Raw genomic sequence first — 57,671 nt, forward strand, 5'->3', positions numbered from 1 at the left:
ATTCATTATTATAATAATGATCGGATTCAAGGTAAGCTTGGGTATTTATCACCACGTGACTTTGAGCTAGCACAAGCAGCATAAAACGTTCCAACTTTTGGGGTACACGTCATTCTTCGTGGCTTCAAATCGAGCGAGAAGACTGGTGGTCTACCAGTCTGAAGCGTCCCCACAGCAGGCGGAATCCCTGGCAGCCGGAGAGCGGCAATCTAGTGGTATGCCTCTTTGCCAATTCTGAGGTGTTTAGCTTTCGACCTTTAGTCGCCGTCCTGAAAAGCATCAAGTAACAGAACAGTAGCCAGATTCCTAAGGGGGAAGAATTATGAAATTAGACTTGTTAGATACCTTGCGGCAGCAGAACCCAATTGTCTTTAACATCTCCAACTTCGTCACGGTGCAGGACGTTGCCAATGGTCTTAATGCGTTGGGCGCCTCACCGATCATGTCCGAAGAAGTCGCAGAAGCTGACGAAATGGTCGGCCTGTCGAGTGCTGTATGTTTGAATTTAGGCGCATTTACTCAGGTGCAGGTTGAGCAGATTCGCAAAGTCGGCGAGCTGGCCAATCAGAAGCATAAGCCGTTGGTGATTGATCCAGTCGCGGTCGGTGCGGTAGCTTACCGTAAGCAAGTGGCTGTTAATCTGTTGAATCATTTTCACCCAGACGTGATTCGGGGAAACGCGGGTGAAATCGCGGCACTCGCTGACGTCGAATGGAACGCCAAGGGGATTGATGCCGGTGAAGGGGCCGGCGACCTTGAGGCGATTGCTAAGGCATGTGCCCAGAAGCTATCCTGCGTGGTTATTTTATCCGGTCCCACCGACATTATCACCGATGGGACGCGGGTAGTTAAGGTGTTAAATGGCACGCCATTATTCCAGATTCACGTGGGATCTGGCGATATGTTATCAAGTATTGTGGCCGCCTTTTGTGCGGTAGACGAGGATTATTTCGAAGCGGCGCAAACGGCGTGCTTGGTCTTCGCAGCTATCGGTGAACGGGTAGCTAAGGCGACGCCGAACCTGGGTGCCGGGAGTTTCAGCGTCCAATTGATGGACGGCTTACAATTGACCACGACTGCACAGATTGAGGCAATCGCGGCTTACCAGTAGAAGGGATGGATCAGGATGGCAAATGAATTTCCACAAACGTTAACGATCGCGGGGACTGACAGCGGCGGGGGTGCCGGTGTCATGGCGGATTTGAAGACAATGCAGGAACGCTACGTCTTCGGGACGGCCGTCGTGGTTGCGGTGACTGCGCAAAACACACTGGGCGTTCAGGACTTCATGGCCTTACCACAAAAATTAGTTGATGAACAGTTTGCCTCACTCGCAGATGACCTAAAGATTCGCGCGTGCAAGACGGGGATGTTGGCGGATGCTGAACACGTGCATGGCGTGGTTGAGAATCTGAAGCGCTATGATTTCGGTCCCCTGACGGTTGATCCCGTGATGATTGCCAAGGGTGGCGCAGCCCTGTTGGCAGACGACGCGGTGGCAACTGTCCGCGATGAATTGGTGCCGCTAGCCGACGTGTTGACGCCTAATTTGCCCGAGGCAGAACGGCTGACGGGTGTTAAAATTGAAGATGAAACAGCGATGGAGCAAGCCGCCGTGGCCTTACAAGACCTGGGCGCTAAGAACGTGATCATCAAAGGCGGTCATGAAACCACGCTAGATCGGGCACGGGACTTTGTCTTATTAGCGGACGGCCGGTCATTTTGGCTGTCGGCACCACGGATTGATACGGTGCGGACGCATGGTACTGGCGACACGCTATCATCGTGTATCACAGCAGAGTTGGCGAAGGGTCAAGATTTTGAAACGGCCATTCGCATTGGCAAGGACTTCGTGACGGCAGCCATTGCCAATCCAATTGCAGTCGGAAATGGCCACGGTCCCTTGAATCACTGGGCGTTTGGCCAGGGAGGTGCGCAATAATGTCAGTAACGTTTGAGCCCGGTCTATTACGGGCGTACTTTGTCGCAGGTAGTCAGGATGTCCCCGGACAAGATTTGCGAGAGGTCTTAGCAACCATGCTAAAGGCTGGTATCACGGCGTTTCAGTTCCGAGATAAGGGCGCTAGTACCCTGATGCCAGAACAGCGAACGGCGCTGGGAAGTGACCTGCGGGACCAATGCCATGAAGCCAGTGTACCCTTTATTGTGGATGACGATGTCGAGCTCGCCTTGTTGCTACACGCCGACGGGATTCACGTTGGCCAGAGTGACGAGCAGATCACGAAGGTATTGCGGGCCGTTGATGGGCGCGATATGTTCGTAGGGCTTTCCTGCAATACGCCGGCAGAGGTGGCCAAAGCCAATCAGATTAAGGGCATTGCTTACATCGGGAGCGGTCCGATCTATCCCACGACGTCGAAGGCGGATGCCGATCCCGTGATGGGCGTGGCGGGCCTGCAACGGCTAGTCGAACAGGCTAACGTGCCCATCGTCGCCATCGGTGGTGTAACGGTGGACAGCTTGCCCGCTATTGCCACAACCGGAGCGGCCGGTGTGGCGGTCATTACGTTATTGACGCGCAGCACTGATCCTCAAGCGGATACGCGTGCGATGCGGACGGCATTTGCCCGATAATCAAGAATTAAATTAAATCAAAAGCGGCAGTCCAGTAGTTAATCACTGGACTGTCGCTTTGTTTGGTTGGTGATTAAAAATAAGTAACTGGTCTGTAACGTATTAATAATTTTGTAACATGCGAATGACGCACAAAAAAAGCGAAATCAGATCACCGCATTTAAGTGGACGGCAGCTCTGGTTCCGCATTTAAAGTTGAGGAAGCTAGTTGACTAGGGCTAACTTCACAAGTACATATTAACATGGATAGGCCAGAAAAACCACCCCTGGGTTAAAATTTATCAATTCGTAAGATTAGGGTAATCATAGGCCACTAATGGCCTGAATGCTTGATTTGTTAGCTGAACTAGTTTACCTAATAAGCTAATTCGAGGCTTAAACGGTCTACTAGGTATATCGGGTAAGCGCTAGATTGGTCTTGGCACAACGGTAGCAAAAATTGGTGGAAAATAAAGCTTGCATTTGCGAACAAACGTTCGTATAATGGATTCATCAGCAAAGGAGGCCTGGCTATGGACTATCGGCATGAACCGCACGGCTTGTTTTTTATGATCGATAATAAGTCCTTCTATGCCAGTGTGGAGAGCGTTGCCCGGCAACTCAATCCGCTACGCTCGGTCATTGTGGTGATGTCGGAAGCGGACAACACGGGGAGCGGGCTGGTGCTGGCGGCGTCGCCCATGGCGAAGAAATTGTTTGGGATCAGCAACGTCTCGCGCCAATACGAGGTACCGGATGACCCGCGCATCTTGGTGGTGCCGCCGCGCATGAATCTATATATTCAGGAGAATCTGAAGATCAATAAAATTTTCCGGGAGTACGTGGCCGACAATGACCTGTTTCCGTACTCGATCGATGAATCTATCCTGGATATGACCAAGTCCTGTCGCCTGTTTGGGAAGACCCCCGAGGAGGTTGCCCGGCGCATTCAGCTACGGATTCGCCACGAGATGGGCCTCTACACCACCGTAGGCATTGGCGAGAACCCCGTTCAAGCCAAGCTAGCCCTGGACCTCCAAGCCAAACACGACCATGAGCTGATTGGTCGCCTGACGTACGAAAGTTTTCCCGAAGCCATCTGGCCCATTACCGATCTGACCAGCGTCTGGAGTATCGGTCGGCGCACGGCCGCGCACCTGAATCGACTGGGCATCCACAGCATGCGCGAGCTGGCAATGGTTGATCCGTATGAGCTGCAGGCGGAAATGGGGTTGATTGGCGCCCAGCTATTTGCGCTAGCTTGGGGGATTGATCGGAGTCAGTTACACCAATTGCGGCCCGCCAAGGAGAAGAGTTGGAGTAATTCGCAGGTCTTGCCCCGCGACTACCGGAGCCAACAGGAGATTGAAGTGGTCATCCGGGAGATCGGGCTACAAGTGACCGCGCGGATGCGGCACCATCACCAGCAGGCGGGGTGCGTCAGCCTCGGAATTGGGTTTGCCCGTGCGGGTGAGGCGGAAGACGGCCGCAGTGGGTTTCACCACAGTTGTCGAATCGAGCCGACCGACAATGCGCAGCTGATTGCGGCAACGTTGCTGAGGCTATTCCGGCAACATTGGGAAGGCCAGGCAATTCGCAATATTAGTGTGGGCGTGTCGCGGTTGAATCGCAGCCAAGGCCTCCAGCTCGATATTTTCCAAGATCCCCAGCGCCAGTTGAAGAATGAACGTTTTGACCGCGTGATTGACGAACTTCGGGATAGGTTCGGCAAGACGGCGGTGATTCCGGCCAGCAGTCTGTTGCCGGGAGGCACCATGCTTAGCCGTGCGGCGCTGGTGGGTGGTCATAATGGGGGGAATAGTTTTGATTGATCCGAAGCAAGAAGCCGATTTGATTTACCGTCGCTTGAGTGCGCTGTTTACGGCCCAGTGGCACTGTCAGTACCGCATTGATGTGGTCAACGATCACTACGGGCAGACGTTCAACTTCTTTATGGATATCAAACGCCAACATCACCGGGAGCGGTCGATTCCGTTACATACGCTGCGCACGACGGACTTAGTGACGTTAGAGCGGGTGATCACGGAATTGCGGCAACAGACCCAATTGTCGCTTAACTTTGTCAGTTTTGGGCGAACACGTTGGCCCCTCAGTCAGCGTTGGATTCACTAAGGAAGCGATACACCGTGATTTTACATCAGGCTGCGGATGACCACTTAGCGCGGGAGTTCTTTGCACGGGATTATCATGACCGGGGCATGCTGAAATGGGGCGGCTTTTACCTGTCAGATCATACGAGTGCATTAGCCAAGATGCACGCCGCTGAGCAGGTCGAGGCGTGCCAACCCCAACAGCCGCTACCCGAATTGAGTCAGGATTTAGCGGCGGCGTGGCGGTCACAACGCATGGTGCATTTACAATTGAATATCGTGGATGATAATCAAACGGTGGCGACGCTGGACGGGGTGGTTGCCGGCGTCGATGCCGATCAGATTGTGTTGCGATTATCTTCCGGTCAGTATCGTCATCTACAGCTGACAGAGATCCGCTGGATGACGTTATTGACCGAACAGTAGCGGCGAAGACAGAGAGCTTCGTCGCTTTTTTTGGTAAGGTATAGCACGTGCTGAGAAGGTACAGCATTAAGTGCAGTCGCAATGGTTAAGCGCCTAAATGGCTGACAGACAAAAGGGTCGCAAAATTAAGCGCTTTCATGTATGATAGGCAGTGAAAAATGGCCCCCAGATAGAAGTTATCCGAGGACCATTTGTCTGTCACCATTGCGGCTGGTTGGACTGGCTGGTGCCCCTTGCTTACGAATGCGGTATGATAGAGACGCAGGGTGTAAGGAGGCCGGTCATAATGGATTTTATTGATTTAACGCCCATTGATTTGCGGCATACACCGCTGGGCACTCGGTACCAGTTGCCCAAGCAACACGACTGGCAACTGGATTGGGATAAATTAGCTGCGTTGATTCGGGACAACCACGATGTGATAGCCGTGGTCCAAGCCGGACTAGCCGAGGACTGGTTGAATACGCAGGGCACCATCTGGGATGAACAGTGGGGATATTATCGTTATCCGAATGATCCCCGTGAACCGGATGACACGGTGTTCTGGGCGGCCTCGACGTGGGCCACGCCAGCGATTCTGGTGACGTTTCACAATGAGTTGACGCGCGCCTTTGCCTGTTATCGGGTAGGCCGCGATCCAGATTTTCACTATTTAGGCAGAACGTTGTAATTTAGGTCACGTGAAAGGAGTACAATCATGAAATTAGTCGACGGACCCCACCTCACCCTGAGTGTTGAACGCACCACGCGCCGGGGAAAATATGAGGCTGGCATTGGCCTAGCCGTCTTAATGATGATTGCCGTCATTTTCGCTTTATTGTAAATCAGTTAGCAAAGGGAACGTCAATGCCGGGCAGGCGTTGGTGTTCCCTTTGTTGGAGATTGAGTTATGGTAGTTATTCCAGGCGGATTCGGTCAAAAGCCCAATCCGTCTCGGGGCAAGTATAACATTGTGAACGGTGTTTGAGCAGTAATTGGGTCAAGAAAGCGCATAATTCAAGCGAAAACAGCTATTGCCGACGACCAGTACGATCGTTGGCAATAGCTGTTTTTTGATTGTTCATTAGATGTTTGTAGCTACCGAGGATGGGGCTGGTCGCCGACCGTTTGCCCACTCTGGGCTGGAACGCTGTGGGTAGGACGGCCAGAGCCAAAGGGCGGTCTCTGACCTCGCTTTGAACCTCTGAGGTGCGAGTTTCAAAGACGCCATTTTCCAAGAGGAGCACTTGGAAAATCCCACGGCTGAGCCCAGATTGGGCGGCACTTACGGCTAATGCTGGTGCTCGTCACGAACGCTGCAAATCAGTAAGAAGCAGCTACCAGTGATGAACGTGCCATTTTAGCCGGAGGAGGTCAGGGGTGGAGCCGGCCGTGAGCTTGACCTTAGCTGGCTGGTTTTGCCAGATTAGGTCACTGGACGTCTTGGAGACTCGTTGGTTTTGACGAGGCTTCAAGGCGAGGGGGGAGACCGCTCTGTGGCTCACCCCGGTCCTCACAGCAGGCGGAATCCCTGACAGCCGCAGGCGACTGGGCTAGTAACTCCGACTGGAAGATTGCATCAGCTCGGCACCTTTGTTGACGAGGAGGTAGCTCGTGCCGTTCTTAGCAAATTGAATCCCTTCGAACTCGCGCTTACCGCTGAAGTTGGATGCTTCAACTTGGCTGGCCTTCAGCTTACCCAATTTAGAAACGGGGAGGGACGCAATACTACTGTCGGAGACCAAGTACAGCCGGTTACGCTTGGCGTTGTAGGCCATGGACTGGGGCTTGGTTCCGGGCCGGTTGCGGAGGCCTTGCATAATCAGGTGGAACTTGACCGCCTTGCTGCCGATCTTGCCCTTGTAGATCTTGACCGACCCCTTAGGCGCCCAGCCGCCGTTGGAATAAGTAAAGAAGTAGGCGTTGCCGTGCTTGTCAAACGTCAGGTTCGAGCCCATAGTGACGGTGTTCTTGAGCTTAAAATTAATCTTGGTGATGGGCTTTAAGCTACTGGTGCTGACCCGTTGGACGTTGGTGTTGATGGCAACGGGCTTACCGATGAACCAGAGTTGGTCGTTCTTAGGATTCATCGCCAGGGATTGGCCGTGACCCGTGTTGAACTTAGGCCCCACCTTAACGTATTTCATGATCTGCTTATCTTTGCTGGTCATCTTGCCGACGGAATGGTCATAGCTGGCCCGACGGAGGGCGTCCATGTGGTGGGTACTGATGCCAAACTTATGCCGAAGCTGGCCCAGATTGTATTTGACGATCCAGCCCTTGTTGCTGCCGCTACTCTGGGTGATCAACTCATAGAGGGCATTGCCGTCTCTGGACAGCACCTCGGCTTGGGGATTGCCCCAATCTGCAGAATGGTTGTACGTCACGGGGAGAAAAACGTTGGACTTGAACGTGACTTTCTTTCCCTTAGTGGCGTGAATGCTGGTCGGCTTGGTCTGGAAGATGTTGCTGTAACTGCTCTTAAACGTGTAGCGCTTAACGAAGCGGTTCTGGTTCTTCACCGTCCGGTATTTCTTTACGTTGTAACCAGCGAGGGCATTGCCTTTCTGGTTGTAAGTCTTGGCCTGAGCAGAGGTCGTGGTCCCGCCAACCAAGAGGGCGGCCGCGGCGAGCGTGGTCAATAAAATGGTCTTTTTCATGAGTCTGTGGCTCCTCCTCTGGGGACAAACTGAGTGATCACGGCCGGATTGGCTGGCGGAAGCTCAAGTGTCCCAAAATTTATCTTACAGTATTATTTATACCACAAATTAGTTGGGCCGCCGCAAGAACCGCCGAGAAATTTATTTTTGCCCGGAAAGTTGAAAAAGCCGCACGCTGAGCGAAATATTAACGGGTGCACATAACGGGGTGGGTACGGGAAAACGGCCCATTTAGGCGGAATTGCCCGGACATTTTTCCGTAAAATTCCGGTCAGTTAGGCAAAAAATCCGTATTCGCGGTCAACTGTGAACTCCGGTAAGGTAGGGGCTGACCATAGCGCTATGGATCACCACACGTGAAGGGATGATCCGCCATGACCACTGATACCGCTGCTGCCTACCGCTTTCTATACACGGGTGACCACGAAACGATTATTTACGCCGCCCTGAAGAAGCTTCATCTCCGCCCCAATCAAGAGGGCTATGAGGACTACCTCCAAGAGGGGCGCCTCTACTTCCCACAGATCTACGCAAGCTTTCCCGAGGACCCGGAAGCCAAGCCGCACCAGTTCTTGGCGTACGCCCAACAGGCGTTGACCTGGGAACTGGGCAACCAGCTGCGCAACCACCGTCGCCGGGAGTTGCCGCTGGAAACGGGGGATCACACAGCGCTCATTGAAGAGACCGTCAGTGATGAGGACGTGTTGAGTACGATTGGGTTGAATGACTTTCGAACGTATCTGATTCAGTTGATCGGCGGGGCGGGCAATACCGGCGAGTGGCGCTTCTTAGTGGGCACGCTGGTCGATCAGCTGACGCCCGCCGAGATTGCGACGAAATATGGCGTCAATCGTACGACCGTCTTTCGGTGGCGCCGGTCGCTATCACGCCGGTTACTGCGCACATTGACACCGCCTGAAAAACTTTTTTAACTAAATTTGGCAAATCGTGCAACAAATTCGGTCATTTTTACATTAGTAGTAAGTGTAAGGGTTGGCCAGCCACTTATATAATCTCGCACCACGGAAGGAGCACCACCTCATGCAAACGAATTGGAAGAAAACGACCATTACCTTTATCTTCGGTGACATTGACGCCAAGCCCGTTAAGATCGTCTTACAAAATGCGATCAGCGCACCGGCAGCCAAACAAATCGAAGCTTTCGGGGGCTACCTGTCCAGTTTGACCGGCCTGCCATTCCGCACCGCCGTCGTTGCCACACAAAGTGATATTGCCTAACGCCACTCTCTTAGCATAGAAAGGAAGTTCATTAATGAAGACATTAGAATTGAGTTTTAAGGGTTCCGACAAACGCGTTAAGCATCTCCGGCTCAAGTACGTGAATGCGGATTTAACGCCCGGAGAAGTTGAAGCAGTGATGAAACAGATCACGGACGCCAAGTTGTTCGCCAAGGGTGACGTGGACTTGTACGCAGAACCGCTGCGGGCCGAAGTGGTCGAGACCACGAGGACGGCCTTAGTCGGTGGGCCACAACCGGTCGCACCAGCGCCAGCAGTCTAGCCAGCCGCACCATCGGATAGTAACGCAACCGTCAAACGGTCGACTGGTCTAGCTGGTCGGCCGTTTGGCGTACATAAGAGTGAACCTGCATGTCTAGACTGTCCACAAGGTCGCTTTAACCTAAAAATCGTCGTGCGCTTCACCAGCTAGTTGGCGAAGTGCACGACGGTTTTGTAAAGAGTGATGCTTATATTTTGGACTAACTAGCCCACGTGGGGATGCGCCAGTACCTTGTCGGGGTACTTGGCGGTCACGTAGGCGGTGATGGCCGCGATCATTTTAGCGGTTGACGGGGCCTTGGCCTGTTCGGAGTTGACGACCAGGCAGATGGTGCGGAAAAACTTGGTGTCAAAAGGGTACACGTTGACGTTCCCGCTGACCCGTTCGAGCGCCAGTTCCGGCAGAATGCCCATGCCCATGCCGGCCTCGACCATGGCGAGGATCGACTGGTCATCAATGGAGAAACGGAGAGCGTTGGGCCGGATCTTGTAGTGATCCAGCGCGGCCTTGGTGTCCTTGTCGTAGTCGCCACGCTGTAAGATGAAGTTCTGGTCGATTAGGTCAGCGGCGGTCACGGTCGTGCGGTTGGCGGGGATGAAATCAGTTGGGGTGATGCAGTAGATTTCGTCCTTGACTAGCGGGAGTACCGTTAGCTTCTCAGAAACGGGGAGTGCGGAGAACCCCAGGTCCAGTCGGCCCGTTTTGACAGCGGCGGCAATGTCACTGAAGTCCGCCTGCTCCACGTTAATGGAAATTTCGGGGTAGTCTTGCTTGAATTGCCGAATGATGGGGGGCAGCCAGTTGATGCAGACGGACGAGAAAGCGCCCATCCGGACGGAACCGGCGTTCATGCCATTGATGTTGGCGGCGGCCTGTTGGAGCCGATCCTCGGCGTTGATAATGGCTTGAATCAGGGGGAGGACGGTCTTGCCATCCGGCGTCAGTTCGACCCCGGTACGGTTACGGATGAAGAGGGGGAAGCCGAGTTCCTTCTCGAGTTGATTGACCGAGTGGCTGATTGCTGAGGGCGTCACGTTCAGCGTTTGCGCAGCGCGGTAGAAGGTCTGTTCTTGAACAATGGTTTGAAAGACGCGATAGGCAAAGGGTAACATCGAGGCCACCTCCGATTGGTTAAGATGAATTACATTCACGCTATTTCTAGATAGTTGAAATAGTTTTTCTGTCAACGGTATTCTATCATACTCTCAGAACAGTCGGAAGTGGTAATTGGTGGTTGGGACGGTCAGTAAATAGCGAGGTGGGGCGCCTCCGGGTTAGTGAAAATGGGCTGGAGCGCCATCGCCTTGCCGGACGGCCCAAATAACCTGGAACGCTGGAGACGGGCGGTTCAAGCCGAAGAGCGGTCTTGAACCTTGACGGGAAACCTCTGAAAACCGAGTTTCCCCGTCACCAATGTTCTAAGCGGCAAAGTCCACCACTAAGAACATTTCTCCGGCTGAGGTTATTTGGACCATCCTCACGGCTGAACGTCAGCCAGCCAATCACTTCGTATGACAGATGACAATAATTTTTCATTGACTGTCAGAATCGTAGAACGCTATTCCTTCTTAACAATCCCAGAAAGGTGTGATGATCATGCTCCAAGACTTATTGGCTCAACGTGTGAATCCTGATGTATTCTCGGCTTTGAGTGGCCTGTTCCCGCAAGACGATGATCCGCGGGCGTTGTCATTTGCGGCAGGGAGTCCCCGCGAAGATCTGTTTCCGGTGGCGGCGATGCGGACGGCCTTTGACACAGCGATTGTAGAGAATGGCGCCCATCTCTTCCAGTATCAGACGGCGCAGGGGAATCCGGCGTTGCGGGCTAAGCTGGCGGCGCGGATTGGCAAATGGGGACAGGTGACGACGACCGCGGATAACGTGGTGTTGACGATCGGCGGACAACAGGCCATCGAGTTGGTGGCGAAGGCACTCCTGAACGCGGGGGATGAGGTAGCCGTCGAGGTGCCAACTTACGTGGGGGCACTAGCCGCGTTTGATCTGTATCAGCCTACGTATCACGCGGTGCCATTAGAGGCGGACGGCTTGGATCTCAATCGGTTGGAGGAGACGCTCAAGCGCCACCCGCGAATTAAGCTGTTGTATACGGTGCCGGATTACCACAATCCGACAGGAATCACGATGAGCGTGACGAAACGTCGGCAGTTGGTGGACTTGGCTAATCGGTATAATTTTATCATTTTGGAGGATTCTCCGTATCGTGATCTCGGCTACGTCCACGCGCCGTTGCCGGCAATTAAGAGTTTTGATACGGAAGGGCGCGTCGTCTTCGTATCGAGTCTGTCGAAGATCCTGATGCCAGGCTTGCGGACGGGCTGGCTGGTGGCGGATGGCGACTTGTTGGCGGCGATCATGAAGGTACGGTTGGCCAGCGACTTGGAGACCAATAATATTGTGCACGCGGCTATCAATGCTTATCTGGATAGTCATGACTTGGATGCCCATATTGATGCGCTGAAGGCCAATTACCGGGAACAGTGCGCGGCGTTAGTACAGGGGTTGGCGGCTTACTTCCCGGATGAGGTCACTTATACGCGTCCGGACGGCGGCTTCTTTGATTGGGTGACGTTGCCGAAAAACGTGGACGCGGCGGCACTGCTGACCCAGACGGTGATTCCACAGGCCCATGTCACCTACGTGCCGGGGACGAATTTTTATCCGGACCGTGACGTGCACAATGGCTTGCGGCTGTGCTTTACTGGCTTGACGCCCCAAGAGATTGACGCGGGGATGCAGCGACTGGGTGCCGTGATTAAGCAGGCGGTGCGTGGGGCACGGCCGGTGGTGTGAGATTAGATGGCTGAAAAAAACTAGCTGGTTCCGTTGGGTGACGGGACTGGCTAGTTTGTGGTTTAGAGGTTTAGAACTTGTTGGTGGTGTTTAAAAGGAGGCGAAGATGCAAGCTTCATTCGTTCAAATCCTTCCATAGGTCGTCGATGTTAGTGTAATGTTTGAGCTTTCCAGATTGAATCAGTGCGTGAACTTGTGCTGGCGTGCAACTGTCACTGTCTTTAAGATTGGGGCGAAAGGGAAGACCCTTGTCAGCAACACTTTGCTTTAGAAATAATGTGATGGCGGTTGACATATCGAGGCCGAGTTGCTGATAGATAGCCTGTGCCTCATCTTTTAGTTCGCCGTCGACGCGGATATTTAAGCGTTGGGTTTTTGGTGTATGCTCTTTTGAATTATCCATGAAGTAAGATACCTCCTTTCAATTGGATTTAAATGCCTTGTCATATATAGGAAGAAACCAACTATACTGAATGGAGCTGTATAGTTTAGAAAGCAACGTAGACTACGAGCAAATCAAAATATGAAGAGTAGCGTTTGAAAATTGAGTAAAAGCGACTAGATAGAAGTAAACTGAGCAATATAGTGACAGCAGTTGCCATTAAACAACGGTTTCAGTGCAAAATAAAAGCGCCAGCGAGATCATTTCGCTAGCGCCAACCTTAAAGAAGTTAGTCGTTTCCGTTCTCCGCGGAAGCGATCACTTTAAGGTAACAATTTCCAGTTGCCAAAAAGCATCACCCCCTTTCATTTGATGCCCACAGTATGGACCCGTTCGGGGAGAAAAGCAAGTGAATTGCCTTACCTTAAATTGGTGTTAAAGTTAGGCAAATGTGAATGATTAGTGATGGGAAGCAACGAATGTTTTGCATAGCGTTTTCAATGTTTAAAGATCAAGGGTTTAAATGACAATAGTATTACAAAAGACGTGAAATTATTTCATTCAAACGACAAAAAGGAGTTAATCCTTGTTTATTGAGTCTTATCCGGCTATAATCATAATCGTAGTTAGGGGATAGCTTGAACGGGTTAGTGAGTTATGAAATAAAATTCTTAACAAATACGCTAACTTCGGTTATACTATTCTTGCTTGATAAATTACATACATTATGTTTGGAGGAAGAAATTTATGCAATCAAGTTTAAAGAAATCTCTTTACTTGGGTCTCGCTGCTTTAAGTTTTGCTGGCGTTGCTGCAGTATCAACTACTGCATCTGCTAAGTCTTATGCTAAGGCTGGTGCCTACACTACTTTGACTAGCAAGCCTGAAACTCGTAACGTTGAAGCTACTGGTACAAACGCTTTGTACACTAAGCCAGGTACTGTTAAGGGTGCTAAGGTTGTTGCTTCAAAGACTACTATGAAGACTTTAGCTACTTCTAAGAAGTCAGCTAACTACTTCCGTGCATACGGTGTTAAGACTACTAACCGTGGTTCTGTTTACTACCGTGTTGTAACGATGGATGGTAAGTACCGTGGTTACGTTTACGGTGGTAAGTCTGACACTGCCTTTGCTGGTGGTATCAAGGCCGCTGAAACGACTACTAAGGCTACTAACCCAACCAAGTTACAAAACTACTACTTGAAGGACGTTTCAAAGAACACTCTTTGGACTGCTCCTAAGTACACGCAATACAAGGCAAGCAAGGTTGACCTTTACGGTGCACAAAAGACCGATGCCTTCAAGGTAGACCAAGCACAAACGAAGACTCGTGAAGGTAGTTTGTACTACCACGTTACTGACGTAAATGATTCATCCATTTCTGGTTGGATTTACGCTGGTAAGGGTTACGATGCTACGGCTACTACTCAAGACCTTGGTGGTCTTTCATTGACTGTATCTGATGCAGCTGCAACTGCTGATAACAGTGTTAAGGTTGTTTACCGTGACGCTACTACTAAGGCACAAGTTGGTACTGCTTCTTGGATCACTGCTTTGACTACTACTAAGTCTGGTGACAAGGTTGCTTCTACTGATTTGAACGCTGCAAAGCAATCATTATCAGACTTTGTTACTGCTGCAAAGCCAGCTAACTACAGTGTAGGTGCTGACTATGTTGCCCCAGCTTCTACTCAATATGGTACTACTTTATATGTTGATGTAACTGCTACTGCAACTTCAAAGATCAACTTGAACGTTGATACTGTTACTCCTATCACTAACTCAGACAATACTACTACCGATGTTACTACTCCATTGACTAAGGGTACTAAGTTGACCACTTCTGATGTTACTGTCAGTGGCTTTGACTCAACTCTGTTAGATGGTACTAAGGGTACTCAAATCGGTAACACTAACTTAGGTAACATCGAAACTGCCTTAGAAGGTGCTAAGTTGACTGGTACTAAGACGTACTACGACAACCAAGGTAACCCTTACCACTACGAATTTGCTCTTACGAGCAAGACCGTATTTGCAACTGACAACCGTGCAGCTAACTATGGCGACAACTTGAACGCTTACTACACTGCAACGTTGAAGGCTGGTTCTGCTTCAACTACTAGCTCAAACGATGGTTGGATTGCTTAATTTAATTCTAAATTAGATTTAGCATTTAGCTAAGTTGTAAAAAGATCTCAATCTTTGGATTGGGATCTTTTTTTTTGCTATAAAAATAGGTTAAGTTTTGCTTTTTTTGAATTTTAGCTGAGTTTTACTGGTATACTTACAGACGTTGCAAGTTGTGCAATAAATTGAGTTTCATCGGAGGAGAACTAAAGATGCAAAAAAGTTTAAAGAACTCTCTATACTTAGGTTTAGCAGTATTGAGTTTAGGAGCCGCTACGGTTGTTAGCACGACCGCTGACGCTGCTTCTAAAGCTAAGGTGACGTCAGATGTTACCTTGAAGACGGATGCTACTACGCGGAACGTAGAAGCAACGGGGAAGAACGCCTTATACAGCAAGCCAGGTACTGTCAAGGGTGCTAAGCGGGTTGCTTCTAAGACCACGATGAAGAAGTTGGCTAACTCTAAGAAGTCTGCTGATTACTTCCGTGCTTACCGTGTTGCTAAGACGAACAAGGGCTTAGTTTACTACAAGGTTGTCACTATGGATGGTAAGTACCGTGGTTACATTTACGGCGGTAAGGACACGAGTACTTTTGCTGGTGGAATCAAGTCAGTTGATACCACCACTAAGGCAGCAATGCCAACGCGGACGACTGGCTTCCACTTGACGAATGCCAAGAAGAACGGCCTCTGGAATGCGCCTAAGAACACCCAATACAAGGCTAAGAGTGTTAGCCTGTACGGTGCAAGCTCAACGGATACGTTCACTGTTTCCGCTGCCCAAACTAAGACGCGTGAAGGTAGTTTGTACTACTACGTTACTGATGACCAGAACAAGGACATTGCTGGTTGGATCTACGTGGGCCAAGGCTACAAAGACGCTTCCTCAAAGACTTTTGGTGGTTTGACGCTTAACTTGGCTGAAGCAGCCGCAACTAACGACAACAGCGTTAAGGTTGTTTACCGTGATGCTAACAAGGCAACTGTTGGTTCAGCAACTTTCATCACTTCAGCAGCTAAGACTAAGGCCGGCGATCCTGTTGGTTCTAACGTCAACGCTGCTAAGAGCGACTTAGCTACATTTACGGCTAACTCATTGCCAAGCGGCTACAAGTTGAAGACGAGCCCTGTATCAACGACTAACGCTACCTTTGGGAACACGTTGTACGTTGATGTAACTGCCGCAGCAACTTCAAAGATTTCTTTGAACGTTGAACGAGTTGACAATGGTTCTTACTCAATCACTAGCCCATTGACAACCGGTGCTATGAGTTCTAGCGAAGCTTCAGTTACGTTGAAAGCTGACGCTATCGCTGCTTTGAGTGGAACTAAGGGTCAAACTATTGGTAATACCAACTTGACTAAGATTGCTAACGGCTTTGCTACTAGCTTTGAAGGTACGAAGACGTACTACGCAGCAAATGGTGACGCAATGCACTACAAGTTCATCTTTACGCCTGCTAACTTTGAAGGTGACAACCGTCTTGCAAGTTACGGTGATACGTTGAAGGCTAGCTTCACTGCACAAATCGTTCCAGGTGCTCCTACGTCAACTTCCTCTGACAGTAGCTGGATCGCTTAACACATAATTTAAGATGATTGCATAATGGGAAAGGCCTCGGATCTTGGATCTGGGGCCTTTTTTAGTTTAAAATACGATTAATTGATGCGGAGTGCTGGTAATAGATGCTTTTGGTGATATTATTTTAAGAGTGAGCTTAATACGATGAAGGAAGTGTAATTGAGTAATTGAAGGAAAAATGTAAGGTGTTTTTTGGTGAACCATTAAGCTACTTTTCTGTAGGATTAGGCGGAATGAGTGCAGCATTTATTTCACTTTTGTTGAATAGTGAAGTTAAAAGATTACATAAAAAAGTAAAAAAAGTAATTGATATGGGCAGTCTAACGTCGCCGACACTATTTCAAGTGTTATTGTTTACACTAGGTCTAGTGTTAACTTTTATTTTTTTTGCAACATATTTCAGACGGCATAAACATGAGAAAATGACTAATTATTTACTTATGTCGGGTGGGATATTTGCTGTCTTCATTATTTACTTAGTTTTATGTATCGCGCAGGGAAAAGTGTCGTGGCTACTGGAATTATCGTTGTGGGCAATGGTGAGCTTGTTAATTTGGCTAGCAGTATGCTTAGTTAGAAGTATATACAAGTGGGTTTTGATTAACCCTGAGGATCAAAGCAAAATTAAGATAGATTTGGCGAAAATGACACTTGTGTGGACTGTAATAATAGCTGTAATAGGATGGATTGTAAAAGGAAAGTAGGTGATGTATTTATGTTTAATAGCTCTAAATGTTTTTATATGTCGAATATAATTGTGTTATTGGTAATTGTTTTTTATGATGTAAAACTATATACGTATAATAAAATTTTAAAGAGGATATGGGATTCGTATAATAATATAATACAAGGTTCATTTGAAGTGATGCAGGCTGATGGTTATAACTCATACTTGCTCTGGGGTATTGCTTTTGTTGGCTTAATGATATTGATGGTGATTTTGATTTGGAAATATTTTAGTATGCAAAGTGTTATTTCAAAGCTTATCCTAACAATAATTCACATAGGACTGTTTATAGTAACAATTTATCTTCTCTGTAATCCGATTCTGTTTGCCTTTGCCACTGTCGGAATGGTTGGTGGGATCTATATTGCAACACAAGGGTAAGTTTGAACGGATTTTTAAAATATACTATGTATAATTTCAAGTTAGACGTTTAAATTGTTCATTGTTATTTTACAAAAAAGACAATGGTGTACTGAACTGCGTGCCAAATGTAGATCATTTTGCGACTAATTATGTGTTAGTGTTGTATTTCAATTTCAAACACGAATTAGTTTAACGCCTTGTAAAGTAGAAGCACATTTTTTTAGTGCGATTGTCGTTAATTTGCGATCCAAAGTAGTGCGTATGTTCAAGGTGTTACGACTTTAAACACGTATTTGATATGAAATAGATAGAAATAAGAGTTTAAATGTCCTTGTGAATCGAGTATAATTTGTTTTAGTAGAACGAGTGTTCATGTCTTGAGAGGAGGATAAGCGTGCTTGTAGAAGACTTCATAATGTTGTATACAGATACGGTACAGGAGCTTGCAAATAGTCGCATCAAGTGTTTTTTCGAAGCGAATAATATTGACTATATACAAGTTACAGGGAATTCAATTGCCGTTGCCTATTCTCCTGAAGAGTGGACAAATTTATTTAAAAATCCTACTTTTTCTGAAAAATTGGTGAATTATAGAATAAGTAGGCGTGTGTTTAATAATTTGGCCTTTGAAAAAATTGTGGCCCGACAGTTCGTTGTGGGACTGCGAACAATTGATATTGTGATGGACGATGAAGAAGATAGTCTAGAAATTCAAGAGTTTGTTGAGGGGCGTCAAACTATTGATGATATACGAGACCTCTTTTCATGGGTATCAGACGAACGCTATAACAACTCAAATATTAATTGTATTGTTTTCAAAGATAAGAGTAGCGGCAAAATTGAGTTATTTCGTAGTGGAAAAATACGCTTTGAAGTAGTGAGCAATGTTGAGCAAGTGCTTTTGTTTTTGCAGACTGGAAGGTCATATTGTGAGAATTAAAAGCTTTTTAAGAACGTCTTTTTTATCAATTTTGAACGCGGTGATTACTTTTTTTGTTGCTGTTTTGGGGCAAGATGTACACAGCTTTGGATATTCACTTTTGAGTACCTTTTTAAAGAAACCATCTGCTACTGTTGTTGTTGTTGCATTCTATACATTACTAGCAACGGTTACTCTTTTTCCATTAGCAAAATTGCTTGACCATATATTCTTCAATGAATTTGTTCAGCTAACTTTTGTAATTACTGGTGACGCGGTACAGAAGAAGCCAAATATTGCTGAATATGAAGTTAGTATGAGGAGAGATGATGGCTTAAATAACATCTCTGACCTTTCATTAGATTTGAAGATTGTTGCCAATTCTTGGCTTGGATTTCGTATTTTATCATGGATTAACCCAGTGGTTGTTATTGGTCAGAATGGCAGCAGTAATTTGAAAAATATTTTTCAATTTGTTCCAGATGAAGCCACGCTTGTAACGAGAAACGGAGAGTCGGAATTAGTCATTCAAAATATTTTTAAAAATTTAAAATTTCAAAGAGGAAAGGTAGTTCCACATCGATTTGGTTTTCAGATACTGCCTCGTGGTGAAGTAGACTCCAGTGCCAATATAATAATTGAGTGCAGGATGAGTTATTTTATTAAAATTAATTTTGAAAGCTATACGGCTGTTATTAAATGATCGTGGGTGATAATATTGAGTACGATTTCACATATTTATAAGCTTGGTACGGCCTTTGATTCTTTTTCAAAAATTGAAAAAGGAATTTTGAAACGTTCTGTCATCGAAGGGGAAAAATTTAGTTTTTCAAAAGAGTACAAAAAGCAGGCTGAGAAGCTCGGTCATAATGAGCGTGTCCTTTTCTATAGTTGGGTGGATGGTTCAGATTTTAATCGTCCAGAAACAGTTGGATTTATAAATCCTGAGAACGGTCAAATCGATCAGATCAACTATGTTAAACAAAAAATAAAAATTGAGGTAGCAAAGAAAAGTCGATCAGATAAATATGATGCTTTTCATAACATAAGGCCTAGAGACGAGCGCGTAAATGTGCTGGAGATAGATACCTTGTTTTTTCAAACGAATAATAGCTTTTTTGTAATTGTCTTTACTGGAATTCCTAAAATGTTAAGACGTGTTGAAAAGCTGGTTAAAAGAAGCCTATCAATTGACGATAATTATGCAATTGATGCTGATGCTATGGAATTTGTGTGGCTGTTTTACGCTAGCGATGAAAATAATGGGCAATTATCTAAATACTTGAACTTGTTAGACATTGAGGGGTTTAGTGGAAAACTCGAAAGTACAGCTAAAACAAATATTTCCAGTGGAGCTCTTTCTATGTCGAAGTACTTTATTTTGAAAGCGTTCATTGCTCTTCAGTATACGTTTACTGGTGTTAAGTTAGAGTTACAATTAGTAAACTTACAAGGAAAAAGTGGTGGGATACTAGGCTTTAGCTTTGATAATAATAACTCGGTAAAGGTTGAAGAGAGAGCAACTGTAGTGTCTTTATTCTCTTCAGAAGATAATAAAGTTTTAATGACTTTGTTTGTGTACAGTTTTATTCTTCCACAGTTAATTAAAATATATTCTGCAAAACATTCTTTGCCGGATTTTGATCAGAATATTTTGGAATATCATAATAAGCTAGGTATGGATGTAATTAAAATGATTATTGAAAAAAACCCACAATTGAAATTACTTGGGGCAGATATGCTAAAGGGATAACTGATTGCTTATGATAATCTGAAATGGCAATACTAATAAGAAATTAACATTTTATTGCTGTTATTGTGATATCGTTAGAATATTTATTGTTTTCCACAACTAAATTTATAAGCCAACATCCACGACGAAATCGGCAAAATTCGGTATAGTAATGAAGACGTTGAAAAAGGATTCCATTTTCAAAAGATTACTAATTCGATGAAAACGACGTTCTGCTAGGTTTCGGAAGGGGAGTTAGCGACATGGTTAAAGTGGTTGCCCAAGTGAGTCACCCGGATATTACGGGTGCACCCGTGGCGTTTCAAGTGATTGAAGTGGAAGAACGGCTGACAATTTTTAGTGAACCCATTGCCAACACGCACCGTTACTGGGTGCCGGCGACGGCCGATATTGATGATGAAGAAGAGTACCTAGAGCCCATCGACGATCCAGACTACAACTTTCGGGCCGACTTTGCCATCTATCGGCAGAAGTACCACTTTCTCCAACCCGAAGAGATCCAGGCGGCACGCCAACAACTGGGCTTATCCCTAGCCGAAGCAGCCGTCGTCCTGGGCCTAGAAGTGGACTTTTTGGCCGATATCGAGGCCAACATGGCCCTGCAACCCTATGACCAAGAACTCAAGCTCCAGTGGCTCCAGTCACCCGAGCTGCTCACGGCACTGGTCTTGCAGCACCAGTCGATTATGCGGGAACGCTGTCGCCGCGCCGAAATTAATGCGGAGGCCCTACTGGGCAAATTCGTCAAGCGGCAGGCAGCCTCTTAAAGCAGCTAAGCGATTAAATAAAGCGGACGGCCAATCTTGGTCGTCCGCTTTTAGAATTGATTTAGGGGGCAATGCTCAGATATGGTTAACTAATTATCAGAATTTAGTTAAAGAATTTGGTATACTAGGAAGCGTTCACATATTAGTTTAATCATTAAGGAGATCATACATTATGCAATCAAGTTTAGCTAAGTCACTTTATCTTGGTTTAGCCGTTTTGAGCCTGGGTGCCGTCACCACGGTAGCCACCACCGCTCAAGCCGCTAGCAAGGCCAAGGTTGTTTCCAGCAAGACGCTGACCATCGACGCCACGAAGCGTAACGTTCAGCCTACCGGAAAGAACGCGTTGTATTCCAAGCCTGGCACAGTTAAGGGCGCTAAGAAAGTTGCCTCAACCACCACGATGAAGAAGCTGGCTTCCTCCAAGAAGTCCGCCGACTACTTCCGGGCCTACTACCAAAAGGTAACGAACAAGGGCTCCGTTTACTACAAGATCGTTTCCATGGATGGCAAGTACCGCGGTTACATCTACGGGGGTAAAAAGGCAGGAACCTTCGCCGGCGGCATCAAGAAAGCAGCAACGACTAAGTCCGCTGATTTACCAGCCAACAAGACGGTCTACTTTGCCAAGCCTGGCAAGTCTAACGTAACCTGGAACGCGCCCAAATACACCCAGTACAAGGCTAGCAAGGCCGTTAAGAGCACCGCTGACTACGCTAATGACGTCTTAACGGTGACTTCCGCTATCAAGAAGACGCGGGAAGGTTCTCTGTACTACTACGTGACGGATGCCACGAACCCCAACGTTAACGGCTGGATCTACGCCAAAGCAGTGACGAACACGAAGCCAAGCACGTCAACGTTTAACGACAAGACCGACGTGAAGGTTAACTTCAACACGTCTACTGGCAAGACGGTGGCCACCACTACGCTGGCCAACTTGAAGGACAACGCCGGCAAGACGCCAACCGCCACTGGAACTGCGGTGGGCACTAGCGCCACGAACGTTGCGACTAATGATTGGGGCAAGGCAGCGCTAGTAGGAACGGGGTACAAATACTCCCGTTCTGACTCCATGAACCTGACCGCTTTAGCCAACGCCAAGACCGGTGACACGATTTCCTTAAGCGTGGCCCAGAATGCCGCTAAGGCCACTAAGATTGAATTCTACCAAACGGCAGGTAACGGGGACCTTTCTCAGGCTGCCACGGCGCTGAAGGCCTACGTTGCCGGAAGCACGGCTGCCAAGGATACGGTCGTTTTCCCAGCTGCCAGTGACTTCTCTGGTGTCGAGGGCCAGACCTTTACGGCCAACGATGTCACGACTTATCTGAATGGGGCGAACTTGGGCACGCTCTACACGCCTAACTACACGAAAGGCACCGATAAGACGCAGTACTACGCGACTTACCGGCTGTCCAGCACGCTGAGTGGGACCTTTGGTTCAACGACCAAGGCCTTCTACGTGGGCACTGAAAAGACAGGGACTTCTCCTGCCACAACGGCGACCGCTACGACGACCACTTACTTCGCCAACGCGACAGCTACCAAGTAAAATGCTAAATATCCATGAAGGGCCGGCCAAAGTGTCGGTCCTTTTTAGTCCCCTCAATCGCGCTGTAACCGCCGGGCCACTGCCGCAGTCAAATCCGACGCCTCTAGTAGTGGTCGCAGGTCGTTGACCCCCAATTGCGCCGCCAGTGCCGAGACAATCTCCGGTGACACGGGGATCTGTTCCGCTTCCATCTGCCAGTAAACCATGGGCGAGACGTCGTAGATCAGGCTGGCAGTGTGAATGGGGCAGTACTCGTCGGCCAACCGCAGACAGCGCAAGATATCGGCATAGCTGTTCACCGCGCGCGGATCGCGGGACTTGACCACACCATATTTGGCGGCAAATTCAGCGCTATTGGGCCAGTCCATGGCCTGATGGAGATTGGCGGCGAGTCGGATATCCGCTGAGATAGTTAGTTCAAATAACGCAGTCGTTAAGTCCTCGGCGCGTTGCAATTCGGTCACCTGCTGATAGTTAAGGCCGTAGCATTGGAAGATGAGGGCCAACAAATCCGAGTTAGGATAGTGAATGTGGTCGTGCTCCAGCTCGCTCAAATACCAGCTGGGAATATCGAGATTTTTCAGCACGTCGGTGTAACTCGCGCCATCGGCCAAAATCAATCGTGCCTGGTACAGGACGTCGCCCAACGAATGTCGCGTTTTGCTCATCTACCAACACCTCACTTTTACCTAGATTATAGCAATCCCAAGCGCCAATTACATGAGATCCCCATGAAATTTGCGACTAAAATTATGAGAAAAATCGAATTTAATCCGCATTAATTTAGTTATAGTTCGTGTATGACTTGCTAAAAGATTTCCCCTAAACACCGTTGACACTGGCTACCCGTTTATATTTTGAGCGATAAAATATTTTTAAAATTCAATGTTTATTTCTTGCTATAATTCGGTTTTTGTGGGAATCTATAGCTGGGCCATAGAAAGACCGTGACGAGCTGTCACAGGCCTTAATATCCTTAGAGAGGAATTAACGAATGGCTAATAGATTAACGAGGGGACTCAATCAGTCTACCCGTCTAGAAATTGAACGTACTGGTGTCATTGATTTTACGCATCTCAAACCGGAGGACGTCGTGCGGCATGTTCCTAGAGGAAAGATCGAGGTAGACTGGCAGTCGTTACTATTCATCAAGAATAGTCGGCCAGCGGATACCATCTTTTTGACCGCTCGTGAAGGCTTCTTCCGGACGCCTATGACGCCTAAAGAACTCGTTAGTCTGGCCATTGATTCTACGGATAAAACGTGGCACGATCATCACACGAACGTTCAGTTATTGCAGCTCAGTGAACCGGCGCCGGTCGTTAGTGGCAATTTACAACTGCTGGTCACCGAACAGCCGATGCGTAAGCACCAGACTAGTTGGGTCGGGGTTCAGTCCATTGAGCGGGTCAACGAAGTGTCGCCAAAGAAAGTTCGTGTCCAGTTGGAGAACGGGATGGAGATGATATTTCGCGATACGGTCACCCGACTTCGGAAGAAGATGACTGAAGCCAATCGGATTAAGCATCACCTCATTAAGGAACATCAAAGTTCGCTACAGCACTTTGCGCCCGATAAGTATCCGGAGTCGGCGGCGGACGGCTTCGATATTCGAGAAGACCGCGTTAAACGGAGCGTGGCGCTGCTATCAGACTGTATGGTGGCACTTAATCAGCCGCAGAGTCCGCAGAATTTGCGAACGGTGATTGTCAGCGTGTTGCGGGGCAATCGCGGGACCTTTCATTTTGAGGATGAACAATATTGACCAAACAGACCGTTACTTCAGCGTTTGAACGCACTCCGTATTAAGAAAGTAATATCAAATTTGGCTAAGATGTGATTTGTTTATAATGTAGTCTGTTATCTGTGGTAGGATGTTTAGGGGAGGTAACTTTTAGGGCTTATGGTTTTACCCACTAAGTTACCACTACGCGATGACTATGTTAAAGACGGACCGACAATGTAAGCCTGTCGGTGGTCACGAGGAGGAAGAGTAACATGATGGAAGCCAATAAATTAGCCGTGGACGTCCAACGGATTCACCAACTGAATTCGCTGTTGCGCCCATTTATTAAACGGCCAAGCAGTGGGGATGCAATCACGTTCGAACAGTATCGGATTTTACACGAACTCGCAATGGAGAAGATCAGCACCAGCGAGCTGGCGCGGCGACTCAACGTCGGCCAATCCATGATTTCGATTCAGATCAGCCGGCTGTTGAATAATGGCTACATTGATGACGAAACGTTAGCGACAGACCGTCGTTACCACGTTTTTGAAATCACGCCGCGTGGCCGGCGCATCGAAGAGCACGTGAGCGACGTGCTCAACGAAGAACTGCCAGAACTCATTCAACAGCTGACTGAGATTGTGAACGCTCATTAATTAAAGTTAACCTAGAAGATGCGGGGCCAACCTGCATCTTCTTTTACGTTCTAGCGACATCAGCCATCACTAAAGGTTGAATGCTGAAGGTAGGCTAAATCACGTCCCTGCGGCTGGCAGAGATTCCGCCTGCTGTGGAGACCGCCTGCGGCCTGAGAAGCGGTCCTCCGGCTCGGTTCGAAGCCCGGAATCCCACCGGTCTACGAACACGTCCCACGCTGTAAGCCGAGGATCGGCTAACACCGTCGACACAGCTGGCTCCATCTCTGCCCTCCTCCGGTTAAGTGAGTCTTTGACTGGCTAATTGACTTAACTGACTGGCTTATTATCATTATTTAGTCAATAGTGCTTGGTGACCTCAATGTAGCCGAGAGTGAGTCAAATTTGGACTCAGCCGTGGGATTTACCAAGTGATCTGCTTGGTAAATGGCGACTTGAAGACGGGGTCTTCGGCTTCAAGCGAGGGGCAAGACCGCCCTTTGGCTTGCCCCGTCCTTCCCACAGCGATCCAGTCCAAATTTGGCGAACGGTAAGGCGGCGGTGAACATCTATGTAAGGGCACATACAGGCATTGAAGACAAAATAAAAGCCAGCCGCAATCAAGCGGGCTGGCGATTATAACCTATTCTGCTGCTTCAACGGGTTCGTCGTCCGGCTCGTCCATTGGCTGGCCGTTGGCGTCTACCAGTTGGAGCTCGCTGAGACGAATGACAACTAGGTCACCGAAAGAGTCGATCTTGTCGGTTTCTTTCTTGGCAAGTTGAGCTGGTTCCACTTTAACTAGTGCGGAATGTTCGTAGATCTTAGTGATGGTACCGTAGAATGAATTTGAGAAAAGTTCAGTCTTCTCGCAATAAACGCGGTTGTTTTCATGCAATGCCATGAGCAATCGTCCCCCATAAAAGTAATTTATAACAGATTAAAGGTCGAGTGCCTAAAAGTCAAGCAAATTCCACAAAAAGCGTTAAAATGGTCAAACAATTTCGCCCAATAGTTAGTAAGGCTATCACCTAACTGGTTTTGGGGTGACGGTTTACAACCGCCGTAACCGGTCGATGCGCGATTGGGTGGTAAAATTCTGCAGGGCTTCGGTCTGTTGGGCGAGTTTCGTTGCGAAATCCGTCAAGAAGTTTAATTCTAATTCCGTCAGTGGCCGTTGGGCTTGGGCCGCCGTTAATAGGTTGTCGACGGCTGTATTCAGTTGCTCGTGCTGGGCCACTAATTGTTTGAACGCCGTTGTACCAGCTAGACCGGAAGTGGCCGTCGTCTTGATGTGGACCGTCGTGGCTTTAGCTGCGGTCTTAGGTGTAGGGGCTGCGCTACTGGCCGCTGCCTGTTGTTCCTGGCGCTGGATCTTGGCTGGCGCTGGGGTGTTGGCGTCGAAGTAATAATAGACTTCCCGCGGCTTCACGGCCGCCTTCTTAATGCGGGGGTCGATGGAAGGGGCAGCCGAGACGGCCCCCATCACGACGGACTGCACGTATCCCAGATTACCCAACATTTCCCGGAGCTTCACGGCCCGAATCCCCCGAATGCCAGGGAACTTGTCTTCAGAGACCACTTCCGCCGTCTGATCATCCTGTAACCAAGCGATAATTTGTTGTCGAATCTTTGCTGCCTGACTATTTTTTGTATTTGCCATTGTGGGCCTCCATTGACCTTAAAGTTTTCAACGTTGATTAATGATTAACTTATCCTGATGCTAGTCGCCTTATGGGCGAGATACCGCGTTTTTCATGGTAGTGTCGGTTAAACATTAATTATTTAATTACTAATATTGAAGCATGCTTTCTGGGGTGCTGGCAAGGGGTAGGCCTTAATTTTTGGCAAAATTTGGCGGTTCATCGCCGGTTACTAATCTTTTTAGGACAAGTATGGTACAATCAGAATACATAGAGGAACTATCCTGGTGACGTCAAACTCTTCGTGGTTTGGCAAGGCTGACATCACTGTGCGCACGTAGTTGATCATTGGTTAATGAGCCGTGATTGTCGACAGCCGCGGCACGTTTCCCAACCTTGATTGGCTACGGGCCGATAATGGAAGGGGGCGTTGCTGCGACCCTTCCTTTTGTTTTTGTGCCGAAGCTAGGGTAGTTTCAATCAATTTAGGAGTGAACAATTTTGCACATTTTTAGAGATGAAAACGGGATTCGTCTGGTCGTATCCCACCAGCTCGGACATTACGCCGTCCATTTCGCGGAATACGCCCCCGAACAAGAATTCGTGAACTATGGCTTGAGCAAAGACCGGCATGGCCGTTATCATCTGACCATTGAGAAGACGAACCTGACAGAACTAGACCATCCGGAACTTAAAAAGGAATTGGTCTTCGGTGACTTAGGGGATAGTCTCACGCCCATCCAAGGCGTTACGTTAATGTTGATTTAAATTCAGTGAGCACGACAGTCGTAATGACTGTCGTGCTTTTTTACGCGCGATTAATCCCGGAGTATCAAGGGATAGCGCGCTTTTTTTCAAAAGTCCACCCCTTTTCGGTTGCTAAATGTAACTGTGAGTATTACAGTATAACCGTAGACAAAAACGAAAAGGGGTTAATATTTATGACAAACGTATTAGTACTGGGTGCCAACGGTAAGATTGCTAAGTTAGCGACGGCGCAGATGCTGGAAAATGATCAGAACCAATTGACGTTGTTCCTGCGTAACGCCAAGCGACTCGCCGATGAGGCCAGTGATCGCGTGAAGGTAGTGGAAGGAGATGCCAGCAGCGTTGCTGATCTGAAGGCAGCGATGGCCGGAATTGATATCGTTTATGCCAACCTCGCAGGTCACAACATTGAAGATGAAGCCAAGGCTGTGGTTGCGGCGATGGATGCCAGCCAGGTCAGCCGGTTGATTTGGATTTCAACTTTGGGTATTTATGATGAAGTACCTGGCAACTATGGCAAGTGGAACCACCAGATGTTGGACGGCGGTTACCTGGAGACTTATGCAGCCGCCGCTAAGGTGATCGAAGGCTCGGACCTTAACTACACATTGATTCGGCCAGCTTGGTTGGACAACAAGGACGAGATTGATTACGAGACGACTAAGAAGGGTGAAGCCTTCAAGGGCACTGAAGTTTCACGTAAGAGTATTGCGGCAGTCGTTGCGAAGCTCGTGGCTGATCCGAGCCTGGCTAACCACGAATCTCTCGGGGTCAACAAGCCTAATACGGATGGGGATAAACCAGCTTGGTACTAAGCGGCAGCGTTTAGCGGTACCGGGGCATAAAAATAACTTTTCTACTATAAATGCCCGTGTCGCGGTACTCCGGGTCTATCCGCTGAAATTCCGGATTCAAAAAGTGTGCATTACAAGTAAATTCGCGGTATAACTATGTTGTGTGTTGAGTAAGACTCCACACGACCGGAATGTTTTGTATCACTTAATTAGGAATCAATTTACTAAGCTCATCTCTGTGAAACTTTTCCTCCAAACAAGAACCCATGGAATTTGCCTGGAATTGATTCATACGTTGCGATACCATCAACGACCACGACTCGTTGGTGGTATTTTTTGTACAAGAGTGGGACAAAAGGCGGTTAGCTGGTGAGCATTAAGACTGACAACCGAATAATCCTGGGTTGGGATTCTTGGGTTGTCAGTTTTAAGCGGAACCGGCTGCCTTTTGGCGCACGTTTCGGCTATGTGAATGGTGGAGTAGAATGGAACTTAGGATTTTTCTAGGTCAATTTTTGTGCGCTAAAATACCGTAGTACCAACGATTGGGCCACCAATTATAAAATAAATTAAGAAGTTTAGGCGTTTCTATTGCAAACGCTTACAACCCGTGTTACTATTATGTCACGGAAAGGAATTAAGAGTTGTGATGGTACCACATGATCTAGTTGATTTACCAGCTTTACGAAACTGATTTCCGTTTTGACGTAGGTCAGATTCTTTGTAGAGAACCATGGAACACAGTATCAAGTGATTAGACAACTCCGATAAACCTTCTAACGAACTCTGGTGGATTCAAGCAACTGGTTTGAAAATGACGAACAACTGAATATAGTGTCAGCTTAGCGCTTCACGTAAGCGTGTGTGTTTAGAGACGTGTAGACAGTGTTACAGGCGTTAACTAGAGCTCGGATGTTGCGGTAGCAGAGGTCATGCAAGGATTTCAAGTAGAATCGTTAAAGCGTGTTCTGTTAGGGTAATGAAGGAATTAAGCACCATCGTTACAAACCAAAACGGTAGCCAGAAATAAAATAATAGTATGATTGTACGGCTGCGACAGTTGGTTCGAAATATAGTTATGAGGCGATTAAGTATTAGAATGATTACGAAACGGGAATTAAGTCACAACCTCCTTTCCGGAAGTTAGCGGACTTCAAGTTATCTCCATTCAACTTGAAGCCCGTTTTTGTGACTTCCGGAGTAAGTTGTTCCAATGAACCAATTGCTAGCCGGCTTAATTGATCGTATATGGCGTAAATCGGTTTGACAGGTGGGCTTCTTGGTGGTAGGGTATTGGCTATAAAGTGATAGCGCTAACATGTCGGTAATTTGCCACGAGTAAATCCTTTTATGCAAACGAGGATTAGCCCGGCTAATGGCGAGAAGGCCGGCGTTGGTGGCCGCTCGGTCGAGATGGTTAATGGGCGCAATGTTCGGAAATCGCCTTTATCAGATTTCTTGCAATCAGCCATTTACAGGCGCTCATAGAAACGGTATATTATTACTAGACCGAAAAAACACCAGCTGGATTATTTAATCAGTGTTGACCTAAGGAGTGAGAAATGGTGGCATTTCATCGCATTTTCGTGATTGACTTTGCTGGCTTAGGTCTGGGGGAAGCCCCGGATGCAAACCGCTTCCAGTCAGTCGGTACTGATACATTAGGTCATGTGGCGGTTAGTTGGTCGGGTAAACTAAATCTTCCAACATTACAGCGGTTGGGCCTCGGAAATATTCGGGTTGACCATCCACTGCTGGGGATTAATCCCGTTGCCACGCCGCTGGGCTTCTACGGACGCTTACACATGGCGGCTGAGGATAACCAATCGGCCACGGGACTACGCGAGATGTGGGACTACAATGGTCGCACCCGTACCCAGAGTGTGTTAGCAACGCTATCGGAAGCTGGCTATCCCGTCACCATCGCCGCGCCGTTTACGAGTTACTTGCAAACCCAAGACGCGGCGGAGAAGTTGCAATTGGGAAGTAACAAAGAAGCCTTTCGGGTGCTGAATGAGTTACTTTACCGGCCGGCTTCGGGGATGTCACTGATTGTGTTGCCCGACTTCCAGTTTGCCGGTGAACATGGCGACACCACCGAGTTCGGTGAGGTGTTGCAGCACACGGATGAGGCGTTAGGGCAGATCATTCATGACATGGGCGTTAACGATCTCTTGATCGTGACGGCCAGTGAGGCGGTTGACCCCACGGTCGCGGTAACCCCGACCAGGGAGTATTTGCCGGTGATCGCCTATTCCGCCTCACGACCGAGCACGCATGCGTTGGGCATCCGCCGCACTTTAGCGGATGTTGGCGCCACGGTTCTGGAGAACTTTGGCTTAGCAGCCTATGCGGCCGGACATAGCTTTTTAAATGAATTTACGCAATAATGAACCAGGTTTGAACGAACCTTGAAAGGGGGTGAGGGAGCATCAGTATCAGGGGGTAATCACTAGGTTGCAAAGGTCAACGTCGAGTAAGCCACGATACATCAATTATTTAACATTTTCACCATTTGCTGAAAGCGTTGAAATCTAGTCGTTACGAACTGATGTCGTTCGTTCGTAACAGAAGTTATGCGATACATAATTTCTGCAGCAACATCGTGTCAACTTTTGCATGGCAAACGTCCATGCATCAAAGAATAATATCGGAAAGAGGTATTTTGACCAATGCTAGTCGCAGTCAATATTTTAGGGGTAATTGTTTACCTCGCCATCGCTTTCTTATTCTCGAAGAATAAGAAGAAGATCAACTGGAAATCAACGGCCATTGTTTTGGTTCTTAACTTGGTTCTGGCTTGGTTCTTCACTAGTTTCTCTATTGGACAAGACATTGTTAAGGGTGCCGCTGATGGATTCAACTGGTTAGTCCAAGTGGCTTACCAAGGGATCGTCTTCGCCTTACCTAACTGGGTTACCCCACAATTCGGCGGGACTGCCAAGTCGATGAACTTTATTACGAGTTCATTGCTTCCAATCTTGTTGGTTGTTCCAATGTTCGATATCCTGACTTACATCGGGGTATTGCCTTGGATCATCAAGTGGGTTGGTCGTGGCCTTTCCTTCATTACTGGACAACCTAAGTTCGAATCATTCTTCTCTGTTGAAATGATGTTCTTAGGTAACACTGAAGCCTTAGCCGTTTCTCAATTACAATTAAAGAGCATGCGTAAGGAACGTAACTTGACGCTTGCCATGATGTCAATGTCATGTATCACGGCTTCCATTCTGGGTGCATATACTCAAATGGTTCCTGGTCAATTCGTACTGACGGCCGTTCCAATTAACATCTTGAACGCCATCATCGTCACGAACATGTTGAACCCTGTTGAAGTTGCCCCAGAAGAAGATACTATCGCTAAGATCGGTGGTTCCGGTTCTGGTGCCGAAGCAGAAGCTGTTGAAGACAACGGTAAGAAGGAACCATTCTTCTCATTCTTGGGTGACTCTATCCTGGGTGCCGGCCGTCTGATCTTGATCATCGCCGCAAACGTTATTGCCTTCGTTGCCTTGGCCGCATTGATCGACCGGATTCTTGAATTGTTCAACCCATGGTTATCTCTGGAACACATCTTAGGGATCATCATGTTCCCATTTGCTTGGTTGATGGGTCTGAACGTTCACGATGCATTCGGCTTCGCCCAATACATGGGTACTAAGCTGGTTACGAACGAATTCGTTGTTATGGGTAAGATTGCTTCTACCATCAACACGAATGCTTTCTCCGACCACTACCGTGCCATCTTAACTGTCTTCCTGACTTCCTTTGCTAACTTCTCAACTACTGGGATGATCATTGGTTGTTTCAAGGGGATTGTTGACCGTGAAAACAACGAATTGATTTCTAAGAACGTTGGTTACATGTTACTTTCCGGGATCTTAGTTTCCCTGCTTTCTGCCGGGATCGTTGGTCTCTTCGTTTGGTAAGATTAACCCATTCGTTAACTTAGAATGAAGGTTTAAAATTGATAGCCCAGGGCCGTTGGCTTTGGGCTATCTGTGTCAAATGCTCCGGAAATCCAGCGTCCTAATCGCTGACTCAACTGACCAAATTGTGGTTGAGCGCCTAGTTTATGAGGTGAGGTCAGCGATGGTGGACGATGGCGTTAACGGAACTTGGCGTCTCGCTAGCCGTGGGAATACGTACGGTTGGACAGTGGGAATGCCCTTGGCGTTTGATGGCGTCGTGTAAGCCGTGAGGGTGGGTGAAATAGGCTCAGCCGTGGAATTTTCTATGTGGCTTGCCACTTAGAAAATTGGTGGGGGTGAAACTCGCTTCATAGAGGTTCAACCCCAAGTTGGAAGACCGCACTTTGGCTTCCAACGTCCGACCACAGCGTTCCAGCCTATTTCACCCGCCCGGTAAGGCGACGATGCTAATGAAGACCCAACGGCATTCACCACGAGTTTTAACAAATGTCATGTACAATGTAACGAGACTAACGAGTGACTGCTTGATTAGTCCGTACGGGTGCCGACCTTCCTAGCCGGGAAGTGAAACCCAGCCGGATGCGTGAGACCATTCGGTTGCAAAGCCCGTTGAAGTCTGTGCGTCGAGTGATGACGCATTGAAAGATAGGGATTTTTATGGATAAGCAACAATCGCAGGTGGACTTAGCGAACGATATGACGCTACGTGAAGCCCTGCGGCATAAGGATGTCGTCCGCAACGAACTGATCGCGGGAGTGACTGGATTCTTCGCCATCTCGTATATTATCATTGTGAATCCGCTGATTTTAAAAGATGCGGGTATTCCCACTGATTTAAGTGTCTTCGCGACCATCTTCTCCTCGGTGATCGGGTGTTTGGTCATGGCCTTTTGGGCCAACGCACCAATCATCTTAACGCCGGGGATGGGGGTCAACGCCTTCTTTACCTACACCATTGTGGTGAACATGGGTCTGAGTTGGCAAGAGGCCTTGGGAATCGCGGCGGTCGCCAGTTTCATTTATATGTTGATCGCCTTTACTAAGGTGTCGACGATTCTATCGGAGGCGATTCCTGAATCGCTGAAGAGTGGGATCACTGCGGGGATTGGGCTCTTCCTGGTGGAAATCGGTCTGGAGAAAGCCGGACTGATTGTGGCTGGGAAGACGTCCTCGCTGGTGGTATTAGGGGACTTGACCAAGCCCACGCCGTTACTGGCGCTGTTCGGTCTGGTTCTGAGCCTGATCCTGTACATCCGCAAGGTGAAGGGGAACTTCTTCATTGCGATTATCGCAACGAGTCTAGTTGCCTTCTTCTTCGGGGTAAAGGACAGCGATACGCCCAGCGTTGACCTCGCACGGTTAGGCCAATATCACGAGATCGTCTTCAAGAATGATTTCTCTCACTGGTTGAGCACGCCATTTGTTCTGGCAGCCTTCTCGATGACCATGATTCTGGTCTTTGAATCAATGGGTCTTCTGCAAGGCCTGTTGCCTAACCAAAAGAAGTTCAAAAAGACGTTTGAAGGTAGTTCGGTCACAACCTTCCTGTCGAGTTTCTTAGGGACCAGTCCTACGGTTGCCGCGGCTGAAAGTGCTTCGGGAATCGAGACTGGTGGGCGAACAGGAATCATGGCCCTGGTGGCTGCGGTACTGTTTGCACTGTCATTGATCTTCGTGCCTCTGCTGGCTTACGTGCCATCAGCGGCCATTGCGCCGGTAATCATTATTACTGGGGCGTTGATGATGGCAGCTATCGGGAACATTAAAATGGCAGATTTCTCTGAATGGTTTCCAGCCTTTCTGATCATTGTGCTGATTCCATTCACCAACAGCATTTCGACTGGTCTGGCCTTTGGTTTCGTCTGCTACCCAATTATGAAGTTGGTGTTAGGGAAAGCCAAAGAGATGACTTGGCCCGTCTACCTGTTAGGCGTGCTGTTCCTACTTGATTTAGTATTTAGTGCCCTGCTGTAACGGCGGGGTTTCACTTAAGGGTTAAACGTAAGCGGTTACCGACCGCACTAAAAAATGAATTCATTTCATTGGGAGGAAATTAACATGACGATTAAAGTTCTTATGGATACAGACCCAGGTATTGACGACGCAGCTGCTTTGACGATGGCCATCAACGACCCTAACATCGACTTGAAGTTGATCACGACGGTTGCGGGTAACGTAACGGTTGATAAGACCACCATCAACGCCTTGAAGATTGTTCGGTTCTTTAACCAAGACATTCCAGTTGCTGCTGGTGCTGAACAACCACTGTTCAAGGATTTCGAAGATGCTGCCCGGATTCACGGTGCTTCAGGGATGCCTGGTTACGAATTCCCAACGGATCTGCCTAAGCCATTACACAAGACGGCCGTTGAAGCCTTACATGATGAGATCATGGCAAGTTCCGACCCAATTACGCTGGTTCCAACTGGTTCTTACACCAACATTGCGTTACTCTTCTCCGAATACCCAGAAGTAAAGAGCCACATTGACCGGATCGTTGCCATGGGTGGTGCTTTAGGCAAAGGGAACATGACCAGTGCTGCTGAGTTCAACGTCTTCACCGACCCAGATGCCGCCGCAATTGTTTACAAGTCTGGTATTCCAATCGTGATGGTTGGTTTGGACATCACTATGAAGGCCCTTCTGACTCACGAAAGTATCGAAGAATTGCCAAAGATCAGCGAGACTGGGAAGATGCTGCATGACATCATCATTAACGATGGTGACAACAGTGACAGCGGGATCGCGATGCATGACGTGAACACCATCTTCTACCTGCTTCACCCAGAAGCAATCAAGACGGAAGACATGTGGATTGACGTTGTGACTGATGGCCCAGCCATTGGTGAAACGGTTGGTGACATCCGTGGTGCTTACCACGATGGCAAGACCAACGCCAAGGTTTCCGTAGACATTGACGCCGAAGCCTTCAACAAGTGGTTCCTTGAAGAAGTTCGCGCCATCAAGAACTAGGTTACTGCCTGCGTACTGAAATGAAATATGAACCATTAGAGGCTTTCTCCGGTTGGAGGGAGCCTCTTTTTTCGGTATCGCGCCTTAGCCATTCAAGGATGGATTGGAGCTTACGCCTTACCGTTCGCAAAATTTGGGCTGGAACGCTGTGGGGAGGCCGGTCTAAGCCATAGAGCGGTCTTAGACCTCGCTTTGAGCCGTGAATCGTGTCTCGAAGTCGCCATTTACCAAGAAAGGGCACTTGGTAAATCCCACGGCTGAGCCCAAATTTTGTTCACTCACGGCTACGGTGGTTGTCCTTCATACAGGACGCCATACGGAATGTAGGCTTGTGTGATTAAATGTTTGGATCAACCGTTCGCGTAACCGAAGGAGGGCAGGTGGGGAGAACTTTTCTGACACTATTAGCCAAGGCTCTTTACTTGATTCGCAGTAGTCCAAATTTGGCGAACGGCAAGGCGAATGGCCGTAGCGACCAATTCTTTACAGAAACAAAAACCATTCCATACAAAAACGATACATCGAGTTGGTACCATAGACTTAAATCAAGGGGAAGAGGATGATCGTATGTCGACAATGGATATCGAGACGTTGATCATACTGATTGTGACTTGGTTGCCGATGTTATGGTTTTCCCGACCACCAAAACGTCATGGCTAGCCGGTGATGCCATCACTGGTTATCAAGAAAGGGTATCGTGAATGCAGAGAAATTCACGGTACCTTTTTTCGTGCGAAAATTTAAGCGGCTGATTAGTTTCGCGAACGGGTGAGTTTGCTCACTATTTGCGAAAACTTTACATGATGTTGACATAGACCATACCAATTATTTACAAAACTTCGCTATGCTAGACTTAACTTAGGGATAGTCGGTCGGGCTTGCTGTCAGGAAGCACCGACGACGATCAAGTCGGTTTGGGGGGCAACGGGGCCATGAATAAGTTCACCATCGTGCATTTGTCTGATCCACAGCTAACAGCGGCTACCGTCGTACCACGGTATCACCAGCAAGTGTCGCCAATTAAGAAGTTACAGCAGGTTTTTGATGATGTCCTCAGCCATCAAATTCAGCCGGATCTGATCGTGATTGGTGGCGACCTATTACAGAATGGGACGGCGCAAGACTACGCACAGTTGCGGTCGTATTTAGACGTGCAAGCTGACCGGTTACAGGCGCCGATCCAAGTGATTCTGGGTGATCAGGATGATCGGACAGCGTTCAATGCCGGTTATCTGGCGCAGGCACACCAGCGTTATTACGCGTATAAGCAAATTTATCAAAACATGGATTTCTACTTTCTCGATTCTAAGTGGGAGGCGCATAAGGAGGCTGGTTGGCTGGACCGTGAGCAGTTAGATTGGTTGAATAAGAACCTCCACATTGCGCCCAGACGCCGTGCTTTTATTTTTCTCCACCACCCACTGGATGCCCCGGCGCTTCGGTCAATGCGGTATACGCTGTTGCAGAACAACCGTGAGTTGTTGGCGATTTTGCATGGGCATAACATTGGTGGGGTGTTTGCCGGGCACCTACATTTTGGGGCGAGCTACTTGGTTGATAACACGATTCCGGTCACGGCAGTGGGGTCGACCGCAACCTACATTAACTGTCAGAATCCTCACCAGCATGAAGTTTACGATGCAGTCGACTACAACGTCATCACCATTCAGCGGGGGATCGCCAGCGTGACGAATCATCCCCTCTACCTGGGGCAGCAGGTGATCGACAACATTACGGTGACCAATACGGGATTCGCTAAACACCGGCCCAGACTAACGGGGATGCGGCGGGCGGTCAATGATCCGTTTGGATAGTGCCACTGGTTAACTGCCTATACTGGCCGAAAATTAAACAATCACGTATCAGGGGTCTGGGACAAGCGTCTCAGATCCCTTTCTCGTCTGGCCCGCTCTCATCCGAGTTGCACTAGGGCCTTAACAGGAGAATGATTTTCCCCGGGATAAGCGTTTCATGTGAACCGGATTTTCGGTATAATAGGAAACGACGTGATAACGGCCGACCGAATTGTCAGTTTTGCTTGGCAGGTCGGTTGCGTTTCGGAAGTAAGTAAGGTAAAGTATAATCAAGCGTGAAACAATTGTGTTTCACAGAAGTGAACTGGGAGATAGTGTATGAATCCAGAAGAGTTTCGTGCCGCGCTGGCACAGCAAGGCATTGAATTAACGGCGACACAGGAACAACAATTTGCGACATATTTCGAGTTCTTAGTGGCGACGAATGAGCACGTCAATTTAACGACGATTACGGCGGAGCCAGATGTCTATTTGAAACATTTTTATGACTCAGTGACGCCGGCTTTTTATGTGCCAGAATTGCGGACAGCACCTTTAACCGTCTGTGATGTTGGTGCCGGGGCCGGGTTCCCGTCGCTGCCGCTGAAGATTTTATTCCCGCAGTTACAGATCAGTATTGTGGATTCTCTGAATAAGCGGATCACCTTCCTGAATGAATTGGCGGCCAAGCTCAACCTCACGGGGGTGGCATTTCACCATGCTCGGGCGGAGGAATTTGGTGGCAAACGGGCCGCTAACCGTGAAGGCTATGATCTGGTCTTAGCCCGTGCGGTGGCCCGGATGTCCGTACTTAGCGAACTCTGCTTGCCACTGGTCAAAGTGGGCGGCCAATTTGTGGCCCTGAAAGCAGCGGCCACCGCTGATGAACTCGCGGTGAGTCACACGGCGATTACCACATTGGGCGGTCAGTTGAGTGCTGACCACGCATTTGAACTGCCCGTCAGTCAAGATCAACGCCACATTGTGGTTATCGACAAGGTGAAGCACACGCCTAAGCGTTACCCCCGGAAAGCGGGAACGCCAAATAAAGAACCGTTAGAAGATTAATGGGATGGGGGTAAGATAATTGCCATTTTCATTATTTGGAAATAATCGGGAGAAGGCGACACAGCCGACACATCCCGTGAAACAAAACGTGGTGATGATTCCGGTTGGTCAGATCATTCCCAACCGCTTCCAGCCGCGCCAACGGTTTGATCCCGCAGCGATTACGGAACTGGCGCAGACTATCGAAGAACATGGCCTGTTACAACCCATCGTGTTGCGTCAGTATGAAGCCGATCATTACGAGATTATTGCTGGTGAGCGGCGGTTTCGGGCCGTCAATAGTCTTAAATGGACAGAGGTTCCCGCGATCGTTGAAGAGATGAATGACGATGAGACCGCGTCGATGGCCTTGATCGAGAATCTCCAACGGGAGGAACTGTCCGCCATTGAAGAGGCGCATGCCTACCAGAAACTGATGGAACTCAACCACATGACGCAGGCGCAGTTGGCTGAGGGCATCGGTAAGAGTCAGGGCTTTGTCGCCAATAAGCTCCGCTTGCTGAAGCTGGCGGAACCCGTGCGCAACGCCATTTTGAACCGTCAAATCACTGAACGCCACGGGCGCGCCTTACTAGCACTGCCCGAAGCCGACCAACCCGCCATGCTTAAGCGAATTGCGGCCGATCAATTGACCGTCAAGGAGACGGAAGCCTTGATTGCCAAGCATAAGCGGCCCAAGAAGCGGCGTAAGGTGACAAAGCACGGCGTTTCTGGAGACACTCGCGTAGCCGTCAACACGATTCGGCAGTCCGTTAAGATGGTGACGGACGCCGGGTTGCCCCTGACGACCAAGGAAGAAGAAACAGCTGATAGTTACCGCATCATCATTGACATTCCCAAAGAAAGCTAGAGGTGGAACGACATATGGGCTATATCATCGCATTAGCCAATCAAAAAGGTGGCGTGGGTAAGACCACGACCGGGGTTAATTTAGGCGCTGCATTGGCATCCGCTGGCAAGCGGGTCTTGCTGGTAGATACCGATGCTCAAGGTAACGCGACTAGTGGTGTCGGTATTCAAAAAGCCACCATTGAACGCGAAGTTTACGATGTTTTGGTTAACGAAACACCGATTGCCGACGCGATTTTGCATACGGAACATTCAGGGTTGGATATCGTTCCCGCAACGATTCAGCTTTCTGGAGCCGAGATCGAGCTCACCCCAATGATGGCGCGCGAGACCCGACTGAAGGATGCGTTGGATGAGATTCGTGACCAGTACGATTACATTTTGATTGATTGTCCGCCTTCGCTGGGGCTGTTGACCATTAACGCGTTTACGGCTGCCAATTCCATTTTGATTCCCGTGCAGAGTGAATACTATGCGCTGGAAGGATTGACGCAACTGTTAAATACGGTGAAACTGGTTCAAAAGCACTTTAACCGCGATCTGAAGATTGAAGGGGTGCTGTTGACCTTGTACGATGCCCGGACTAATTTGGGCAAGCAGGTCAACGAAGAAGTGAAAAAGTATTTCCAAAACAAGGTCTACGCGACGATCATTCCCCGGAATGTCCAGTTGGCGGAAGCACCGAGTCACGGAATGCCAATTATTGATTACGCACCCAAGTCTAAGGGTGCCGAAGTGTACACTGAACTCGCAAAGGAAGTGCTAGCTGCCCATGGCAAGTAAGAAAGAGAAAAGTTTAGGGCGCGGAATCGACGCGCTGTTTGCCGAAAACGGCGTGGATGCTGGCGAAGAGACGGTCGTTGACTTAACTTTAGCTGACATTCGTCCGAACCCGTACCAACCACGGCAGAAGTTCGATCATAAGGGATTAAACGACTTAGCGGCCTCCATTGAGAAGACGGGGGTTTTCCAGCCGATTATTGTGCGCCAACCGGACAAGCGGGCGAACCGTTACGAGATTCTCGCGGGTGAGCGGCGTTTCCGGGCTTCAAAATTAGCTGGTAAGGAGACGATCCCCGCGATTGTAAGAGACGTGACTGAAGAACAAATGATGGAGATCGCCGTGTTGGAGAACTTACAACGCGAAGATCTGACGCCCCTGGAAGAGGCCGAAGCCTACGATACCTTGATGACCAAGTTGACCTTAACGCAGGCGCAGGTCTCCGAACGATTGGGCAAGAGCCGCCCATACATTGCCAACTACTTGCGGTTACTAGGACTGCCTAAAGTGGTTAAGGACATGCTCCAGAAGAACGAGTTGTCGATGGGCCAAGCCCGGACCTTGCTTTCACTGAAGGATAAGACGAAGTTAGTCGCCTTAGCTAAGAAGGCTGTAGCCGATGGGATGACCGTTCGCGCCCTGGAAGCCGAAGTTAGCAAACTTAACGGGGCAGCTAAGAAATTGGCGAAGAAGCCCGCTAAGAAGAAGTCACCCTTCTTACGCTCAACGGAAAACCGGCTACAGGAACACTTTGGCACGCAGGTGTCCATCAACGAAGGCAACGGTGAGGACCATCAAGGTAAGATTGAGATTGAATACCTGTCCAATGATGATTTGAACCGCATTTTGGACTTGTTGGATATCCACACGGATTAGGCAAGGGAGGCCAAAGCATGTATGATTTAGGTGATTTGGTAGAAATGAAGAAGCCGCATCCTTGTGGCACTAACCGCTGGGAAATCACGCGGATGGGTGCCGATATCAAGATCAAATGTACCAATTGCGGCCACGTGGTGATGCTGTCACGGCGCGAGTTTGAAAAGAAATTAAAAAAGGTATTGGTCCGTAAGGCCGACACCAATAATGGAAAGAGTGAATAATTGCTATGTCATTAACTGCAGGGATCGTTGGCCTGCCGAACGTCGGGAAGTCAACTTTATTTAACGCGATTACCAAGGCGGGGGCCGAAATGGCCAACTACCCATTTGCCACAATCGACCCGAACGTGGGGATGGTGGAAGTACCAGATAGCCGACTCGACCGGATTCAAGCATTGATTCCAGCCAAAAAGGTGGTGCCCACCACGTTTGAATTTACGGATATTGCCGGGATTGTCAAAGGCGCCAGCAAGGGTGAAGGTTTAGGAAACAAGTTCCTCGAAAACATTCGCCAGGTGGATGCCATTGTCCACGTGGTACGGGCATTTGACGATGACAACATTACCCACGTTTCCGGTAAGATCGATCCAATTGAGGATATCGAAACGATCAACTTGGAACTGGGCTTATCCGACCTGGAAGCTGTCAACAAGCGTTTAGCCAAGGTTGAACGCGCTGCTAAGGGGAGCGACAAGGAAGCCAAGGCTGAATTGGCAGTCTTAACGAAGATCAAGCCCGTCCTCGAAGCCGGTGGTGCCGTACGGACGATTGACTTTGATGAAGACGAGACCAAGATTGTGAAGGGCTTGTTCTTATTGACCTCCAAGCCCGTCCTTTACGTGGCCAACATTGCCGAGGACGATATGGCTGATCCGGAGAACTCCAAGTACTTCAAGAGCATTCAGGATTATGCAGCTAAGGAAGGCGCAGAAGCCATCGCGGTTGCTGCCGAAGCCGAAGAAGAAATTGCTGAATTGGATGACGATGAGAAGCAAGACTTCCTCGAAGCCGAAGGGGTTGAAGAACCTGGGTTGAACCGGTTAATTCGGGCTTCTTACCACTTATTAGGCTTGCAAACGTTCTTTACGGCTGGTGGCAAGGAAACCCGTGCCTGGACGTTTAAGACGGGAACTAAGGCGCCACAAGCGGCCGGGATCATTCACTCTGACTTCGAACGAGGATTTATCCGTGCCGAAGTCATGGCGTTTGCGGACCTGGACAAGTATGAATCCGAAGCAGCCGTTAAGGAAGCTGGTAAGCTCCGGGTTGAAGGTAAAGACTACGTGATGGAAGACGGCGACATTGTCGAATTCCGGTTCAACGTTTAGAAGGGAACAGACTTAAATGAGTGATAACAAGCAAACTCCGCGTAATGCGGGCGTTCATCAACAACGTAATCGCGTTGCTGTCAATGAACGGGCAGCGTTTGATAACATCGGGTTAACCAAGCGTAACGCCGAATACATGTACCGCTTCAACAAGGAACTTGAGAAGACCAAGTTGACGCCGGAAAAGAAGGCTCAGGCCGTGCAAGACATGGTTAACGAGCTGGTTGACGGCCAGAAGAGTGGTAAGACTGGGAAGAACACGTACGGTGACATTGAAGCGCGGGTCAAGGAAGTGGTTGAAGGTCCTACAAAGCCCGACAATGAACTGTTTGGGCGTAACTATTGGCCTAACATGTTGTACAACGCCTTGACGTTCTTCATGATCTTTAACCTGATGTTTGGGTTAATGTACCTCTTCTCACCAAAGCTGATGACGACGAGTCGGCCAGTCGGAATTACGGCCATCACTGTTAGTGCTTTGATTGCCGGCTTCATTCTGCCGATCATGCCACGGCTGTTTAGTCCTAAGATCAAGCACCGCCTCAATGGGTTCGTGCGTGCACTGATCGTCTTGGCTGGGTTCCTGGTCTGGATGGCGTTGTTCTACTTGGCACAAATGCTGCCAGGCATCGTCAATCCAATCCTGATGCCATGGCCAAGCATTATCCTGGGTGTGGTCTCCATCGGGGTCATGTTCTGGATGCGGCGGACCTACAAGATCAATGGTGGGTTCTTCGGTTAACATTAAATAAACGACAACAAGAATTGTGGTTGATCGTCACTCAAAGAAGTGGCGGTCAACCACTTTTTTTGTGGTATGACGCCGCCTTACCGTTCTTCACCTGCGGCTGTCAGGGATTCCGGCTGCTGTGGGGACCGCCTGCGGCCTGAGAAGCGGTCCTCCGGCTCGGTTGGAAGCCCGGAACCCCACCGGTCTTCCAACACGTCCCACGCTGTAAGCCGAGAATCGGCTAACAGCGTCGACACAGCTGCCTCCACCCTGACCTCCTCCGGTGACGTGACTAATTTGGTTTGACACTTGGTCCCGAAACATTCTGGTATATCAATGGGTTATGACGACGGTTAGACTGACTTGTGAACGTAGCCGTGAGTGAGTCAAATTTGGGCCCAGCCGTGGGATTTACCAAGTGGTCCTCTTGGTAAATGGCGACTTTAAGACGGGGGCTTTCGGCTTAAAGCGAGGCTAGAGACCGGTCCTTGGCTCTAGCCGTCCTTCCCGCAGCGTTCCGGCCCAAATTTGGCGAACGGTAAGGCGAATATTTTACAAGTTGATGGTCTATCGGCGTTACCATTGATTGGGATGGCCGTTGGTACTGGATAAGGTCGGTGGGGCACATCGCGAGGCCCGCTGATTTTATTTCGCAGCTAACTGGGTAAATTTTATGGCTTGTCGCCCATCACCTGGGGACCTATGATGTCACCAAGTAGTTGAGCCGCTCATGGACTCGATGAAAAATTTCATTTTCGTGGGGAGGATTTTTTATGAAAAAAATCTTTGGGTACGTACTGGGGTTAGTTGCTGCATTATTTGCCGCCGGGGCCATTGCGACTACTGCTAACGCTGATGGGAGTAGTGCTGATGCCGCGAGTGGCAGTAGCAGTGCTGCCAGCGGTGCGGTAGCGCCAGCCATGGGGGCCAATGATGCTAGTGGCGCTGGGGCGATGAGTGCTGCTAACAGCAGTAGTATGGCCGCACCGGCTAAACATGCAAGGAAGCACGCGAAGAAGTTAGCCAAGAAGCGGCCGATGAAGCGAATCGCTAAGAAGCGGATCAAGCGGGCGAAGAAATTAGCGGCCGCCAAGAAGATGCGTGGGCGCTACCACTACCGCAAGGACAACCGCGAGATTCTGTTCCAGAAGGGCAAGAAGGGCGCCGAAGTGGAACTCTTCAACCGTAAGGGACAAGAAATCAAGAAGTTCAAGGTTCGTAAGGATGGCCGCTTTGAAATTAAGCTGACTAAGAAGCAGGCGGCAAAGCTGGATAAGGGCGGCAAGTACTTCCGCTTCGATGTTCACCAGAAGGGCTATCGGCCTTATGAGATTCGCTACTACATTTACAAATAGAATGCGATTGCTGTTCAGTCGTACGGCGGATAGGTAGACTGGACGTACCGGTTAGCCGTATGGCCGGGCGAAGCGGAAATAGCCAGAACTGAGTCGGTGTCGCTGCACATCGCTCGTTTTCCGAATTGCCCGAACCAGCCGAGATTCCCGGCGAATAACCCAGTAAAATGAACGCATCCATTAAGGGTCAACGATAGAAAAGGCGTGGGCAACCACGTCTTTTCTTATCCGCTCAGATTGATTGTTCACCGAATTAATGAGGAGGGGTCACCATGTTGAAGCGAATCCATTTGAAGCTCCGCAGTCCAGATGGTCAATCACTGGGGATACTGACGATTGTTGGAGCCTTTATCATGACGTTTTGTTCGTATACGTCCCCGGCGTTTTACTTCGATACCTCACCGGACAACAACGCCTTCTTCACGGTCGGCAAAGCAATGATGAATGGCATTGTGCCCTACAAAGACATCTTTGAACAGAAGGGCCCCTACGTGTACTTTCTCCATGGTCTGGCCTACTTGGTATCGTCGCGCAGTTTTTTGCTGATCTTCCTCTACGAAATTGCGACGGTTACCGCGGCGATGTTCTTCGTTTATAAAATAGCCAAATTACTCAACGCCACTGAGCTACCGGCGTTACTGACGGCACTGTTATCACCGCTATTATTCTTGTACCACCCCTACTATGACTACGGGGACACCGTGGAATTCTTTACGTTGCCGTTGTTGTTATCGCTGATCTATCTGATTGTGTTACTGGATCGCCGGCACTTTGCGGTGAGTCATTGGTGGTATGTGGCGCAGGGGGCCATAGTCGGCATCGTCTTTTTGTCGAAATACACGCTGCTCGGGGCTTGGATTGTCTTCTACTTGCTGGTGGTGGGCCGGCTGCTGGTTAAACGCCAGTGGCGGCAGTTGGGCCGGGTGATTGGTTGGAGTGCGGCGGGGTTCCTGCTGACGACGGTGCCGTGGCTGATCTATTTCACGGCGACCGGGTCACTGCGCGCCTTCATCAATGTCTACATTCTCTTCAATACCAAGGTGTACCTGACGTCCTCCGTGGCGGCTTTTGCCAACCTCGTTCAATCGGTCACGCTCGTTTCGCAATTTTACTGGGGCAACGTCCTGTTCTTTGCGTTGGGCGTAGTGGGAACGTTGATCGTGATTTTCCAACCCACCATTTTTCGCAGTAATTTTGGGCGGGGGCTGTATTTAGCGAGTGCGCTGGGCTGTGATTTACTGGCATTGTATGGCTATCAAGCCGGGTCCGTCTATCAGTACTACCAGCTGATTTACTTTGGCTTCTTCGTGCTACCCTTTATTTACTTCTGTTTACTCTTCTTCCGGCACGTTCCGCTGCCCGCGGCGGATGCGCCGTTTCCAATCCTCGCCACGCTGATCTTGAGTTTGTTTTTGGTGCTGGGCGTCAATAATAACGTGACTAATTCGAAAGTTTTCCCGAACAACACGTCGATCACCGAAAAACAGACGACCAAGCCCCAACAGCCTGCTCAGCTAGAATTTGGCCGGATCATGCGACGGGATAACCCGACTGGGACCCGACTGACGCTGTTAAATTACGGCTCGATTGACATGGGCTTCTATACGGCGTCGGGGGCCGTGCCGACGACCTATTTCTTCCAGAACTACAACATTCCGCAGAGTGCCGCACCGCAGATCCTGCAATCGCAGCGTGACGTGATTAGTCGCCATCAAGTGGAGTGGGTTGTCCTGAACACGCCGGCGGGGAAGACCGTTAAGCAGTGGCAGGGCGGCAGTGGACGAATCACGAGTGGCAACCTCAACCCTGGGACGAGCAAGCTGGCCAAAACGCTGACGCGCCATTACCGGCAAGTGGCCCAACACACGCAAGTCTTCGAGGGGGTTAATGTGACGTATTGGCTGTATCAACGGAAATGACGGCGAATTTAGCGGTCAAATGATGGGCGTCGATGAGTATTAAGCAAACTGAATGGATAAGTTGACAACTATTTTATCCTACGACTCTTTTACTGGATGGACTCGATTTGTAAATGATAGTTCGGTGAGAGTCCTTGACCTGAGTGGCCTAGACTGGTAAATTTAGAAACAATATCTCCCAGGATTCCTAGCCGAGCCTGAGACTAAATAAGAGGAGCGAGATCAACTATGTCTAATTGGGACACGAAGTTTGCTAGAGAAGGAATCACATTTGATGATGTTTTATTAATACCCGCTGAAAGTCACGTTTTGCCGAATGAAGTTGATTTGAGTGTCCAATTGGCACCGAATTTAAAGTTGAACGTTCCTTTCCTGAGCGCCTCAATGGATACGGTCACGGAAACCACGATGGCCACCACGATGGCGCGCAACGGTGGGCTGGGCGTCATCCACAAGAACATGGCGGCCGCTGACCAAGCACAAATGGTTGCCGACGTTAAAGCGATCGAAAATGATGCCAAGCAATTCCCTAACGCGGCCGTTGACGCCAACAATCACTTGCTGGTGGCCGCAGCGGTCGGGGTGACTTCTGACACCTTTGATCGTGCTGGTGCCCTACTTAAAGCCGGTGCTGACGCGATCATTATTGATACGGCACACGGCCATTCCGCTGGAGTATTGCGGAAGGTCGCTGAGATTCGCCAACAGTTCCCAGATGCAACGCTGATTGCGGGTAACGTTGCGACGGGCGAAGGGACCCGGGCACTGTTTGAAGCCGGCGTTGATGTCGTTAAAGTGGGGATTGGACCTGGTTCAATCTGCACGACGCGGGTGGTTGCTGGTGTGGGGGTTCCCCAGATTACGGCAATTTACGATGCAGCTAACGTGGCGCGTGAATTTGGCAAGCCGATTATCGCTGATGGTGGGATCAAGTACTCCGGCGATATCGTGAAGGCTTTGGCCGCCGGTGGTAACGCCGTGATGTTTGGTTCCATGCTGTCCGGGACCGATGAAGCACCTGGTGAGATCATCGAAGATAACGGGAAGAAATACAAGACGTACCGGGGGATGGGGAGCCTAGCTTCTATGTCTCACGGGTCCGCCGATCGTTACTTCCAAGGTGGCGTCAACGAAGCCAACAAGTTAGTGCCAGAAGGTATCGAAGCCCGCGTGGAATACAAGGGTAGCGTTAACGATATCATCTTCCAAATGGTGGGTGGTTTACGTTCTGGTATGGGCTACACGGGCAGTGCCAACGTTCAAAGCCTGATTGATAACGCGCAATTCGTCCGGATTTCTAATGCGGGTCTGATTGAATCACACCCTCACGACGTGCAAATCACGAAGGCCGCACCTAACTACAAATAAACTGTAAATTTACGAGGACCGATTGCCTGAGGGCGGTCGGTCCTTTTTCAATGGCTAGTCAATGAAGGTTGAAAGAACAAAATTCGCTGTCAGCGTTCGATATGGTAAGGATGGCAAACGAAAAAGTAGGCTAAACCATTCACCTGCGGCTGACGGAGATTCCGCCTGCTGTGGGGACCGCCTACGGCCTGAGAAGCGGTCCTCCGGCTCGGTTTGAAACCTGACAGAAATCGTCAGTTTCCAAACACGTCCCACGCTGTAAGCCGAGAATCGGCTAACACCGTCGACACAGCTGGCTCCATCTCTGCCCTCCTCCGGTTAAGGGGAGTCTTTGCCAAACAAAATAGCTTAAACAACTGGTGCAGTGACATTGGATGAGAGTTAACTGTACTGGATAAAGCTTTCTGCCGACCTTTTTGGCTACTTGGAATGGCAGCGTACATTCAATAGTAATTGACAATATCTATGTAGCCGTGAGTGAGCCAAATTTGGGCTCAGCCGTGGGATTTACCAAGTGGTTTTCTTGGTAAATGGCGTCTTTGAGACGTGTTTTTTCGGCTCAAAGCGATGCCTAAGACCGGTCTGTGGCTTAGGCCGGCCTCCCCACAGCGTTCCAGCTCAAATTTGGCGAACGGTAAGGCGGACAGCTATAACCATTTTTCCTCAACTACTAAGTAACGTTTTTCAAAGTTACACCTGCCAGAAAAGTTAAGCCCACGTTAACCTTCGAGTTGGCGGTGTGGCCGTAAATAGTGTAAGATTAAGGAATGGTTAAGTGCCTTACGCCCGGCTAAAGGTTCGGGCTTTCTGGTCGCCTCGCGCGGGTTATTTGTTAGAATAGACATAAGCCTGCGGGGCAGGACCGCTAGTGAATTACCCTAGCAGAAAAGGAGAACAACCCACATGAAAATTTTAGTTGTCGATGACGATAAAGAAATTGCTCAATTATTGGAAATTTACATTAAAAATGAGGGTTACGAACCCCTCACCGCCTACAACGGTAAAGAAGCGTTGACCAAGCTCCACACGACGCCAGATATTGCCTTAATGATTTTGGATATCATGATGCCTGAAATGAGCGGTATTGAAGTGATGAAAGAAGTGCGGAAAGATTCACAGATTCCGATTTTGATTTTGTCAGCGAAGACCGGTGATATGGATAAAATCCAAGGCTTGATTTCCGGCGCTGATGATTATGTGACGAAGCCATTTAACCCACTCGAAGTGATGGCCCGGGTTAAGTCGCTGTTGCGGCGGAGCCAAGACCAAGTGACGGATGATAGTCCTGACATCTTGGACATTGGGACGCTGACGATCAACAAGGATTCGCATGAAGTTAAAACGATTGCTGGTAAGACGGTGTCTTTGACGGCGCTTGAATTTGGGATTCTTTACCTACTGGCGAGTCACCCCAACCGGGTCTTCTCAGCGGATGAAATCTTTGAGCGGGTTTGGCGGCAGGAAAGTATCGTCTCTGCCAAGACCGTCATGGTTCACGTGAGCCACTTGCGGGATAAGATCGAAGACGCCACCAACGGCGAAAAGGTCATTCAAACCGTTTGGGGCGTGGGCTACAAGATTGAATCTCACTAGCCTAGAATCAACTAATCAGATGAGAACCAGGTAGAGTAGGAGTGCAACATGAAACCATGTAACAAACAATTAAATAAACGGGGGCTGCGACCATGAAGTTAACCACACGCGAGAAGAGTGCGTTATTCATGGAAGGGGTTGTTACCGTCATCCTCCTGTTGATGCTGAACCTCGCTTTGCTGGTGCTGATTGTGCAAGCCATTGAGAGCAATCCAGGGTTACGGGACGGGATCTTTATTATCAAACGGTCCGTCGTGCTGGGCCCCAACCACTTTCAACTGTGGAGCTGGGAGAATCTCTTCATTGGCTTGATGTTGATTGCCGACGCCCTAGTGGTCTGGTGGCGGTTGATTCGGCGGTATCGGCAAATGCAGTTACGCCATATCATCGATGAACTTCACTACATTGCCAATGGGCATTTCGACCACCGAATTCCGTTTCGGGTCAGTGGGGACGTGCAACGGGTGGTGGATTCCGTCAATGCTTTGGTCGACTCGGTCATCAATTCAATGGATGAAGAACGGGCCATCGAGAAGTCTAAGGATGAGCTGATTACCAACGTCAGCCACGATATCCGCACGCCGTTAACGTCGATTATCGGTTATCTGGGGCTGATTGAGGATAAGCAGTATCACAACGAGGCGGACCTACTCAAATACACGCACACGGCCTTTCTGAAGTCTAAACAGATGAAATCGCTGGTGGACGACCTCTTCGAATACACGAAGGTTCGTCAGACGGATACGCCGTTGAGCCTGACCAACATTAATTTAGCCGCGATGCTAGAACAGTTGGGGGCCAGCTTCGAGTTGGAAGCCCAGAAGAAGGGCATGACGATCGGTGCCGAGAACTCATCGGAAACGATGATGATGGAGGCTGATCCTGAAAAATTAGTTCGAGTCTTCAACAATTTGGTCTCCAATGCCTTGAAGTACGGCGATGGTGGCAAGCACATTAACTTAGTCGCCACTCAACTCAGCGATCAGGAATTAGAAGTCCGGGTCACTAACGACGGGCCCAAGATTCCTAAGGCGTCATTGAACATGATCTTCGAGCGGTTTTACCGGGTCGAGGAGTCGCGGTCGAAGGAAACTGGCGGCACGGGCTTGGGCCTGGCGATCGCCCAGAGCATTGTGGCCCTGCACGGTGGGTACATTTACGTGGAGTCCGACGACGCGCTGACTAGCTTTGTGATTCACTTGCCGGTTAAGCACGATCAGCCGTTGGAAATTCCTCAACGGTTGCGGACCCCCGGTCAATAATGAGAGTTAACTAGACAAGAGTGGGACAAAAGGCGGTTAGCTGGCGAGCATTAAGGCTGATAACCGAATAATCCCGGGCCTGGATTGTTTGGTTATCAGTTTTAAGCGGAACCAGCTGCCTTTTGGCGCACGTTTCGACAATGTAAATTCGGATATACAAATTGGTCTGGGGCTTTTGTCCTAGACTCATACATAAGATAGAGGAGTTTTGATAGTCATGATGAAGCGAGTACGACAAATGGTGATTGGCTTGGTGACGGCGGTAACGCTGATCACGGGCGGAATCAGTAGTTTAGGTGCACCAGTGACGGCGCAGGCCGCTAGTCAACAGACGAGCACGACGGTTAATTTGAAGGCCAAGGCGGGAATCGCGGTTGACGCCAAGACGGGCCAGATTTTATATAGTAAGAACGCGGACCAGAAGTTACCCGTAGCGTCGATGACCAAGCTGTTATCAATCTACATGGTGCTGGACGCCATTCATGCCGGTAAGTTGAAGTGGGACCAAAAGATTACCATCAACAAGGATATCGCGAAGGTGGCCCAGGATACCAACTTGTCTAACGTGCCATTACGGGCCGGTCACAAATATACGGTAAAGGCCTTGTACCAAGCCTCGCTGATCTATTCAGCCAACGGTGCGGTCGAAGCCTTGGGTAGCGCCGTTGCCGGGTCACCACACGCTTTCGTCACGCAGATGAAGGCGCAGGCCAAGAAGCTGGGGATGACCGACGTTGAGATTTATAACGCGTGTGGGTTGACCAACAAACAGGTCGGTAAGCTCGGTTACAGCAACGTTAAGGGTTCCGCAGAAAACCAATGGTCGGCAGCCGATCAAGCTAAATTAGCCGTGGCGCTGTTGGACAAGTACCCAGAAGTCCTCCAGACCACGAACATTAAGAAGATGTGGTTTGAAAAGGGCACCAACGATGCCACCAAGATGGAGAACTGGAATTGGATGCTCAAGGGCCTGTCCGCGGCTTATTCCAAGCTACACGTTGATGGCCTGAAGACGGGAACGTCGGATGCTGCCGGGGCTAACTTTACCGGGACGGCCAATAACGACGGTAACCGGATTGTCACGGTGGTCTTACACGCTGCCCACAAGTCAGAGACCGATCCATCACGGTTCCAACAAACCCAGAAGATGATGTCTTACGTCTATAACAACTTTAAGACGGTGAGCTACCAGGCTGGTGACCAAGTGAAGGGTGCCAAGACGGTGACGACGCATGACGCCAAGGCCAAGACCGCTAAGACGGTGTTGGGCCAAGACGTTAAGCTCTGGATTCGCAATGATCAGATTGCCAGCAACATTTCAGCTAAGACTCAGTTGAAGGCGAAGTATAACGAAAAGGATCAGCTGGAAGCGCCAGTAGCCAAGGATGCGACGATTGGAACGGCTAACATTTCCTTGAAGGGTGATCAGTTGGGCTTCTTGGGCAATACCAAGACGACCAAGGTGCCATTGAAGGTGACGCAAGCCGTTGAGAAAGCCAATTTCTTTGTCCGGATTTGGCGGTCAATCGTGGCCTTATTCTAGTTAAATTGAAGAAGTCGAAATCGCTCGCCAGATGGTGGGCGATTTTTTTGTGAATTAGGTGTAGCGTGAACGGAATTTTTGATTATGATAGGTATAGGCAGATAAAGCTAACTTGATTCTGGTCAAGGTAGTGGGCCGCTTGCCCGGTATAATTGGGGCTAACGTTAGGCAACCGACTAAACGAGAATCTCCCTGAAATTTAATTTATTATATGTGAGAACGACGAAATGCCGGTATAAGTGAATTGGTGACGATTTCTAAGGATTGTCGATGGCGTGTTGCATTTTTGACAAGTCAAGTATTAATGTGCGAAGATACTTCTATTATTAGCTGAAAACGCGCAATTTTAAGGATATTTTGAGGATAAAGGGAGTTGGCATTTGTGAATATGATTAAAGGCGAATGGAATTACATTCGGCATAATCGGTTGATTTTAATCTCCGTTCTTGCCATTATGTTTATTCCATTCCTCTACAGTATCTTCTTTCTGAAGTCAGTCTGGGATCCATATGGCGAGACTGGCAGTTTACCCGTTGCGGTGGTTAACCAGGATAAGCCGGTCACCTACCAAGGGCAGAAATTAAACGTTGGGGATCAGACGATCACTAACTTGAAGAAAAACGACCAATTAGGTTGGAAGTTCGTGTCCGCTAAGACGGCGGCCGATGGGTTGAAGCACCACAAGTATTACACGGTGATCACCATTCCCAAGAACTTCTCGGCGAATGCCGCTACGGCGCTGGACAAGCATCCTAAGAAGATGACGTTCACTTACAAAACCAACGGCTCTGCTAACTACATTGCCCAGGTTATGAGTGAAGTGGGATCATCTAAGTTGGATAGTGAAATCCGGGCCAAGGTTACCAAGGCCTATGCCCAAGCGACCTTTAAGCAGATCTACGCTGTGGGTCAGGGGATGGACAAGGCCGCTAAGGGTTCCGCCAAATTAAAGGACGGAACGGTTACCTTAACGGATGGTCTGAACACCTATACAACTGGGGTTCACACGTTGAACAATGGTTTACAACAGATGAAGACTTCCGTAAAGCCATTGGCTACGGGAATTCAGAAGTTGTCGAACGGCTCACAAACGCTGCAATCCGGACTGGCGAAGTATACCAGTGGGGTTGGACAGTATGCTAATGGGGTTAATCAGTATACTGGTGGTGTTGGTCAGCTGAGTGCCGGAATGCCTAAGTTGCTGGATGGGACTTCCCAATTGAGTGCTGGCGCTAAGACGCTGAATACGGGGGTTTATACCTATGTAAATGGCGTTTACCAGTTGAATTCAGGAATCGGGACGCTTAGCAACAAGGTTGGTCCACTGGCAAGTGGCGTGACCAAGTTGGCTAATGGCGGTAAGAGTTTAACTTCTGGGTTGAATGAACTTGATAAGAATTCTAGTGCGTTGAAGTTGGGTGCTAGTCAGGTCAATGATGGTGTTCTACAACTACAAACCATGATGAATCAATTGGCTCCTAGTCTGAGCTCATTGACTACGCTGACTAAAGATCCTACAAAGTTGCAGGCTTTGCAGACGCTGTTAGGTGAATTGCAAAGTAGCGGTATGCTTGACGAAGGAAAGTTAGCAGACTTAAATGCACAGTTAGACGCACTTTCCAAGGTTGATTTAACTGGTTTGAATTCAACGTTGACAGCTACTCAGGATAAGTTGACTGCTGATATTGTTGATGTTAAGACTAAGCAAGCTATTAAGAATGCACAGCCATCTGCTGATAGTTCAAATTCGTCAAACGATGCTACTTCAGAAAACACTGATAAAGCAGCAGTGGATGCTGCTCAAAGTGCTGCGGATACGGCGGTTCACGAAAATTCTGAATTACAAAAGGCTGTCAAAAGTGGAGATGAAAGTGCTATAAAAAGTGCTGCTGATGCAGTCGGTAGTGCAACTACTGACGCGGCATCCAAAACCAATGCACTTAAGGCTAGTTCAGCACCAGTTGCCCAAACTAAGAGCACAACTGCTGAGCAAGATTACGATACTGCTGTCGATAATTTGACAGCGGATGTGGCCAATCTTGGTAAGACTATGCAGACGATGCAAGGATCGTTAGCGACTCTGATTACGCTACAGGGACAAGCAACACAGCTCCAAGGCTTATTAGGCAGTGTTACTGACGCTAAATTGACAACTGATGATCTTTCGGCTATGTCTAGCGCATTGGCAAACCTTCAAGTTCAGAGCGGTATGATTAACCAGTTGAGCAGTTCTTCTAAGAGCTTAGCTAAGCTAGTTAAAGGTACTGGTGATTTGAGTACCGGGCTCGATACCTATACAGCTGGGGTTTCTAAAGCTTTGGCAGGCTCAAACCAACTTTCTGATGGCTTGACAACGATGAATAGTCAAATTCCAACGCTGACCGCTGGAATTACACAATTAGCTGATGGTTCTAAGAAGTTAGCTAAGAATGGTCCTGCGTTGAAGTCTGGTTCCAAGAAGCTTTCAAGCAAGATGTCTGTTCTCTACGGTGGTCTAGAGACGGCCGCTGGCGGTGTCAACAAGCTTAACTCCAAGACGCCACAACTCACTGCAGCCGGCAACAAGTTGACCAGCTCTTCCGCTCAACTCATGAACGGTTCCGGTCAATTAACTTCTGGGTTGAACGAACTAAACAGCAAGGTACCTACGCTGACCAGTGGGGTTAACCAACTGGCCGATGGGTCGCAAAAACTGGATGACAACAGTAACCAGTTGATGCAAGGGACTAAGAAGCTCTCCGATGGCAGTGGCACGTTAGCCAAGTCCTTGAAGAGTGGTGCTGATCAGATTCAAGCGCAACCACTGACTAGCAAGACGGCCGATATGTTTGCCGCACCAACGAAGCTGAAGCATGAAAACTACAGCTACGTGCCAAACTACGGGCATGCCTTAGCACCTTACGTCTTGTCCGTTGCCCTCTACGTTGGGGCCTTGGTCTTCAACTTTGCCTTCCCAATTCGGAAGGTGTCACGCGAAGGCGGAACAGCTACAGGCTGGTACTTGAGTAAGGTCTCCATTGGCGCAGTCGAAGGACTCGCCATGGGACTGATTGAACCAGCGCTGATGATGCTGGGTGGCTTGACGGTCGATCACCCAGGTCAGATGATTCTGATCTCGGTCTTCTTCGCTGAGGCGTCGATGTTTATCGTCATGTTCCTCTCAATGCTGCTGGATAACCCTGGTCGTTTCATCGCCATGGTTCTCCTGATGCTACAACTTGGTGGTTCCGGTGGGACGTTCCCAATGGAAGTCACGAACCACTTCTACAACGTTGTTCACCCATTCCTACCAATGACTTACTCAATCCTCGGATTCCGGCAAGCCATTACGTCAGGAATGTCTGGCATGGTTGGGCAAGCCTTATGGGTCTTAGCACTCTTTACCATTCTTGGTTTAGCACTGCTCTGGCCAACGATGGCTTGGTTACAGAAGAAGCATCTGATGGGTGTCTCACAATTGGATGACAACCAAAAGTTACAAGCGGTTGAAGATCCGAACACGAAAGCTCATTCGTAAAAATTAAACGATTAGGAGAAATGCAAGTTTGACGATTGCGTTTCTCTTTTTAGATAAGTTACCAAAAAGTGCCGTGAAGCAGCTAGCTTCATGGCACTTTTTGCGTATAATGAAAACAGATGAGAGAAAAGAGGAGACAGTATGTCCGTGAAATTTCGGCTGGCACAGGTCAGCGATCAAGCCACCATTATTGCGATTTATAATCAAGCCGTCGCCACCAAGGGGAGTACGGCTGATTTGACCCCGGTTACCGTCGCGCAACGGCAGGCGTGGTTCGCTGCCTTTACCCCGGATCATTTTCCACTGTGGGTGATTGAAAGTGATGGCGCTTGCGCCGGCTTTGTTGGCTTAGAACCCTACAGCGACCGGGCGGGATATCGAAATACCGCTGAAATTGCCATTTACTTGGATGCCCAGTATCGGGGCCATCATCTAGGGACCCAGGCTATTGATTGGGTGGCTCAACAGGCGCCTAAATTAGGGGTCACAACCGTGATTTCCCGCATCTTTGGCCATAATCAGGCCAGCCGGCATCTCTTTGAGCAGTCGGGCTATGAACACTGGGGTCACCTGCCAGCCATTGCGGATATGCAAGGATTCACCGCCGATTTGGAGGTTTATGGTCGCCATTTCTAATGCTGTGATAAGTGATGAAAACGCACCGGATTTTTTCACAAATACGCAATGAAACCGGGAATTGTCTAGGCTCATCCTTGATAAATATTGTATATGTTATATGAAAATGACGTGAAACATGTTAAAATATCATCGTGTGGTTTTATGCATAACGGGGGAACCCGTTAAGTTGCTTCATATATCAGAGTATTCGACGGAGGCAAACATTCTTGAATAAACGACGGCCAAACCCCAAGCAAGTGCCAGACCCCAATGAACCCTTATGGCGGTCGACACTGCGGGTAGCCATGCCCCTTAATTTAAGCTATATTCCAATTGGGCTGGCTTGTGGGATTTTGCTACACGCGGCAGGGTTCAATACCTTACTGACTGGATTGGTTTCTTTGTTGATCTTTTCCGGTGGGGCACAATTTTTAATTGCCACGATGTTGACTATTAATTCCCCATTACTATCAATTGTTTTGATGCTGTTTTTCCTGGAATTACGGTATGCATTACTGAGTTCGAGTTTATCACCATACTTAAAGGGCTCATCTAACCGCTTTCTGTTTATGTTTGCGGTCTCGTTAAACGATGAAAATTACGCCATTAACTACTTAAAATTTGCCACTGATAAAAAGTGGACGGGTAAGGAAGCTCTAATGGTGGAGCATTATTCCTTGCTATTCTGGGCGGCTAGTAACGTCGTGGGCAGTCTGATCGGTAGTGCCTTGAAGATTGACCTGAGCATCGTTAATTTCGCGCTGACGGCGTTGTTCTTGTACATGATTGTCATGCAGATCAAGAACCGGCTAACCATCGTGATTTGCCTGATTTCAGGAGTACTCGCAGCGGTCTGCATGATGCTGACCAAGAGTACGTTAGGGTTGGTTATTTCGACAATTATTGCTTCACTCATTGGGTTCGCTTTGGAAGCGACACTGCGTAAGAAATTGCCTGACAGTCATTGGCTGTGGCGCTTGCGTAGTCCTGGCTCAAAGAAAGAGGCTGTGGAGCATTCGGACGCTAATTAGGATACAGGGAGAGCTATATGAACGCAGTTAATACGTGGAACAGTACGCAACATTTTTGGCTAATTATTTTAGGCTTTATTGTGGCCTTCATCCCGCGTTTCATCCCGCTGATGTTGTTCACCAAGCGGTCAATTCCGGAATGGTTCAACGAGTGGATGAAGTTCGTGCCGGTATCACTGTTTACGGCGCTAGTGGTGAAGGATATCTTCATCGACAGTGCCAGCTACGCGCTACTACTTAACAAGTATTCAGAAATGCTTGCGGCGGTAATAGTGATTATTGTCGCCTACCGTACCCGGTCGATGGCCATTTCGGTGATCGTGGGCTTGATTGGCGTCTTTATCTTGTCGATGTTTATGGCATGACTAAATTTGATATGACGAAGGGACCTTGCTGGATGGTAGGGTCCCTTTTTTAGCAGGATTATATTGAGCTTTTAGTAAGTGAGGTTGGCAAGTAACAGCTTAGTAAGCAGAATCTAAAAAACACTTCCGTCAAGAAGTGTTCACGCATTATTAATGTTGGAATTCTTCATATAAAATGATGTCATCAGCGATGTTAGATGCAGACTGGTGAGAGCCACATTTAGGATTGGTGTAATCATGCTTCCAAGACGCAATCAGTTCACGATAGGCAATCATTAATTCTGTTGCCTGAACAGCCGTATAGCCACGATCGACCAATCGTTGTTTAATAATCTTATCTAATTCAGAGGATGAGGCCAGATGAATGTTGGGGTTGATCAATTGAGACACCGCCTTTTACAGTTTGCCTAATTTTTCCCGGTTAGGGTTCTCTAACTATAGCATGTAGTTTGGGGCAATAAAAGCAGAGATGAAAATCAGGCATAATGGTTAATTGAGTGATCTACCAGCAAGTCCTATTTGCCAGAGAGGTTAGCTTAGAGAAAACACATCCGCAGCCCCCCCCACGAGTTACCCAACCAAAAAAGCACCACCCGACCGAGTGATCAATCCCAGTCAGGTGGTGCTTTTACTTCAGATGATCCGCGGTCACCTGAACAATTGTATTAGTCGGTTACGTTAGCGCGGGCATGCGTATCATCATACATGTAATCCCGCGTCATCGGTAACATCCGGGCTGAAGGGCCCTTCGAAATCAAATACTGAATCACGTCAATATTACCAGATTTGAAGGATGCCGCGCAAGCTTGGAGATAAAGATCCCACATGCGTACGAATTTTTCATCAAACATCTTGGCAACTTCTTCGCGGTGTTCGTTAAAGTTCTTGTCCCAGATTTCCACCGTCTTTTGGTAATGACGCCGGAGGGGTTCCATATCAT

The 57,671-nt window shown here is 48.7% G+C and carries 55 protein-coding genes (1 of these 55 running past the window's edge); 47 read left to right on the forward strand and 8 right to left on the reverse strand.

Going from position 1 to position 57,671, the window contains the following annotated elements:
• From HF569_RS12670 to HF569_RS12500, 9 genes are all read left to right on the forward strand, one after another.
• Complete coding sequence (locus HF569_RS12670) at positions 1-84, forward strand: IS3 family transposase (protein ID WP_408610785.1); 84 nt, start codon at positions 1-3, stop codon at positions 82-84.
• 238 nt (positions 85-322) lie between these two features.
• On the forward strand, positions 323-1,111 hold the full coding sequence (gene thiM, locus HF569_RS03360) for a hydroxyethylthiazole kinase (RefSeq protein ID WP_168901317.1): 789 nt from the start codon (positions 323-325) through the stop codon (positions 1,109-1,111).
• A gap of 15 nt (positions 1,112-1,126) precedes the next feature.
• Positions 1,127-1,942, forward strand: coding sequence for a bifunctional hydroxymethylpyrimidine kinase/phosphomethylpyrimidine kinase (thiD, locus tag HF569_RS03365; protein WP_168901318.1), 816 nt, complete (start codon positions 1,127-1,129; stop codon positions 1,940-1,942).
• A complete protein-coding gene (gene thiE / locus HF569_RS03370) occupies positions 1,942-2,595 on the forward strand; it encodes a thiamine phosphate synthase (protein ID WP_168901319.1) in 654 nt (217 codons plus the stop codon). The genes thiD and thiE overlap by 1 nt, the downstream gene beginning before the upstream one ends.
• 506 nt (positions 2,596-3,101) lie before the next feature.
• A complete protein-coding gene (locus tag HF569_RS03375) occupies positions 3,102-4,406 on the forward strand; it encodes a Y-family DNA polymerase (RefSeq protein ID WP_211089615.1) in 1,305 nt (434 codons plus the stop codon).
• On the forward strand, positions 4,399-4,707 hold the full coding sequence (locus HF569_RS03380) for a hypothetical protein (protein WP_168901321.1): 309 nt from the start codon (positions 4,399-4,401) through the stop codon (positions 4,705-4,707). The genes HF569_RS03375 and HF569_RS03380 overlap by 8 nt, the downstream gene beginning before the upstream one ends.
• Positions 4,708-4,721: 14 nt before the next feature.
• Entirely contained in the window at positions 4,722-5,111 is a 390-nt protein-coding gene (locus HF569_RS03385) for a hypothetical protein (RefSeq protein WP_168901322.1), read from the forward strand.
• Positions 5,112-5,397: 286 nt separating this feature from the next.
• The gene (locus tag HF569_RS03390; protein WP_168901323.1) at positions 5,398-5,781 is read left to right on the forward strand and encodes a hypothetical protein; all 384 of its coding nucleotides are present in this window, start codon (positions 5,398-5,400) and stop codon (positions 5,779-5,781) included.
• A 27-nt stretch (positions 5,782-5,808) separates the two neighbouring features.
• Positions 5,809-5,934, forward strand: a complete 126-nt coding sequence (locus tag HF569_RS12500) for a hypothetical protein (protein WP_269801539.1) — start codon at positions 5,809-5,811, stop codon at positions 5,932-5,934.
• A 709-nt stretch (positions 5,935-6,643) separates the two neighbouring features.
• Here the strand turns inward: HF569_RS12500 and HF569_RS03395 are convergent.
• Positions 6,644-7,750, reverse strand: a complete 1,107-nt coding sequence (locus HF569_RS03395) for a hypothetical protein (protein WP_168901324.1) — start codon at positions 7,748-7,750, stop codon at positions 6,644-6,646.
• Positions 7,751-8,124: 374 nt separating this feature from the next.
• Here HF569_RS03395 and HF569_RS03400 point away from each other — a divergent pair, with 374 nt between their 5' ends.
• The 3 genes from HF569_RS03400 (at position 8,125) to HF569_RS03410 (ending at position 9,272) form a co-directional block, all read left to right on the forward strand.
• Positions 8,125-8,682, forward strand: a complete 558-nt coding sequence (locus HF569_RS03400; protein ID WP_168901325.1) for a helix-turn-helix domain-containing protein — start codon at positions 8,125-8,127, stop codon at positions 8,680-8,682.
• A 109-nt stretch (positions 8,683-8,791) separates the two neighbouring features.
• Positions 8,792-8,989, forward strand: coding sequence for a hypothetical protein (locus HF569_RS03405; RefSeq protein WP_168901326.1), 198 nt, complete (start codon positions 8,792-8,794; stop codon positions 8,987-8,989).
• A gap of 34 nt (positions 8,990-9,023) precedes the next feature.
• A complete protein-coding gene (locus tag HF569_RS03410) occupies positions 9,024-9,272 on the forward strand; it encodes a DUF2922 domain-containing protein (protein WP_168901327.1) in 249 nt (82 codons plus the stop codon).
• A gap of 203 nt (positions 9,273-9,475) precedes the next feature.
• Here the strand turns inward: HF569_RS03410 and HF569_RS03415 are convergent, their stop codons facing one another.
• Positions 9,476-10,384, reverse strand: coding sequence for a LysR family transcriptional regulator (locus HF569_RS03415; RefSeq protein ID WP_168848907.1), 909 nt, complete (start codon positions 10,382-10,384; stop codon positions 9,476-9,478).
• Between the two features lie 484 nt (positions 10,385-10,868).
• On the opposite strand from HF569_RS03415, the gene HF569_RS03420 reads away from it, so the two are divergent.
• Entirely contained in the window at positions 10,869-12,083 is a 1,215-nt protein-coding gene (locus HF569_RS03420; protein WP_168901328.1) for an aminotransferase-like domain-containing protein, read from the forward strand.
• Positions 12,084-12,198: 115 nt separating this feature from the next.
• Here HF569_RS03420 and HF569_RS03425 read toward each other — a convergent pair whose 3' ends face one another.
• Positions 12,199-12,486: a type II toxin-antitoxin system RelB/DinJ family antitoxin gene (locus tag HF569_RS03425; RefSeq protein ID WP_168901329.1), complete on the reverse strand. Its 288-nt coding sequence runs from the start codon at positions 12,484-12,486 to the stop codon at positions 12,199-12,201.
• 726 nt (positions 12,487-13,212) lie between these two features.
• On the opposite strand from HF569_RS03425, the gene HF569_RS03430 reads away from it, so the two are divergent.
• The 8 genes from HF569_RS03430 (at position 13,213) to HF569_RS03465 (ending at position 22,259) form a co-directional block, all read left to right on the forward strand.
• Positions 13,213-14,613, forward strand: coding sequence for an S-layer protein (locus HF569_RS03430; RefSeq protein WP_168901330.1), 1,401 nt, complete (start codon positions 13,213-13,215; stop codon positions 14,611-14,613).
• Positions 14,614-14,804: 191 nt separating this feature from the next.
• The gene (locus HF569_RS03435; RefSeq protein ID WP_168901331.1) at positions 14,805-16,175 is read left to right on the forward strand and encodes an S-layer protein; all 1,371 of its coding nucleotides are present in this window, start codon (positions 14,805-14,807) and stop codon (positions 16,173-16,175) included.
• A 185-nt stretch (positions 16,176-16,360) separates the two neighbouring features.
• Positions 16,361-16,879 carry a hypothetical protein gene (locus HF569_RS03440; protein WP_168901332.1) on the forward strand — a complete coding sequence of 173 codons (519 nt, stop codon included), beginning with the start codon at positions 16,361-16,363 and terminating at the stop codon, positions 16,877-16,879.
• A 780-nt stretch (positions 16,880-17,659) separates the two neighbouring features.
• A complete protein-coding gene (locus HF569_RS03445; protein ID WP_168901333.1) occupies positions 17,660-18,205 on the forward strand; it encodes a hypothetical protein in 546 nt (181 codons plus the stop codon).
• Positions 18,195-18,887: a hypothetical protein gene (locus HF569_RS03450; RefSeq protein ID WP_168901334.1), complete on the forward strand. Its 693-nt coding sequence runs from the start codon at positions 18,195-18,197 to the stop codon at positions 18,885-18,887. The genes HF569_RS03445 and HF569_RS03450 overlap by 11 nt, the downstream gene beginning before the upstream one ends.
• 15 nt (positions 18,888-18,902) lie before the next feature.
• Positions 18,903-19,937, forward strand: coding sequence for a hypothetical protein (locus tag HF569_RS03455; protein WP_168901335.1), 1,035 nt, complete (start codon positions 18,903-18,905; stop codon positions 19,935-19,937).
• A 242-nt stretch (positions 19,938-20,179) separates the two neighbouring features.
• Entirely contained in the window at positions 20,180-20,704 is a 525-nt protein-coding gene (locus HF569_RS03460; protein WP_168901336.1) for a hypothetical protein, read from the forward strand.
• Between the two features lie 172 nt (positions 20,705-20,876).
• Positions 20,877-22,259 carry a hypothetical protein gene (locus HF569_RS03465; protein ID WP_168901337.1) on the forward strand — a complete coding sequence of 461 codons (1,383 nt, stop codon included), beginning with the start codon at positions 20,877-20,879 and terminating at the stop codon, positions 22,257-22,259.
• 53 nt (positions 22,260-22,312) lie between these two features.
• Here HF569_RS03465 and HF569_RS03470 read toward each other — a convergent pair whose 3' ends face one another.
• Positions 22,313-22,927, reverse strand: a complete 615-nt coding sequence (locus HF569_RS03470; RefSeq protein ID WP_168901338.1) for a hypothetical protein — start codon at positions 22,925-22,927, stop codon at positions 22,313-22,315.
• Positions 22,928-23,253: 326 nt separating this feature from the next.
• Here HF569_RS03470 and HF569_RS03475 point away from each other — a divergent pair, with 326 nt between their 5' ends.
• Both HF569_RS03475 and HF569_RS03480 read left to right on the forward strand, forming a co-directional pair.
• Positions 23,254-24,024, forward strand: coding sequence for a hypothetical protein (locus tag HF569_RS03475; RefSeq protein WP_168901339.1), 771 nt, complete (start codon positions 23,254-23,256; stop codon positions 24,022-24,024).
• Positions 24,025-24,257: 233 nt separating this feature from the next.
• The gene (locus HF569_RS03480) at positions 24,258-24,644 is read left to right on the forward strand and encodes a MarR family winged helix-turn-helix transcriptional regulator (RefSeq protein ID WP_168848892.1); all 387 of its coding nucleotides are present in this window, start codon (positions 24,258-24,260) and stop codon (positions 24,642-24,644) included.
• Positions 24,645-25,266: 622 nt separating this feature from the next.
• Here the strand turns inward: HF569_RS03480 and HF569_RS03485 are convergent.
• Together HF569_RS03485 and HF569_RS03490 are read right to left on the reverse strand one after the other, a co-directional pair.
• Complete coding sequence (locus tag HF569_RS03485) at positions 25,267-25,527, reverse strand: hypothetical protein (RefSeq protein WP_168849916.1); 261 nt, start codon at positions 25,525-25,527, stop codon at positions 25,267-25,269.
• Positions 25,528-25,677: 150 nt separating this feature from the next.
• Complete coding sequence (locus HF569_RS03490) at positions 25,678-26,286, reverse strand: hypothetical protein (protein ID WP_168901340.1); 609 nt, start codon at positions 26,284-26,286, stop codon at positions 25,678-25,680.
• A gap of 481 nt (positions 26,287-26,767) precedes the next feature.
• Here HF569_RS03490 and HF569_RS03495 point away from each other — a divergent pair, with 481 nt between their 5' ends.
• The 24 genes from HF569_RS03495 (at position 26,768) to HF569_RS03610 (ending at position 56,731) form a co-directional block, all read left to right on the forward strand.
• Positions 26,768-27,034, forward strand: coding sequence for a hypothetical protein (locus tag HF569_RS03495; RefSeq protein ID WP_168849914.1), 267 nt, complete (start codon positions 26,768-26,770; stop codon positions 27,032-27,034).
• Between the two features lie 173 nt (positions 27,035-27,207).
• Complete coding sequence (locus HF569_RS03500; RefSeq protein ID WP_168901341.1) at positions 27,208-27,849, forward strand: SDR family oxidoreductase; 642 nt, start codon at positions 27,208-27,210, stop codon at positions 27,847-27,849.
• A 1,541-nt stretch (positions 27,850-29,390) separates the two neighbouring features.
• The gene (locus tag HF569_RS03505) at positions 29,391-30,218 is read left to right on the forward strand and encodes an alkaline phosphatase family protein (protein ID WP_211089612.1); all 828 of its coding nucleotides are present in this window, start codon (positions 29,391-29,393) and stop codon (positions 30,216-30,218) included.
• Between the two features lie 282 nt (positions 30,219-30,500).
• Complete coding sequence (locus HF569_RS03510) at positions 30,501-31,757, forward strand: NupC/NupG family nucleoside CNT transporter (RefSeq protein WP_168849911.1); 1,257 nt, start codon at positions 30,501-30,503, stop codon at positions 31,755-31,757.
• A gap of 660 nt (positions 31,758-32,417) precedes the next feature.
• Positions 32,418-33,734, forward strand: a complete 1,317-nt coding sequence (locus HF569_RS03515; protein WP_168901343.1) for an NCS2 family permease — start codon at positions 32,418-32,420, stop codon at positions 33,732-33,734.
• Between the two features lie 84 nt (positions 33,735-33,818).
• On the forward strand, positions 33,819-34,733 hold the full coding sequence (gene rihC, locus HF569_RS03520) for a ribonucleoside hydrolase RihC (protein ID WP_168849909.1): 915 nt from the start codon (positions 33,819-33,821) through the stop codon (positions 34,731-34,733).
• Positions 34,734-35,665: 932 nt separating this feature from the next.
• Positions 35,666-36,547, forward strand: a complete 882-nt coding sequence (locus HF569_RS03525) for a metallophosphoesterase family protein (RefSeq protein WP_168901344.1) — start codon at positions 35,666-35,668, stop codon at positions 36,545-36,547.
• A gap of 318 nt (positions 36,548-36,865) precedes the next feature.
• Positions 36,866-37,594 (forward strand): 16S rRNA (guanine(527)-N(7))-methyltransferase RsmG, encoded by a 729-nt coding sequence (gene rsmG / locus HF569_RS03530; RefSeq protein ID WP_168849907.1) that lies wholly within the window; start codon positions 36,866-36,868, stop codon positions 37,592-37,594.
• 19 nt (positions 37,595-37,613) lie between these two features.
• Complete coding sequence (gene noc / locus HF569_RS03535; RefSeq protein WP_168849906.1) at positions 37,614-38,444, forward strand: nucleoid occlusion protein; 831 nt, start codon at positions 37,614-37,616, stop codon at positions 38,442-38,444.
• A gap of 14 nt (positions 38,445-38,458) precedes the next feature.
• On the forward strand, positions 38,459-39,226 hold the full coding sequence (locus HF569_RS03540) for a ParA family protein (RefSeq protein WP_168901345.1): 768 nt from the start codon (positions 38,459-38,461) through the stop codon (positions 39,224-39,226).
• Entirely contained in the window at positions 39,216-40,100 is an 885-nt protein-coding gene (locus HF569_RS03545) for a ParB/RepB/Spo0J family partition protein (RefSeq protein ID WP_168849904.1), read from the forward strand. Before HF569_RS03540 ends, HF569_RS03545 begins: the two co-directional genes overlap by 11 nt.
• Before the next feature lie 17 nt (positions 40,101-40,117).
• Entirely contained in the window at positions 40,118-40,324 is a 207-nt protein-coding gene (locus HF569_RS03550; RefSeq protein ID WP_168901346.1) for a DUF951 domain-containing protein, read from the forward strand.
• A 5-nt stretch (positions 40,325-40,329) separates the two neighbouring features.
• Positions 40,330-41,430, forward strand: a complete 1,101-nt coding sequence (ychF, locus tag HF569_RS03555; RefSeq protein ID WP_168901347.1) for a redox-regulated ATPase YchF — start codon at positions 40,330-40,332, stop codon at positions 41,428-41,430.
• A gap of 16 nt (positions 41,431-41,446) precedes the next feature.
• Entirely contained in the window at positions 41,447-42,172 is a 726-nt protein-coding gene (locus HF569_RS03560; RefSeq protein WP_168849901.1) for a DUF1129 domain-containing protein, read from the forward strand.
• A gap of 761 nt (positions 42,173-42,933) precedes the next feature.
• A complete protein-coding gene (locus HF569_RS03565) occupies positions 42,934-43,515 on the forward strand; it encodes a hypothetical protein (protein WP_168901348.1) in 582 nt (193 codons plus the stop codon).
• Positions 43,516-43,787: 272 nt separating this feature from the next.
• Positions 43,788-45,434, forward strand: a complete 1,647-nt coding sequence (locus tag HF569_RS03570) for a teichoic acid glycosyl transferase (RefSeq protein WP_168901349.1) — start codon at positions 43,788-43,790, stop codon at positions 45,432-45,434.
• Between the two features lie 228 nt (positions 45,435-45,662).
• Positions 45,663-46,802, forward strand: coding sequence for an IMP dehydrogenase (gene guaB / locus HF569_RS03575; RefSeq protein WP_168901350.1), 1,140 nt, complete (start codon positions 45,663-45,665; stop codon positions 46,800-46,802).
• A 903-nt stretch (positions 46,803-47,705) separates the two neighbouring features.
• Entirely contained in the window at positions 47,706-48,395 is a 690-nt protein-coding gene (locus tag HF569_RS03580) for a response regulator transcription factor (protein WP_168849897.1), read from the forward strand.
• 92 nt (positions 48,396-48,487) lie between these two features.
• Entirely contained in the window at positions 48,488-49,657 is a 1,170-nt protein-coding gene (locus HF569_RS03585) for a sensor histidine kinase (RefSeq protein WP_168901351.1), read from the forward strand.
• A gap of 217 nt (positions 49,658-49,874) precedes the next feature.
• Complete coding sequence (locus tag HF569_RS03590) at positions 49,875-51,200, forward strand: serine hydrolase (protein WP_232842549.1); 1,326 nt, start codon at positions 49,875-49,877, stop codon at positions 51,198-51,200.
• 388 nt (positions 51,201-51,588) lie between these two features.
• The gene (locus HF569_RS03595; RefSeq protein WP_211089617.1) at positions 51,589-54,717 is read left to right on the forward strand and encodes a YhgE/Pip domain-containing protein; all 3,129 of its coding nucleotides are present in this window, start codon (positions 51,589-51,591) and stop codon (positions 54,715-54,717) included.
• Between the two features lie 141 nt (positions 54,718-54,858).
• On the forward strand, positions 54,859-55,353 hold the full coding sequence (locus HF569_RS03600; protein WP_168901353.1) for a GNAT family N-acetyltransferase: 495 nt from the start codon (positions 54,859-54,861) through the stop codon (positions 55,351-55,353).
• 287 nt (positions 55,354-55,640) lie between these two features.
• The gene (locus HF569_RS03605) at positions 55,641-56,366 is read left to right on the forward strand and encodes an AzlC family ABC transporter permease (RefSeq protein ID WP_232842554.1); all 726 of its coding nucleotides are present in this window, start codon (positions 55,641-55,643) and stop codon (positions 56,364-56,366) included.
• Positions 56,367-56,383: 17 nt separating this feature from the next.
• Positions 56,384-56,731: an AzlD domain-containing protein gene (locus tag HF569_RS03610; protein ID WP_168849890.1), complete on the forward strand. Its 348-nt coding sequence runs from the start codon at positions 56,384-56,386 to the stop codon at positions 56,729-56,731.
• A 150-nt stretch (positions 56,732-56,881) separates the two neighbouring features.
• Here HF569_RS03610 and HF569_RS03615 read toward each other — a convergent pair whose 3' ends face one another.
• On the reverse strand, positions 56,882-57,112 hold the full coding sequence (locus HF569_RS03615; protein ID WP_168901354.1) for a hypothetical protein: 231 nt from the start codon (positions 57,110-57,112) through the stop codon (positions 56,882-56,884).
• A gap of 284 nt (positions 57,113-57,396) precedes the next feature.
• Positions 57,397-57,671, reverse strand: partial view of a class I SAM-dependent methyltransferase gene (locus HF569_RS03620; RefSeq protein ID WP_168901355.1) — the final stretch only. It continues 928 nt past the right edge of the window; 275 of the gene's 1,203 nt are visible here — the last part of the coding sequence; the start codon falls outside the window, past its right edge — the gene reads right to left on this strand; the stop codon is at positions 57,397-57,399.

Source organism: Levilactobacillus tujiorum, from assembly GCF_012641185.1.
GTDB lineage: Bacteria > Bacillota > Bacilli > Lactobacillales > Lactobacillaceae > Levilactobacillus > Levilactobacillus tujiorum.

Excerpts from the sequence above, each read along its gene's own strand:
- HF569_RS03400 (WP_168901325.1), top strand. The coding sequence starts at position 8,125 with ATGACCACTGATACCGCTGCTGCCTACCGCTTTCTATACACGGGTGAC.
- HF569_RS03550 (WP_168901346.1), top strand. The coding sequence starts at position 40,118 with ATGTATGATTTAGGTGATTTGGTAGAAATGAAGAAGCCGCATCCTTGT.
- rsmG (WP_168849907.1), top strand. The coding sequence starts at position 36,866 with ATGAATCCAGAAGAGTTTCGTGCCGCGCTGGCACAGCAAGGCATTGAA.
- rihC (WP_168849909.1), top strand. The coding sequence starts at position 33,819 with ATGACGATTAAAGTTCTTATGGATACAGACCCAGGTATTGACGACGCA.
- HF569_RS03545 (WP_168849904.1), top strand. The coding sequence starts at position 39,216 with ATGGCAAGTAAGAAAGAGAAAAGTTTAGGGCGCGGAATCGACGCGCTG.
- thiE (WP_168901319.1), top strand. The coding sequence starts at position 1,942 with ATGTCAGTAACGTTTGAGCCCGGTCTATTACGGGCGTACTTTGTCGCA.
- HF569_RS03435 (WP_168901331.1), top strand. The coding sequence starts at position 14,805 with ATGCAAAAAAGTTTAAAGAACTCTCTATACTTAGGTTTAGCAGTATTG.
- HF569_RS03560 (WP_168849901.1), top strand. The coding sequence starts at position 41,447 with ATGAGTGATAACAAGCAAACTCCGCGTAATGCGGGCGTTCATCAACAA.
- HF569_RS03425 (WP_168901329.1), bottom strand. The coding sequence starts at position 12,486 with ATGGATAATTCAAAAGAGCATACACCAAAAACCCAACGCTTAAATATC.
- HF569_RS03410 (WP_168901327.1), top strand. The coding sequence starts at position 9,024 with ATGAAGACATTAGAATTGAGTTTTAAGGGTTCCGACAAACGCGTTAAG.
- HF569_RS03475 (WP_168901339.1), top strand. The coding sequence starts at position 23,254 with ATGGCTAATAGATTAACGAGGGGACTCAATCAGTCTACCCGTCTAGAA.
- HF569_RS03395 (WP_168901324.1), bottom strand. The coding sequence starts at position 7,750 with ATGAAAAAGACCATTTTATTGACCACGCTCGCCGCGGCCGCCCTCTTG.
- HF569_RS03610 (WP_168849890.1), top strand. The coding sequence starts at position 56,384 with ATGAACGCAGTTAATACGTGGAACAGTACGCAACATTTTTGGCTAATT.
- thiD (WP_168901318.1), top strand. The coding sequence starts at position 1,127 with ATGGCAAATGAATTTCCACAAACGTTAACGATCGCGGGGACTGACAGC.
- HF569_RS03470 (WP_168901338.1), bottom strand. The coding sequence starts at position 22,927 with ATGAGCAAAACGCGACATTCGTTGGGCGACGTCCTGTACCAGGCACGA.
- HF569_RS03600 (WP_168901353.1), top strand. The coding sequence starts at position 54,859 with ATGTCCGTGAAATTTCGGCTGGCACAGGTCAGCGATCAAGCCACCATT.
- HF569_RS03510 (WP_168849911.1), top strand. The coding sequence starts at position 30,501 with ATGCTAGTCGCAGTCAATATTTTAGGGGTAATTGTTTACCTCGCCATC.
- HF569_RS03595 (WP_211089617.1), top strand. The coding sequence starts at position 51,589 with ATGATTAAAGGCGAATGGAATTACATTCGGCATAATCGGTTGATTTTA.
- HF569_RS03430 (WP_168901330.1), top strand. The coding sequence starts at position 13,213 with ATGCAATCAAGTTTAAAGAAATCTCTTTACTTGGGTCTCGCTGCTTTA.
- thiM (WP_168901317.1), top strand. The coding sequence starts at position 323 with ATGAAATTAGACTTGTTAGATACCTTGCGGCAGCAGAACCCAATTGTC.
- HF569_RS03460 (WP_168901336.1), top strand. The coding sequence starts at position 20,180 with ATGGTTAAAGTGGTTGCCCAAGTGAGTCACCCGGATATTACGGGTGCA.
- HF569_RS03565 (WP_168901348.1), top strand. The coding sequence starts at position 42,934 with ATGAAAAAAATCTTTGGGTACGTACTGGGGTTAGTTGCTGCATTATTT.
- HF569_RS03515 (WP_168901343.1), top strand. The coding sequence starts at position 32,418 with ATGGATAAGCAACAATCGCAGGTGGACTTAGCGAACGATATGACGCTA.
- HF569_RS03480 (WP_168848892.1), top strand. The coding sequence starts at position 24,258 with ATGATGGAAGCCAATAAATTAGCCGTGGACGTCCAACGGATTCACCAA.
- HF569_RS03505 (WP_211089612.1), top strand. The coding sequence starts at position 29,391 with ATGGTGGCATTTCATCGCATTTTCGTGATTGACTTTGCTGGCTTAGGT.
- HF569_RS03485 (WP_168849916.1), bottom strand. The coding sequence starts at position 25,527 with ATGGCATTGCATGAAAACAACCGCGTTTATTGCGAGAAGACTGAACTT.
- HF569_RS03465 (WP_168901337.1), top strand. The coding sequence starts at position 20,877 with ATGCAATCAAGTTTAGCTAAGTCACTTTATCTTGGTTTAGCCGTTTTG.
- HF569_RS03415 (WP_168848907.1), bottom strand. The coding sequence starts at position 10,384 with ATGTTACCCTTTGCCTATCGCGTCTTTCAAACCATTGTTCAAGAACAG.
- HF569_RS03500 (WP_168901341.1), top strand. The coding sequence starts at position 27,208 with ATGACAAACGTATTAGTACTGGGTGCCAACGGTAAGATTGCTAAGTTA.
- HF569_RS03605 (WP_232842554.1), top strand. The coding sequence starts at position 55,641 with ATGCCCCTTAATTTAAGCTATATTCCAATTGGGCTGGCTTGTGGGATT.
- HF569_RS03585 (WP_168901351.1), top strand. The coding sequence starts at position 48,488 with ATGAAGTTAACCACACGCGAGAAGAGTGCGTTATTCATGGAAGGGGTT.
- HF569_RS12500 (WP_269801539.1), top strand. The coding sequence starts at position 5,809 with ATGAAATTAGTCGACGGACCCCACCTCACCCTGAGTGTTGAACGCACC.
- HF569_RS03405 (WP_168901326.1), top strand. The coding sequence starts at position 8,792 with ATGCAAACGAATTGGAAGAAAACGACCATTACCTTTATCTTCGGTGAC.
- ychF (WP_168901347.1), top strand. The coding sequence starts at position 40,330 with ATGTCATTAACTGCAGGGATCGTTGGCCTGCCGAACGTCGGGAAGTCA.
- HF569_RS03390 (WP_168901323.1), top strand. The coding sequence starts at position 5,398 with ATGGATTTTATTGATTTAACGCCCATTGATTTGCGGCATACACCGCTG.
- HF569_RS03580 (WP_168849897.1), top strand. The coding sequence starts at position 47,706 with ATGAAAATTTTAGTTGTCGATGACGATAAAGAAATTGCTCAATTATTG.
- HF569_RS03420 (WP_168901328.1), top strand. The coding sequence starts at position 10,869 with ATGCTCCAAGACTTATTGGCTCAACGTGTGAATCCTGATGTATTCTCG.
- HF569_RS03490 (WP_168901340.1), bottom strand. The coding sequence starts at position 26,286 with ATGGCAAATACAAAAAATAGTCAGGCAGCAAAGATTCGACAACAAATT.
- HF569_RS03540 (WP_168901345.1), top strand. The coding sequence starts at position 38,459 with ATGGGCTATATCATCGCATTAGCCAATCAAAAAGGTGGCGTGGGTAAG.
- HF569_RS03590 (WP_232842549.1), top strand. The coding sequence starts at position 49,875 with ATGATGAAGCGAGTACGACAAATGGTGATTGGCTTGGTGACGGCGGTA.
- guaB (WP_168901350.1), top strand. The coding sequence starts at position 45,663 with ATGTCTAATTGGGACACGAAGTTTGCTAGAGAAGGAATCACATTTGAT.
- HF569_RS03570 (WP_168901349.1), top strand. The coding sequence starts at position 43,788 with ATGTTGAAGCGAATCCATTTGAAGCTCCGCAGTCCAGATGGTCAATCA.
- HF569_RS03525 (WP_168901344.1), top strand. The coding sequence starts at position 35,666 with ATGAATAAGTTCACCATCGTGCATTTGTCTGATCCACAGCTAACAGCG.